The organism is Streptomyces sp. NPDC096040 (assembly GCF_040303265.1).
In the GTDB taxonomy this organism is placed as follows: Bacteria; Actinomycetota; Actinomycetes; order Streptomycetales; family Streptomycetaceae; genus Streptomyces.
Genome location: NZ_JBEOTA010000003.1, coordinates 230,360 through 288,030 on the forward strand (window position 1 = coordinate 230,360; position 57,671 = coordinate 288,030).

Annotated in this window: 47 protein-coding genes and 4 pseudogenes (2 of these 51 running past the window's edge); 29 read left to right on the plus strand and 22 right to left on the minus strand. The window is 70.0% G+C overall.

The features are described 5' to 3' along the window. Positions 1-270, plus strand: the end of a protein-coding gene (locus ABTY98_RS04710; protein ID WP_352219561.1) for a TetR/AcrR family transcriptional regulator. It extends 288 nt beyond the left edge of the window; only the last 270 of its 558 coding nucleotides appear in the window; the start codon falls outside the window, past its left edge; the stop codon is at positions 268-270. 137 nt (positions 271-407) lie between these two features. Here the strand turns inward: ABTY98_RS04710 and ABTY98_RS04715 are convergent, their stop codons facing one another. Then, positions 408-980 carry a murein hydrolase activator EnvC family protein gene (locus tag ABTY98_RS04715; protein WP_352219407.1) on the minus strand — a complete coding sequence of 191 codons (573 nt, stop codon included), beginning with the start codon at positions 978-980 and terminating at the stop codon, positions 408-410. A 281-nt stretch (positions 981-1,261) separates the two neighbouring features. Here ABTY98_RS04715 and rpsB point away from each other — a divergent pair, with 281 nt between their 5' ends. The 6 genes from rpsB to ABTY98_RS04750 all read left to right on the plus strand — a co-directional run bounded on the left by rpsB (position 1,262) and on the right by ABTY98_RS04750 (position 7,753). Continuing rightward, positions 1,262-2,206 carry a 30S ribosomal protein S2 gene (gene rpsB / locus ABTY98_RS04720; RefSeq protein ID WP_352219408.1) on the plus strand — a complete coding sequence of 315 codons (945 nt, stop codon included), beginning with the start codon at positions 1,262-1,264 and terminating at the stop codon, positions 2,204-2,206. A gap of 180 nt (positions 2,207-2,386) precedes the next feature. After that, on the plus strand, positions 2,387-3,223 hold the full coding sequence (tsf, locus tag ABTY98_RS04725) for a translation elongation factor Ts (RefSeq protein ID WP_352219409.1): 837 nt from the start codon (positions 2,387-2,389) through the stop codon (positions 3,221-3,223). Positions 3,224-3,431: 208 nt separating this feature from the next. Further along, positions 3,432-4,190, plus strand: a complete 759-nt coding sequence (gene pyrH / locus ABTY98_RS04730; RefSeq protein ID WP_352219410.1) for a UMP kinase — start codon at positions 3,432-3,434, stop codon at positions 4,188-4,190. A 147-nt stretch (positions 4,191-4,337) separates the two neighbouring features. Beyond that, entirely contained in the window at positions 4,338-4,895 is a 558-nt protein-coding gene (gene frr, locus ABTY98_RS04735; RefSeq protein ID WP_351712500.1) for a ribosome recycling factor, read from the plus strand. Beyond that, on the plus strand, positions 4,895-6,229 hold the full coding sequence (locus ABTY98_RS04745) for a phosphatidate cytidylyltransferase (RefSeq protein WP_502994148.1): 1,335 nt from the start codon (positions 4,895-4,897) through the stop codon (positions 6,227-6,229). The genes frr and ABTY98_RS04745 overlap by 1 nt, the downstream gene beginning before the upstream one ends. A 282-nt stretch (positions 6,230-6,511) precedes the next feature. Continuing rightward, complete coding sequence (locus tag ABTY98_RS04750; RefSeq protein WP_352219413.1) at positions 6,512-7,753, plus strand: cytochrome P450; 1,242 nt, start codon at positions 6,512-6,514, stop codon at positions 7,751-7,753. A 50-nt stretch (positions 7,754-7,803) separates the two neighbouring features. Here ABTY98_RS04750 and ABTY98_RS04755 read toward each other — a convergent pair whose 3' ends face one another. The 4 genes and pseudogenes from ABTY98_RS04755 to ABTY98_RS04770 all read right to left on the minus strand — a co-directional run. Then, on the minus strand, positions 7,804-10,029 hold the full coding sequence (locus tag ABTY98_RS04755) for a molybdopterin cofactor-binding domain-containing protein (protein ID WP_352219414.1): 2,226 nt from the start codon (positions 10,027-10,029) through the stop codon (positions 7,804-7,806). A gap of 9 nt (positions 10,030-10,038) precedes the next feature. Next, entirely contained in the window at positions 10,039-11,022 is a 984-nt protein-coding gene (locus ABTY98_RS04760) for an FAD binding domain-containing protein (RefSeq protein ID WP_352219415.1), read from the minus strand. After that, entirely contained in the window at positions 11,019-11,588 is a 570-nt protein-coding gene (locus tag ABTY98_RS04765) for a 2Fe-2S iron-sulfur cluster-binding protein (RefSeq protein ID WP_352219416.1), read from the minus strand. The genes ABTY98_RS04760 and ABTY98_RS04765 overlap by 4 nt, the downstream gene beginning before the upstream one ends. A 383-nt stretch (positions 11,589-11,971) precedes the next feature. Next, positions 11,972-12,743: pseudogene (locus ABTY98_RS04770) on the minus strand (tyrosine-type recombinase/integrase); the annotation flags it as partial. Positions 12,744-13,817: 1,074 nt separating this feature from the next. Here ABTY98_RS04770 and ABTY98_RS04775 point away from each other — a divergent pair. The 7 genes and pseudogenes from ABTY98_RS04775 to ABTY98_RS04805 all read left to right on the plus strand — a co-directional run bounded on the left by ABTY98_RS04775 (position 13,818) and on the right by ABTY98_RS04805 (position 21,075). Further along, positions 13,818-14,561 carry a G1 family glutamic endopeptidase gene (locus ABTY98_RS04775; protein WP_352219417.1) on the plus strand — a complete coding sequence of 248 codons (744 nt, stop codon included), beginning with the start codon at positions 13,818-13,820 and terminating at the stop codon, positions 14,559-14,561. Positions 14,562-14,632: 71 nt separating this feature from the next. After that, positions 14,633-14,872 (plus strand): annotated as a pseudogene (locus tag ABTY98_RS04780) (hypothetical protein); the annotation flags it as partial. A gap of 323 nt (positions 14,873-15,195) precedes the next feature. Then, entirely contained in the window at positions 15,196-15,762 is a 567-nt protein-coding gene (locus ABTY98_RS04785) for a YceI family protein (RefSeq protein ID WP_352219418.1), read from the plus strand. Between the two features lie 247 nt (positions 15,763-16,009). Further along, entirely contained in the window at positions 16,010-17,116 is a 1,107-nt protein-coding gene (rlmN, locus tag ABTY98_RS04790; RefSeq protein ID WP_352219419.1) for a dual-specificity RNA methyltransferase RlmN, read from the plus strand. A 226-nt stretch (positions 17,117-17,342) separates the two neighbouring features. Continuing rightward, positions 17,343-18,413, plus strand: a complete 1,071-nt coding sequence (locus ABTY98_RS04795; protein WP_352219420.1) for a thiamine ABC transporter substrate-binding protein — start codon at positions 17,343-17,345, stop codon at positions 18,411-18,413. A 41-nt stretch (positions 18,414-18,454) separates the two neighbouring features. Continuing rightward, positions 18,455-20,053, plus strand: coding sequence for an ABC transporter permease (locus ABTY98_RS04800; protein WP_352219562.1), 1,599 nt, complete (start codon positions 18,455-18,457; stop codon positions 20,051-20,053). After that, a complete protein-coding gene (locus tag ABTY98_RS04805) occupies positions 20,053-21,075 on the plus strand; it encodes an ABC transporter ATP-binding protein (RefSeq protein ID WP_352219421.1) in 1,023 nt (340 codons plus the stop codon). Before ABTY98_RS04800 ends, ABTY98_RS04805 begins: the two co-directional genes overlap by 1 nt. Positions 21,076-21,152: 77 nt before the next feature. On the opposite strand, the gene ABTY98_RS04810 is transcribed toward ABTY98_RS04805, so the two are convergent. The 7 genes from ABTY98_RS04810 to ABTY98_RS04840 all read right to left on the minus strand — a co-directional run bounded on the left by ABTY98_RS04810 (position 21,153) and on the right by ABTY98_RS04840 (position 27,859). Continuing rightward, positions 21,153-21,842 (minus strand): LAETG motif-containing sortase-dependent surface protein, encoded by a 690-nt coding sequence (locus tag ABTY98_RS04810; protein WP_352219422.1) that lies wholly within the window; start codon positions 21,840-21,842, stop codon positions 21,153-21,155. Positions 21,843-22,001: 159 nt separating this feature from the next. Further along, positions 22,002-23,141 (minus strand): LOG family protein, encoded by a 1,140-nt coding sequence (locus tag ABTY98_RS04815; RefSeq protein WP_352219423.1) that lies wholly within the window; start codon positions 23,139-23,141, stop codon positions 22,002-22,004. Positions 23,142-23,186: 45 nt separating this feature from the next. Beyond that, positions 23,187-23,594 (minus strand): VOC family protein, encoded by a 408-nt coding sequence (locus ABTY98_RS04820; protein WP_352219424.1) that lies wholly within the window; start codon positions 23,592-23,594, stop codon positions 23,187-23,189. A gap of 107 nt (positions 23,595-23,701) precedes the next feature. Beyond that, positions 23,702-25,048 carry a hypothetical protein gene (locus ABTY98_RS04825; protein WP_352219425.1) on the minus strand — a complete coding sequence of 449 codons (1,347 nt, stop codon included), beginning with the start codon at positions 25,046-25,048 and terminating at the stop codon, positions 23,702-23,704. After that, positions 25,030-25,770 (minus strand): ABC transporter ATP-binding protein, encoded by a 741-nt coding sequence (locus tag ABTY98_RS04830; protein ID WP_352219426.1) that lies wholly within the window; start codon positions 25,768-25,770, stop codon positions 25,030-25,032. The genes ABTY98_RS04825 and ABTY98_RS04830 overlap by 19 nt, the downstream gene beginning before the upstream one ends. Positions 25,771-25,970: 200 nt before the next feature. Beyond that, positions 25,971-27,353, minus strand: coding sequence for an aspartate aminotransferase family protein (locus ABTY98_RS04835; RefSeq protein WP_352219427.1), 1,383 nt, complete (start codon positions 27,351-27,353; stop codon positions 25,971-25,973). Next, positions 27,338-27,859: an Lrp/AsnC family transcriptional regulator gene (locus tag ABTY98_RS04840; protein ID WP_352219428.1), complete on the minus strand. Its 522-nt coding sequence runs from the start codon at positions 27,857-27,859 to the stop codon at positions 27,338-27,340. Before ABTY98_RS04840 ends, ABTY98_RS04835 begins: the two co-directional genes overlap by 16 nt. 164 nt (positions 27,860-28,023) lie before the next feature. Between ABTY98_RS04840 and ABTY98_RS04845 the strand changes: the two genes are divergently transcribed. The 4 genes from ABTY98_RS04845 to ABTY98_RS04860 all read left to right on the plus strand — a co-directional run bounded on the left by ABTY98_RS04845 (position 28,024) and on the right by ABTY98_RS04860 (position 32,138). Then, positions 28,024-29,463: a gamma-aminobutyraldehyde dehydrogenase gene (locus ABTY98_RS04845; RefSeq protein ID WP_352219429.1), complete on the plus strand. Its 1,440-nt coding sequence runs from the start codon at positions 28,024-28,026 to the stop codon at positions 29,461-29,463. A 194-nt stretch (positions 29,464-29,657) separates the two neighbouring features. Next, positions 29,658-30,851, plus strand: coding sequence for a polyamine ABC transporter substrate-binding protein (locus ABTY98_RS04850; RefSeq protein ID WP_352219430.1), 1,194 nt, complete (start codon positions 29,658-29,660; stop codon positions 30,849-30,851). A gap of 56 nt (positions 30,852-30,907) precedes the next feature. Next, positions 30,908-31,612: a helix-turn-helix transcriptional regulator gene (locus ABTY98_RS04855; RefSeq protein WP_352219431.1), complete on the plus strand. Its 705-nt coding sequence runs from the start codon at positions 30,908-30,910 to the stop codon at positions 31,610-31,612. A 31-nt stretch (positions 31,613-31,643) separates the two neighbouring features. Further along, on the plus strand, positions 31,644-32,138 hold the full coding sequence (locus ABTY98_RS04860; protein ID WP_352219432.1) for a DUF3291 domain-containing protein: 495 nt from the start codon (positions 31,644-31,646) through the stop codon (positions 32,136-32,138). 5 nt (positions 32,139-32,143) lie between these two features. Here the strand turns inward: ABTY98_RS04860 and ABTY98_RS04865 are convergent. The 5 genes and pseudogenes from ABTY98_RS04865 to ABTY98_RS04885 form a co-directional block, all read right to left on the minus strand. Next, a pseudogene (locus tag ABTY98_RS04865) lies at positions 32,144-33,000 on the minus strand (SDR family NAD(P)-dependent oxidoreductase). Between the two features lie 62 nt (positions 33,001-33,062). After that, on the minus strand, positions 33,063-33,989 hold the full coding sequence (locus tag ABTY98_RS04870) for a LysR family transcriptional regulator (protein ID WP_352219433.1): 927 nt from the start codon (positions 33,987-33,989) through the stop codon (positions 33,063-33,065). Between the two features lie 110 nt (positions 33,990-34,099). Continuing rightward, complete coding sequence (locus tag ABTY98_RS04875) at positions 34,100-35,803, minus strand: NAD-dependent malic enzyme (RefSeq protein WP_352219434.1); 1,704 nt, start codon at positions 35,801-35,803, stop codon at positions 34,100-34,102. 366 nt (positions 35,804-36,169) lie between these two features. Further along, a complete protein-coding gene (locus ABTY98_RS04880; RefSeq protein WP_352219563.1) occupies positions 36,170-36,871 on the minus strand; it encodes a LuxR C-terminal-related transcriptional regulator in 702 nt (233 codons plus the stop codon). Positions 36,872-37,060: 189 nt separating this feature from the next. Continuing rightward, entirely contained in the window at positions 37,061-37,738 is a 678-nt protein-coding gene (locus ABTY98_RS04885) for a serine hydrolase domain-containing protein (RefSeq protein WP_502994150.1), read from the minus strand. Positions 37,739-37,774: 36 nt separating this feature from the next. Between ABTY98_RS04885 and ABTY98_RS04890 the strand changes: the two genes are divergently transcribed. Continuing rightward, positions 37,775-39,457: an RNA polymerase sigma factor gene (locus tag ABTY98_RS04890; RefSeq protein ID WP_352219435.1), complete on the plus strand. Its 1,683-nt coding sequence runs from the start codon at positions 37,775-37,777 to the stop codon at positions 39,455-39,457. On the opposite strand, the gene ABTY98_RS04895 is transcribed toward ABTY98_RS04890, so the two are convergent. Together ABTY98_RS04895 and ABTY98_RS04900 are read right to left on the minus strand one after the other, a co-directional pair. Next, positions 39,439-40,134, minus strand: a complete 696-nt coding sequence (locus ABTY98_RS04895) for a glycerophosphodiester phosphodiesterase (protein ID WP_352219436.1) — start codon at positions 40,132-40,134, stop codon at positions 39,439-39,441. The genes ABTY98_RS04890 and ABTY98_RS04895 overlap by 19 nt on opposite strands. Positions 40,135-40,200: 66 nt before the next feature. Continuing rightward, a pseudogene (locus ABTY98_RS04900) lies at positions 40,201-41,365 on the minus strand (adenosine deaminase); the annotation flags it as partial. A 485-nt stretch (positions 41,366-41,850) separates the two neighbouring features. Between ABTY98_RS04900 and ABTY98_RS04905 the strand changes: the two are divergent. Then, positions 41,851-42,102: a DUF4190 domain-containing protein gene (locus tag ABTY98_RS04905; protein ID WP_352219438.1), complete on the plus strand. Its 252-nt coding sequence runs from the start codon at positions 41,851-41,853 to the stop codon at positions 42,100-42,102. 94 nt (positions 42,103-42,196) lie between these two features. Here ABTY98_RS04905 and ybiA read toward each other — a convergent pair whose 3' ends face one another. Further along, on the minus strand, positions 42,197-42,766 hold the full coding sequence (gene ybiA, locus ABTY98_RS04910; protein ID WP_352219439.1) for a riboflavin biosynthesis intermediates N-glycosidase: 570 nt from the start codon (positions 42,764-42,766) through the stop codon (positions 42,197-42,199). 208 nt (positions 42,767-42,974) lie between these two features. Between ybiA and ABTY98_RS04915 the strand changes: the two genes are divergently transcribed. The 8 genes from ABTY98_RS04915 (at position 42,975) to ABTY98_RS04950 (ending at position 52,817) form a co-directional block, all read left to right on the plus strand. Then, positions 42,975-44,510 (plus strand): gamma-aminobutyraldehyde dehydrogenase, encoded by a 1,536-nt coding sequence (locus tag ABTY98_RS04915; protein ID WP_352219440.1) that lies wholly within the window; start codon positions 42,975-42,977, stop codon positions 44,508-44,510. Between the two features lie 52 nt (positions 44,511-44,562). Continuing rightward, entirely contained in the window at positions 44,563-45,798 is a 1,236-nt protein-coding gene (locus ABTY98_RS04920) for an ABC transporter substrate-binding protein (protein WP_352219441.1), read from the plus strand. 7 nt (positions 45,799-45,805) lie between these two features. Next, the gene (locus ABTY98_RS04925) at positions 45,806-46,951 is read left to right on the plus strand and encodes an ABC transporter ATP-binding protein (protein WP_352219442.1); all 1,146 of its coding nucleotides are present in this window, start codon (positions 45,806-45,808) and stop codon (positions 46,949-46,951) included. Then, entirely contained in the window at positions 46,951-47,880 is a 930-nt protein-coding gene (locus ABTY98_RS04930) for an ABC transporter permease (RefSeq protein ID WP_352219443.1), read from the plus strand. Before ABTY98_RS04925 ends, ABTY98_RS04930 begins: the two co-directional genes overlap by 1 nt. Then, a complete protein-coding gene (locus ABTY98_RS04935; protein ID WP_352219444.1) occupies positions 47,881-48,681 on the plus strand; it encodes an ABC transporter permease in 801 nt (266 codons plus the stop codon). It abuts the gene before it with no gap. Between the two features lie 25 nt (positions 48,682-48,706). Continuing rightward, positions 48,707-50,134, plus strand: a complete 1,428-nt coding sequence (locus ABTY98_RS04940) for an NAD(P)/FAD-dependent oxidoreductase (RefSeq protein ID WP_352219445.1) — start codon at positions 48,707-48,709, stop codon at positions 50,132-50,134. Positions 50,135-50,380: 246 nt separating this feature from the next. Next, positions 50,381-50,839 carry a hypothetical protein gene (locus ABTY98_RS04945; protein WP_352219446.1) on the plus strand — a complete coding sequence of 153 codons (459 nt, stop codon included), beginning with the start codon at positions 50,381-50,383 and terminating at the stop codon, positions 50,837-50,839. A gap of 202 nt (positions 50,840-51,041) precedes the next feature. After that, a complete protein-coding gene (locus ABTY98_RS04950; protein WP_352219564.1) occupies positions 51,042-52,817 on the plus strand; it encodes a chitinase in 1,776 nt (591 codons plus the stop codon). Here the strand turns inward: ABTY98_RS04950 and ABTY98_RS04955 are convergent. Both ABTY98_RS04955 and gabT read right to left on the minus strand, forming a co-directional pair. Next, positions 52,756-53,634 (minus strand): phosphatase PAP2 family protein, encoded by an 879-nt coding sequence (locus tag ABTY98_RS04955; protein ID WP_352219447.1) that lies wholly within the window; start codon positions 53,632-53,634, stop codon positions 52,756-52,758. The two genes, ABTY98_RS04950 and ABTY98_RS04955, sit on opposite strands and share 62 nt — an antisense overlap. A 192-nt stretch (positions 53,635-53,826) precedes the next feature. Further along, the gene (gene gabT, locus ABTY98_RS04960; RefSeq protein WP_352219448.1) at positions 53,827-55,161 is read right to left on the minus strand and encodes a 4-aminobutyrate--2-oxoglutarate transaminase; all 1,335 of its coding nucleotides are present in this window, start codon (positions 55,159-55,161) and stop codon (positions 53,827-53,829) included. Between the two features lie 583 nt (positions 55,162-55,744). Here gabT and ABTY98_RS04965 point away from each other — a divergent pair. Continuing rightward, positions 55,745-57,671, plus strand: the 5' portion of a protein-coding gene (locus tag ABTY98_RS04965) for a type IV secretory system conjugative DNA transfer family protein (RefSeq protein WP_352219449.1). It continues 218 nt past the right edge of the window; the window shows 1,927 of its 2,145 coding nt (coding positions 1-1,927); its start codon is at positions 55,745-55,747; the stop codon falls past the right edge of the window.

The window sequence follows — 57,671 nt, forward strand, 5'->3', positions numbered from 1 at the left end:
AACCGGCGGCACCGGGCGGTGGTCGCGATCTCGGCGAGCGAGCTGGACGCGGGGGCGCGGGAGAAGATCCGGGCCGCGCACGGCGGGCTGGTCGCGATGATCGTGGAGGCGCTCGGGGAGCTGGGGCACGAGCAGCCCCGGTTGGCGGCGATGCTGGTGCAGGGGGTCGTGGACGCGGCGGTACGGCGGATCGAGCTGGGCGCGGCCGAAGACCCGACGGTGATCACGGACGCGGCCGTGGCCATGGCGCTGCGGGGTGTGAAGGGCTGAGGGCGGCACGACTGCCCGCAGCCGGGTAGGACGCGGCTGTGCCCCTCCAGGGGCGCGGGGCTGTATCGATGTGCGGTTACCGCCGCGTGGGCGCGATCAGTCCCCGTTCACCCGCACTCGCGCACAACCGTCCGTAATCACTTCTCCGGCAGCGGAACCCCCAGCACCGGTAGCAGTCTCGACGGACCCCCGTTCAGCAACCACGGGGGCAACAGCAGCAACGGGTTCACATACACGTCCCCCCTGAGCAGACCCCAGTGGACACAGGCACGCGCACCACAGTGCGCACCCTGTGGCTCCACCGTCCCCACCACCTGCCCCATGGCCACCTCCTCCCCCTTCTTCACCTTGGCCGTCACCGGCTCGTAGGTCGTGCGCAGATCCGTGCCGGCGAGTCGCACCGACACCACGCCCCGCCCCGCCACCCGCCCCGCGAAAGAGACCCGGCCCGCCGCCACCGCCCGGACCTCCGCACCGGCCGCGGCGCCCAGATCGACCCCGCGGTGCCCGGGGCCGTACACCGTCGCCGGCGGCTCCCAGCCGCGCAGCACCGGCGGTCGTACCCCCACCGGCCAGGCGCGGCCGATCGCCGGGACCGTGGCGGGAGGGGGCGGAGGATCCGCCGCCCAAGCCAAAGCCCAGGCCCCGGTCACCGCCAGGAGCAGCGGCAGCACCATCGTCGCGCCCGCCCACCACATCGTTCGTCGCATGGTCAACATGACCGAACCGTCCCGCAAACCGCCGATCATGGCCGGTACCTGTGGACTACTCACCGGTTGTGGACAGCGGCGTCACCCGGTGCCTCGCCGGTCCCGTACACTTCTTACGGCGATCCGGGTCACCGGGTCGACTTCGCACGCCCCGACATCAGGTCAGCAAAACGATCTGGGTCAGCGCTTCTCGGTCCTTCGTGGCACAGCGCGCACGGGCGTCAGGCGCGGGAGCCATCCGGTACCCGCGGCACAACCGAGAAATTCAAGGAGATACGGCCATGGCCGTCGTCACGATGCGGGAGCTGCTGGAGAGCGGCGTCCACTTCGGTCACCAGACCCGTCGCTGGAACCCGAAGATGAAGCGGTTCATCTTCACCGAGCGCAACGGCATCTACATCATCGACCTGCTCCAGTCGCTGTCGTACATCGACCGCGCCTACGAGTTCGTCAAGGAGACCGTCGCCCACGGCGGCACGGTCATGTTCGTCGGCACGAAGAAGCAGGCGCAGGAGGCCATCGCCGAGCAGGCCACCCGCGTCGGCATGCCCTTCGTCAACCAGCGCTGGCTGGGCGGCATGCTCACCAACTTCTCGACCGTCTACAAGCGTCTGCAGCGCCTCAAGGAGCTCGAGCAGATCGACTTCGAGGACGTCGCCGCGTCCGGTCTGACCAAGAAGGAGCTTCTCGTGCTCTCGCGCGAGAAGGCCAAGCTGGAGAAGACCCTCGGCGGTATCCGCGAGATGTCCAAGGTGCCCAGCGCCGTCTGGATCGTGGACACCAAGAAGGAGCACATCGCGGTCGGTGAGGCCCGGAAGCTCAACATCCCGGTCGTCGCCATCCTCGACACCAACTGCGACCCCGACGAGGTCGACTACAAGATCCCGGGCAACGACGACGCGATCCGCTCCGTCACCCTGCTCACCCGCGTGATCGCCGACGCCGTCGCCGAGGGCCTCATCTCCCGCTCCCGCGTCGCCACCGGCGACAAGGGCGAGAAGGCCGCCGGCGAGCCGCTGGCCGAGTGGGAGCGCGACCTGCTCGAGGGCGAGAAGAAGGCCGACGAGGCCGAGAAGCCGGCCGACGAGGCTGAGAAGCCCGCCGCCGAGGCGGAGAAGCCGGCCGAGGCCGCTGCCGAGGTCGTCGCGGAGACCCCCGCCGAGGCTCCGGCCGAGGCTGCTGCCGAGACCCCGGCCGCCCCGGCCGCGGACGCCGAGCAGGCCTGACCGTCCGGTGAAGCGTTGACGGTGGGGGCGGTGTCATGAAGTCCGCCCCCACCGTTCATCCGTAGGTCAGCCAACGGTCCGCGATCCACCCCTACAGGTGGAATCCGCACATGGAATCCATGTGGATCGCAGACGTGCAGATCTTCGATCTTCCAGACTTCGAGAAAGACTTACAGACTCATGGCGAACTACACCGCCGCTGACGTCAAGAAGCTCCGCGAGCTCACCGGCGCCGGCATGATGGACTGCAAGAAGGCCCTGGACGAGGCCGCCGGCGACGTCGACAAGGCCGTCGAGGCGCTCCGTATCAAGGGCCAGAAGGGCGTCGCCAAGCGCGAGGGCCGCTCCGCCGAGAACGGCGCCGTGGTCTCGATCATCGCCGACGACAACTCCTCCGGCGTCCTTGTCGAGCTGAAGTGCGAGACGGACTTCGTCGCCAAGGGTGACAAGTTCCAGGCCGTCGCCAACACCATCGCCGAGCACGTCGCCAAGTCCGCCCCGGCGGACCTGGAGGCCCTGCTCGCCTCCGAGATCGAGCCCGGCAAGACCGTCCAGGCGTACGTCGACGAGGCCAACGCCAACCTCGGCGAGAAGATCGTCCTGGACCGCTTCGCGCAGTACGCCGACGGCTTCGTGCTCGCCTACATGCACCGCACGATGCCCGACCTGCCCCCGCAGATCGGTGTCCTCGTCGAGCTCGACAAGCCGAACGCCGAGGTCGCCAAGGGCGTCGCCCAGCACATCGCCGCCTTCGCGCCGAAGTACCTCTCCAAGGAGGAGGTGCCGGCCGACGTCGTCGAGTCCGAGCGCCGTATCGCCGAGGAGACCACCCGCGCCGAGGGCAAGCCCGAGGCCGCCCTGCCGAAGATCGTCGAGGGTCGTCTGAACGGCTTCTTCAAGGACGCGACGCTGCTCGGCCAGCCGTACGCGCTCGACAACAAGAAGTCGGTCCAGAAGGTTCTGGACGAGGCCGGTGTCACCCTGAAGCGCTTCACGCGCATCAAGGTCGGCATCTGAGTCCGTACCGCGATCGACGCGCGACCCGCGGGGAAATCCCGATAGGGTCGGTCGACAGCAGTCGTCCGGGTACCCGGCCAAACCCAGGGTCGTGACGGACGGCGGCAGATCTGACGAGGAGGCCATTGCCGCGCATGGGCAGCGAAAAGCGACCCCACCGGCAATGGCCTTCTTCGTATGTGCACCATGTGAAAGAGGCGGGATCTCCATGACCACCAAGGCCCAGAAGAGCGACGACGGCAAAGTACGCGGCCGGTTTCTGCTGAAGCTGTCCGGAGAGGCGTTCGCCGGTGGCGGCGGCCTGGGCGTGGACCCCGACGTGGTACACAAGATCGCCCGTGAGATCGCGGCCGTCGTCCGCGACGGTGCGCAGGTCGCCGTCGTCATCGGCGGCGGCAACTTCTTCCGTGGCGCCGAGCTCCAGCAGCGCGGCATGGACCGGGCCCGCTCCGACTACATGGGCATGCTCGGCACCGTGATGAACTGCCTCGCCCTCCAGGACTTCCTGGAGAAGGAGGGCATCGACAGCCGGGTGCAGACCGCGATCACCATGGGGCAGGTCGCCGAGCCGTACATCCCGCTGCGCGCCGTGCGCCACCTGGAGAAGGGCCGCGTGGTCATCTTCGGTGCCGGTATGGGCATGCCGTACTTCTCCACCGACACCACCGCGGCCCAGCGCGCCCTGGAGATCGACGCCGAGGCGCTGCTCATGGGCAAGAACGGCGTGGACGGGGTCTACGACTCCGACCCGAAGAAGAACCCCGACGCCGTCAAGTTCGACTCCCTCGGCTACGGCGAGGTCATCACCCGCGAGCTCAAGGTCGCCGACGCCACCGCGATCACGCTCTGCCGCGACAACAAGCTGCCCATCCTGGTCTTCGAGCTGCTCGCCGAGGGCAATATCGCGCGGGCCGTCAAGGGTGAGAAGATCGGCACGCTGGTGGGTGACCAGGGCAGCCGGGCCTGACCGGCACCGCCTGACGCCCCTGACCGGGGGATGGACAATGTTCTGCCGGTCGGGAAACGTGCAGGAAAGAAGACGCGACGAAGCCGGCCGCCGCCCCTCACAACGGAACCGCAGCCGGGCCTTACTCAAGACACGCAGGAGCAAGTGGTGATCGAAGAGACCCTCCTCGAGGCCGAGGAGAAGATGGAGAAGGCCGTCGTGGTCGCCAAGGAGGACTTCGCCGCGATCCGCACCGGCCGTGCGCACCCGGCGATGTTCAACAAGATCGTGGCCGACTACTACGGCGCGCCGACGCCGATCAACCAGTTGGCCTCGTTCTCCGTACCGGAACCGCGCATGGCGGTCGTGACCCCGTTCGACAAGAGCGCGCTGCGCAACATCGAGCAGGCGATCCGCGACTCCGACCTGGGCGTCAACCCGAGCAACGACGGCAACATCATCCGAGTGGTGTTCCCGGAACTCACCGAGGAGCGCCGCCGCGACTACATCAAGGTCGCCAAGAGCAAGGCGGAGGACTCCCGGGTGTCCATCCGCTCCGTCCGCCGCAAGGCCAAGGACGCCATCGACAAACTGATCAAGGACGGCGAGGTCGGCGAGGACGAGGGCCGTCGCGCCGAGAAGGAGCTCGACGACACCACCGCGAAGTACGTCGCGCAGGTGGACGAGCTCCTCAAGCACAAGGAAGCGGAGCTTCTCGAAGTCTGATGAACGACTCATCCTGGGGAGCGCCGCCACACGCCGGTCCGCAGGCCGGGTCACCGGCCGGGTACTGGGGGCCGACCGATCAGGGCACCGGCCAGGGGTACGACCAGGGTCCCGCCCAGGGCCAGGGGTACCAGAGTCCTGGCCACGGCCAGGGGTACGGCCACGGTTCCGGCCACGGCCAGGGGTACGACCAGGCTCCCGGTCAGGGGTACGACCACGGCTATGCCCATGGCTATGGCCAGGGTCGTGTCCAGGGAACCGCCCCGGCGGGTCCTGCGTACGATGCGCATGACGCGCAGCAGACTCGCCCCATGCCCATCGTGCCCGACGACGATCCTGCGTACGGCGGAGACCAGGACGACGACCGGGGGGCCGCTCGGCTGAGCGGCCCCTTGTTCCGAGACGAGACGTTCCGTAACGACACCCCGTCGGCACGGCCGCTGCCCGAGGCGGCGCCACAGAAGCAGAATCCGGAGCCCATGCCCGACGCCCCGCAGCCGGCGCCCGCGCCGAAGAAGAAGAACGCGGGCCGGGATCTGGGTGCGGCCATAGGTGTCGGCGTCGGACTGGGCGTCGTGATCGTGGCGTCTCTGTTCGTCGTCAAGGCCGTCTTCGTCGGAGTGGTCGCGGTCGCGGTCGTGGTGGGCCTTTGGGAGCTGACCAGCCGGCTCCAGGAACGCAAGGGCATCAAGGCGCCCCTGGTTCCGCTGGCGCTCGGCGGCGCGGCGATGGTGGTCGCCGGCTACGCCCGCGGTGCCGAGGGCGCCTGGGTCGCCCTGGCGCTCACCGGACTCGCGGTGCTGGTCTGGCGGATGACAGAACCGCCGGAGGGCTATCTCAGGGACGTCACGGCGGGTCTCTTCGCGGCGTTCTACGTCCCGTTCCTGGCGACCTTCGTCTCGATGATGCTCACCGCCGACGACGGTCCTCGCCGTGTGATCACCTTCCTCCTCCTCACGGTGGTCAGCGACACCGGCGCCTACGCGGTCGGCTGGCGTTTCGGCTCCCACAAGCTCGCCCCGCGTATCAGCCCCGGCAAGACCCGTGAAGGTCTGGTCGGCGCGGTGCTGTTCGCCATGGCCGCGGGCGCGCTGTGCATGCAGTTCCTGATCGACGACGGCACCTGGTGGCAGGGCCTGCTGCTGGGCCTCGCGGTCGCGGCCAGCGCCACACTCGGTGACCTCGGCGAGTCCATGATCAAGCGGGACCTGGGCATCAAGGACATGGGCACCTTGCTCCCCGGCCACGGCGGCATCATGGACCGCTTGGACTCCTTGCTGCCGACGGCTCCGGTGGTGTGGCTGTTGATGGTGTTGTTTGTCGGGAGTGGGTGACGGCGGCCCACGGCGCCGCGCCGCGGTAGCGGCGAGTGGGTACGGCATGGACCGCTTGGACTCGCGCTGTTGCGGACGGCTCCGGTGGTGTGGTTGTTGACGGTGCACTTCGTCGGCAGCGGCTGACGTACAGCTGTCGTAGTCGAGCCCCCGCCCTTCGCAGGGCGGGGGCTCATCGGCTTGTCGGCCCCGGATGCCGCAGCAGAAATAGCATGGTCAGTGCGGCGGGAGGCACACTCCCTGTGAGGACGCTGTGTCCTCCGACGCGCAGGGAGTGTGCCTATGCCCCTTGATCCGGCCCCGGCCTCCACCCCGTCCCCGACCCCGCCTCCTCCGGTGCGGTTCTGGCCCGTCGACGATCTGCCCGCCCTCGACCCCGACCCCTTTCTCGACGAGGTGCTGCGCGACGAACCGGTGACCCGGATCAAACTCGCGCACGGCGAGGGACACGCCTGGCTGATCACCCGGTACGAGGACGTCCGCTTCGTCACCTCCGACCCCCGCTTCTCCCGGGAACTGGTCGTCGGCCGCGACGTCACCAGCATGCGCCCGGAGCCGGTGGCCTCGCAGACGGCGGGCCTGCAGTACATCGACCCGCCCCGGCACAACCGGCTGCGCAGGGTCGTCGCCCGCGCCTTCACCGGGCGGGCCATGCAGCGGCTGCGGCCGATGGCCGAGCGCAGGGCGGCCGAACTGCTCGACGTGATGGAAGCCGCCGGGCCGCCGGCCGATCTCATGGAGCATCTGCACGGCCCCTTCCCGATCGCCGTGATCCGTGACTTCCTCGGCGTCGACGAGAAGGACTGGCACCGCTGGGCGGCGACCGGCGAGGCCCTGCTGTCCGCCGGCGCCGACTCCGAGGAGCGCGCCAAGGAGGCCGCCCGGGCCACCCGGGCCCGGCTCGCCGAGCTGCTCCAGCACCGCCGTGATGAGCCCCGCGAAGACCTCGCCGGAGTGCTGGCGCTGGCCGCCGCGGCCGACGAGATCACCGACGACGAGGCGATCTCCCTGGCCACCTCCATCCAGGTCAGCGGCGGCCACGCGGTCCGCAACAACAGCGGCTCGATGATGTACGCGCTGCTCACCCACCCCCGCCAGCTGGACCGGCTGCGCCGCGAGCCGGAGCTGCTCCCCAAGGCCGTGGACGAACTCTTCCGCTACGTCCCGCACCGCAACGGCGTCGGTATCCCGCGGGTCGCCGTCGAGGACGTCGAGGTCGGCGGCCAGCTGATCCGGGCCGGTGAGGTCATCTACAACGCGTATGTCGCCGCCAACCGCGACCCCGCCGTCTTCCCCGACCCCGACGACCTGGACTTCGACCGCACCAACGGCCCCCACCTGGCCTTCGGGCACGGTCCCCACCACTGCATGGCCGCCATCATGGCCCGTATGGAGGCAGAGATCATGATCGGCTCGGTCCTCGCCCGCTTCCCCGGCATCCGGCTGGCGGTACCCGCCGAGGACGTCGAGTTCCAGCGCCAGGGCCTGATCCGCGGACCGCGCACCCTGCCCGTGACCTGGTGATTGGGGCGGCCGGAACCGCTCAGGACCACATATGCGCCCCGTGAGTGGACTCAGGCCACCGGTCGTAGACCGGGCAGCACCTTCTCGATGGTGATGGGGAAGTCGCGCACGCGCACGCCGGTGGCGTTGAACACCGCGTTCGCGACCGCCGCGCCGGCCCCGCAGATTCCCACCTCACCGACGCCCTTCGCGCCAAGGGGGTTGGCCTTGTCGTCGAACCCGTCAAGGATGACGGCGTCGACGTCGGGGACGTCGGCGTGGACCGGCACCAGGTACTGCGCGAAATCGTGGTTGACGAAGGCGCCGGATCGAGGGTCGACGACGGCCTCTTCCTCGAGGGCCGCGCCGACTCCCCAGATCATGCCGCCGATCAGCTGCGAACGGGTCGTCTTCGGGTTGAACACACGGCCCACCGAGAACACGCCGAGCATCCGCCTCAGACGGATCTCGGCGGTGTCCGCGTCGACCCCCACCTCGGCGAAGTGGGCCCCGTAGGTGTTGATCGAGTAGTCCGTGTAGTTCGGATCATCGCCCATGAAGCGGGTCACGCCCTCCGCCTCCACACCTTCGGGACGGCTGCGTGCGACGATCTCGCTGACTGCCTCGGACGCGCCGCCGATACTCACGTTGCCACCGGAGAACACGGCGTCCGCCGGGTCGAGTCCGTGCAGCGGAGAGCGCGTGTCGCCGCCCGCCGCGACCAGCACCTTCTCACGCAGGGCCAGGCACGCCCGATGCACCGCGGTGCACGAATTGGTGGCGCCCCACGAGCCCCCGGACCCCCAGCTCGAGGGAAAATCGGACCGCCCGAGCTCGATCCGCACCCGGTCGGCCGAGAGCCCGAGGCCGTCGGCCGCGACCTGGGTCAGGACGGTGTAGGTACCGGTGCCGAGGTCGGTCATGTCCGTCTGGACGACGGCGGTGCCGTCCGCCTCCCACCGCACGCGCACCGCGGTCGGCCCTTGGAAGTGCCCGCGGATGGCGGCCGACATGCCGTAGCCGACCAGCCATCGCCCGTCGCGCATGCTCGCCGGGGCGGCGTGGCGGTGCTCCCAGCCGAACCGGCGCGCACCTTCGCGCAGACAGTCGACCAGGTGCCGGTCGCTGTACGGCACGTCCCGCTCGGGGTCGACGGTGGGCTCGTTACGGATCCGCAGCTCGACCGGGTCCATGTCGAGCGCATGGGCCAGCTCGTCCATCGCCGACTCGACCGCCAGCATGCCGGGCGCCTCGCCGGGTGCGCGGACGTCCGTCCCGCGCGGCAGGTCGAGCGGCGCCAGCCGGTGGCTGGTCAACCGGTGGGGCGCGGCGTAGAGGCTGCGGGTCGTGGCGGCGGTCTGCTCGGCGTACTCCACGTCGGGGTTGGTGTGCATGGTGACGTCATGGGCGATCGCCGCCAGCCGGCCGTCCCGCCCCGCGCCCAGCCGAACCCGCTGGCTGGAGGTGGGGCGCATGCCGACGAGCTGGAAGATCTGCTGCCGGGTCATCGCGATCTTGACCGGACGGCGCAACGCGCGAGCGGCGAGCGCTGCCAGGATCGTCTCGGAATGGATGCCCAGCTTGGACCCGAATCCCCCGCCGACGAAGGGGGTGACGATGTGAACCCGTGCCGGGTCGATCCCCAGCGTGCTGGCGACCGAGGCCTGCGCCGCATCGACGATCTGGCAGCTGACGTAGACGACCAGGTCCTCGTCACGCGGTTCCACCAGACAGGCGTGCGGTTCCATCGGCATCGAGAACTCGTACGGCGTCGTGTAGTACTGGTCGATTCTGACATCCGCGCTGTCGAACCCGGCATTGAAATCGCCCACCGAGGTGTCGGTGGGGAGGCCGGCATTGACCACCTTCGGGATGTACACCTCGTCTTCCTGCTCGGCGAAGTTGAACCGTCCCCGCCCGGTGATGTACTCGACTTCGACGAGGTCGGCAGCCGCGCGGGCCTGCTCGAGGGTCGTGGCGACGACGAGTGCCACCGGCTCGCCGTAATGGTGAATGTCGGAGCCGGTCAGTACCGGCTGTGCGCGCCAGTACTCGAACGGAATGGATTCGTCGCGAGTGCCCTGCGCCGGGGCGTTGAGATAGGTCATCACCATGTGCACGCCCGGCGCGCGTTCGGCGCTCTCCGTGTCGATCCGGGTGATACGGCCCTTGCCGATCGTCGCGCCGACGATGAAACCGTAGAGCGGCCGGCCGGCCTCCCATTGCTCGTAGGCGTAGGTGGCCCGGCCGGTGACCTTCGACGTGCCGTCGACGCGGTTCAGGGCTTGCCCGATCATGCCGCCTCCTCAGCTCGCCCCGGCCACTTGCGCCAGCGTGCGGCACAGCGTGCGCTTGGCCAGCTCGATCTTGAAGTCGTTGTGTCCCTGCCCGACCGCGTCGCCCATCGCCGCCTCGGCGGCGACCTGGTAGGTGGCCATCGTGGCCGGACGGCCGGTCAACGCGGACTCCGCCTCGACGGACCGCCACGGCTTGTGCGCGACACCGCCGAACGCCACCCGCGCCTCACTGATCGTTCCCTGATCGGTCGAGACGATCGCCGCCACGGAGACCAGCGCGAACTCGTACGACGCCCGGTCGCGCACCTTGCGGTACTTCTGCCGGCCCGGCGGAGGCGGGGGCAGGACGACGCTCGTGATCATCTCGCCGGTCCGCAGCACGGTCTCGATCTGCGGGGTATCGTCCGGCAGCCGGTAGAAGTCCGTGATGGCGACGCCGCGTACCGCCTGATCGGCGTCGAGGAGCTCGATCTCCGCTCCGAGGGCGGTCAGCGCGACAGCCATGTCCGAGGGGTGGGTGGCGATACAGGAGTCGCTGGCGCCGAGGATCGCGTGTATCCGGTTGAACCCGCCGATCGCCGAGCATCCGGACCCGGGATCGCGCTTGTTGCAGCCCGCGGCGGTGTCGTAGAAGTACGGGCAGCGAGTGCGCTGCAGCAGGTTTCCGCCGGTGGACGCCTTGTTGCGCAACTGGCCCGATGCGCCCGACACCAGCGCCTCCGACAGCACGGGGTAGCGGGTGCGTACGCGGGCGTCGGCGGCCACCTCGGAGTTCGCCGCCTGGGCGCCGACACGGAGACCGCCGTCCGGGAGTTCTTCGATGTCCCGCAGCGGAAGCCGGCTGATGTCCACCAGATGGCCGGGCTTCTCGATGTCGAGCTTCATCAGGTCGAGCAGATTGGTGCCGCCGCTGATGAACTTCGCACCGTCCCTGGACACCGCGGCTACGGCGGCTTGTGCGTCCGGCGCTCGCTCGTAGGTGAACGGCCTCATTCGGGGCCCCCTTCCGCGGTGCCGCGGATGGCCGCGAGGATGTTCGGATAGGCGGCGCACCGGCAGATGTTGCCGCTCATCCGCTCGCGGATCTCCTCGTCGGTCAACGCGACCTGCAGCGCGGACACGTCAGCCGTGGCGTGGCTGGGCCAGCCCGCCTCCACCTCGGCGAGCATGCCGACGGCCGAACAGATCTGGCCCGGTGTGCAGTAACCGCACTGGAAGCCGTCGTTCTCGACGAAGGCGCGTTGCATGGGGTGCAGGGCATCCGGGTCGCCCAGGCCTTCGATCGTGACGATCCTGTCGTCCTCGTGCATCACGGCGAGCGTCAAGCAGGAGTTGACGCGCCGGCCGTTGATCAGCACGGTGCAGGCGCCGCACTGCCCGTGGTCACACCCCTTCTTGGTGCCGCTCAGGCGCAGATGTTCGCGCAGCGCGTCGAGCAGCGAGGTCCGCGGATCGACCTCGAGCTGCCGCACCTGATCGTTGACGCTCAGCCTGATCGTCGAGAGTCCGGCCGTCTCGCCCTGGCTCCGTCCCACGGCGCCCGTATCCGAGTCGTTCATCACGGCCCGCCTTCTTGGCTAGGTGCGTGTTCCAGCTGGAAACGCGCCACTTCCGGGCGCGCTCCTCCCTCCCAGCGTCTCGCGAATGCCATCGCCCCGCGCGTCGGAAGGCGCACGCCGGGCTGCCGCAGGGGCCATCGGTTCCGCTCATCGCGGCCTGTCCCTTTGCCGGGCGCGGCGCGGGATGCCCACGGTGACAGAGGGCACCATGAGTGACCGTTCGCGCACCGCTGCGGCCTGGGCCGCTCCTGTCGATCTGCGACACTGGACGAACCATGCCTGTCCCGGAGAACTGATGTGCCCCGGGCACGAAGAAGCCCCCCGCCAGCGATGTTGTCGCCAGTAGGGGGCTGTCTTGTGCCCGCTGGGCCGTCTCTGGGCCGTCAGGGCTCCTGGGCCGTACCGAAGACGTCATCCAGGGCCCGCCGGGCTCGCTCGCTGCTGCTGGGCATCAGATGGGCGTACACCCGCAGCGTCATCGCCGGATCGGAATGCCCGAGGTTTCGCTCACGGCCTTGATGCTCTCGCCCGCGTCCAGGAGAACCGAAGTGTAGAAGTGGCGCAGGGCGTGCATTCCGTGCTGCCGGGCGGAGGCGTACGGCTTGCCGGGTTCGGGAGTTGGAATAAGGCCGGCGGTCGCAAGGGCGGGCTTCCACTCCTGGATGTTGAAGTTGCTCCGCCAGACGATCCCTTCGGCCCTGGTGGTGAAGATCAGGCGCCGCTCGGTGAGAGGGCCGTCCGGGCTCATCCACGGCAGCTTGATTGCCACCGGCGGGTGGCTCTTCATGTGCCGCCGCAAGGCAGAGGCCACCGAGGACGGCAGCGGTACGTGCCGCTCCTTGTTGCTCTTGGGCGCGGAGCGAAGACCGCGACACCCCGGATCAGCTTGACCTGAGTGCTGACCCGCAGCGTGTCACCGTCGAGTTGCACGGCGTCCTCCGACAGACCGATGATCTCGCCCTGTCGGAGACCGCAGCCGCTGCCCACGGCGACCATGGCCTGGTACCGCTTGGGCAGAGCGTCGCGGACCGCGCGAACTTGGGACGGGAGCCACGGCACGACCCGGGCGGACGAGACGGCCGGCGGCCGGACAGATGCTGCCGAGCACGGATTCCGGGCGAGGTGGCCGTCATCCACGCCAGCCGACAGCACCGCGCAGAGGAAGCCCTTGTCGTAGGGCCACGCGGTCCCTGTGGTGCTGCCTCTCGGTGCGCCGGAGGGGGTCATGCAACGCCGGGAGAATGCCTGGTCCGTGGCGTCGACAGCGAGGCTGGCGGTGCCGTGCGGCTCCGTGACCAGGTAGTTCAGCTCGTTGCTACCGCTCTCGTTGGAGCGGACGGCGACGGTCAAGTCTCCTGAAGTGTAGTGACGTTGGGCCCAGGTACTGCCGTCGGCCCGCAGATGCAGTTCCGTTGCCCCCGCGTACAGGACGCGCTCTCCGTCCGTCGGGTCTGTGCGGTCTCCGGGTCTGGCCCTCGCCGCGACCTGCTCGCTCACTCTCGACGAAGCGGCAAATCAGGCGTCAACTCTCACACCGCCCTACCGGAAGGCATTTTAAGAGCTTCCATCCGCATTTACCGCAATTGATACAGATGAAAGCGCGGTCGACCTGCAGGTATCGCCCGGCACGACCGCAAGCGGCGCCCTGGGCACCAGGAGTCCGGACTCGCCAGCCCCTTGGTGTCCGAAATGACGGTTCTTATGGACGGTCACAACGTGTTGAAACGGTACTAACTCTCTTAAAACGCCCCCTGACTCTCCGGCAACAATGTGACGAAGCGACGTGGTGACGACCATCACAAAACACTTGCCATCGCTACCAGTGGGATGAAATATCCGAGCAAGTCGTCGCCGGGCCGGAGCCCACGACGCCGCACGACACCGCCCGTCGAATGCCGACAGCGTCACCGGTCCTGTGGGCGAACGGCTACGGGCGCGTGACGGGCCAAGTGGCTCGTCGGCAACTCGCCGCCCCTGCGGCGTGTTGGTGTCACATAGGTCGGCAGCACGACGTCTTCCGGACGGCACTGCCACCACCAGTCCCCGTAGACCGTCCGCACGGACGGTCCCCTCTCACCCGACTTCAGTTCCACACTCGCAAGGAGACCGGTCATCGTTATGCGAATAGGCAGCGCAGGCACCACACGGCGCACCCCGGCCGCATTCGCGGCAGCAGGGCTGGTTCTCGCCGCGACAGCTCTTTCCCCGGTAGCCTCCGCAGCCACCGCGATGCCGACTGTGCGGTTCGACCCCACGGCCCAGCACCAGTCAGGCGACTCGAACTGGGGCGGCTACGTGACCCAGGGCAGTTTCACCAGAATCACCGGCTCGTGGACCGAGCCGCATGTCGTCTGCCGTTCTAACAACGACAGGTTCGCCCCCTGGGTCGGGCTGGACGGCTGGGGCTCACGCACGGTGGAGCAGACTGGGGTGCAGACCGACTGCTCCAGCGGTTCCCCGGTGAGGACCGCTTGGTACGAGATTTATCCGGCCGCACCGACGTACTGGCAGGATCCGGTCTCCGAGGGGGACAGCATGACCGCGTCGGTCACCTCCGATGGCGCGGGGGGCTACTCGCTGGCCCTGACCGACAACACCAAGGGCTGGACCAAGCACGTCAAAAAGACGCTTCAAGCAGAAAATGTCAGCGCGGAGGCGGTCATCGAGTCGCCCAACCACGCCTATCCGGAACTCGATAGCGTGCGTTTCACCCAAGTCGCCGTGGACGGAGGGTCAATGGATGCCATGGCGCCGCAGGCTCTGACAAGTGGCGGCTATACGCCGGGGCCGCTGCACAACGGCTCGTTCACCATACAGCCGGGCAACCCGTACCCACAGCCGGGCAACCCCTACCCACAGCCGGGCAACCCGTACCCACAGCTGGGCAACCCGTACCCACAGCCGGGCAACCCGTACCCACAGCCGGGCAACCCGTACCCACAGCCGGGCAACCTGTACCCACCTCGGTACTGACCTTGCCCAACCCGCTCTCACCTGAGGATGTTCATCTACCGAACGCGGTCGGCGCCGTGGACTCCGACGCGTACACGGGGGAGTGGGCGCGTACGGCAGGTTACCGGGCGATGCAATTCACGGCGGCCGTGGAAACGAATGTCCGTGCGGTGAAGCTGCACCGGTCGCTCGGCTTCGAGGTACTGGGCACACTGCCGAAGGGCTTCCGGCACTGGCTGGTGCGACGGCACGGAGCGGTCGCGTTGCCCGAGCCCCGGAGAGCCAGCTCGTCTTCTAGTAGTCCTGGTCGGCGAGCAGGAGCCCGATGGTGAACCTCGCTGAACCGTGACTACTGACAGCCCGATCGCAGTGTGTTAGTCGACCTACAGCCCCCGGCAAATACCGCTCGCCCTCGGTATCGCGCCAAGCCGAGCCCAAGCCCCCGCGGACGACCTCAACGGACGTGGGTGACATCCACGGCTGACATCAACGCCGGGGAACACCAGCGGTCCAGGACAGCCAGACGCTGCCGTGCCCTCCTGCCGTGAAGCGCCTCCAAGCGACACGTGATCGAACTCCTAAAGCGGTGGTCAGCCCCTGTTCCAGCCGTTGACGGTTGATGTCGTGGCCGACTGGCCGAGCGTAGGGTGGAATCATGGCCCTAGCAGCAGGCGAGTACGCGATTGGCAAGCATGTCGGTCGGTTGCTGGTGCGCACCGCTCGCCAGGGCGTGGCCGCAAGGGTTGGGCATGACCTGGTCATCGAGGCCACCGAGTGGGAAGGCCACGTCACCGTGCCGGCGGACCTCGCGACCCAGCCGACGGTGGTGTCGGTACGCGTGGACCTGGGCGCGCTGAAGGTCCTGGAAGGCACGGGCGGGGTCAAGCCGCTCAGCGACGGGGACAGGGAACAGATCCAGCAGGCGATGCACAAGCTGCTGCGTGTCGATCAGCACCGATATGCGACCTTCACCTCCACAGGCGTGGAGATCCACGACGGCAGAGCAACCGTTGAGGGAGATCTGACTCTGGTTGGGCAGACCCGTCTGTTCCGCTTGGATGTGCGACAGCGAGACGACGGCAGCGTCAAGGGTGCCGGGAGCGTGGTGCAGTCCCAATGGGGCATCAAGCCATACTCGGGCTTCTTCGGCGCCCTCAAACTTCGCGACGCCGTCGGCATTGAGGTCACCACCGGTCTTCAGGAGATCGACGCACCAGGCTGACGGCAGCGACGGCAGTCCTGACGGCAACGACGGTGTACGAGGGCGAACCCATGCGACCGCCAGCAGAATCGGTCACAGTCGCCCAGGCCCAGTCCGAGGGGCGTGCCCGCATCTTCTAAGCGCCGGGCCTGGGCCGTCCCTGGGCCGTGCGAGGCCGACCAACGCTGACAGTCAGCACCCATGGGTGACCACCCCCACCCCGCTCTGGCCTGGGGCCCCGGAGATGATCTGCGACACTGGACGTGTTATGCCTGCACCCGGAGAACTCACTTTCGTCGCCCCGCGCGGAGCCAAGAAGCCGCCGCGGCATCTCGCCGATCTCACGCCCGCCGAGCGCAAGGACGCGGTGGCCGAGATCGGTGAGAAGCCCTTCCGTGCCAAGCAGCTCTCGCAGCACTACTTCGCGCGGTACGCGCACGACCCGGAGCAGTGGACGGACATTCCGGCCGGCTCCCGGGACCGGCTGCGCGACGCGCTGTTCCCCGAGCTGATGACCGTCGTACGGCATCTGTCGACGGACGCGGGCACCACCCGCAAGACGCTGTGGCGGCTGTTCGACGGCACGCTCGTCGAGTCCGTGCTGATGCGCTACCCGGACCGGGTGACCATGTGCATCAGCTCGCAGGCGGGGTGCGGGATGAACTGCCCGTTCTGCGCGACCGGGCAGGCTGGGCTGGACCGGAATCTGTCCAGCGCCGAGATCGTCCACCAGATCGTGGACGGGATGCGGGCGCTCAGGGACGGGGAGGTCCCCGGCGGCCCCGCCCGGCTCTCCAACATCGTCTTCATGGGCATGGGCGAGCCGCTCGCCAACTACAAGCGGGTCGTCACCGCCATCCGTGCCCTCACCGACCCCGCCCCGGACGGGCTCGGACTCTCGCAGCGCGGGATCACCGTGTCGACGGTCGGGCTTGTGCCGGCCATTCACCGGTTCGCCGACGAAGGGTTCAAGTGCCGGCTCGCGATCTCCCTGCACGCCCCCGACGACGAGCTGCGTGACACCCTCGTCCCCGTGAACACGCGGTGGAAGGTGCGCGAGGTGCTGGACGCCGGGTTCGAGTACGTCGAGAAGAGCGGGCGCCGGCTGTCCATCGAGTACGCCCTCATCCGGGACATCAACGACCAGGCCTGGCGGGGCGACCGGCTCGGACGCCTGCTCAAGGGCAAGCCGGTGCACGTCAACCTCATCCCGCTGAACCCGACGCCGGGGTCCAAGTGGACGGCGTCACGGCCCGAGGACGAGAAGGCGTTCGTCGAGGCGATCGCCGCGCATGGTGTGCCCGTCACCGTCCGGGACACCCGTGGGCAGGAGATCGACGGTGCCTGTGGTCAGCTCGCGGCCACCGAGCGGTAATCTGAGGGCCGTACAACCACGTCTCCATGCACTCACATCTTCATATTCCGACAGGGGAGCGCCACAGCGCTGAGAGTGCGGCAACCGGGCCGCAGACCCTCTGAACCTCGCCCAGGTCATTCTGGGTAGGAAGTTCGGTCATCACTCAAGCTGTTGCGCCCTGCCCGGATTGTTCCACCGGGTGGGGCCGCGTCTCTTCCTGGCCAACCCCAGGAGGAAAACACCAGTGCACACCAAGACCTTCTTGGCCGCGGCCGTCGGGCTCGGTCTCGTCACGCTCTCCGCGTGCGGGTCGTCCTCGGGCGGTACGGCGGACTCCAAGACCGTCACCCTGGTCAGCCACGACTCATGGGCCGTCTCCAAGAGCGTGCTCCAGGACTTCGAGAAGCAGTCCGGCTACAAGGTGAACGTCCTCAAGGACGGCGACGCCGGCCAGGCCGTCAACAAGGCGATCCTGACCAAGGACAACCCGCAGGGCGACGTCTTCTTCGGCGTCGACAACACGCTGCTCTCCCGCGCCCTCGACAACGGTCTCTTCCAGCCGTACCAGGCCAAGGGCCTCGACCAGGTCGGCAAGGACTATCAGCTCGACGCGGGCAAGCACCGGGTCACGCCCATCGACTACGGCGACATCTGCGTCAACTACGACAAGGCCTACTTCAGCAAGCACAAGCTGGCCCCGCCCACGTCGTACGCCGACCTCGTCAAGCCGCAGTACAAGAACCTCCTCGTCACCGAGAACGCGTCCACCTCCTCCCCGGGGCTCGGCTTCCTCCTCGGCTCTGCCGCGCAGTACGGCGACAGCGGCTGGCAGGGTTACTGGAAGAAGCTCAAGGACAACGGCGTCAAGGTCGTCGACGGCTGGGAGCAGGCCTACAACGAGGAGTTCTCCGGTTCGGCAGGCGGAAAGAAGGCAGGTGGCGACCGGCCACTCGTCGTGTCGTACGCCTCCTCGCCGCCCGCCGAGGTCATCTACGCCGACCCGAAGCCCAGCACCGCGCCCACCGGAGTCGCGACCGGCACCTGCTTCCGGCAGATCGAGTTCGCCGGGCTGCTGAGCAACGCCGGGAACACCAAGGGCGGCAAGGCACTCATCGACTTCCTGGTCTCCAAGGAGTTCCAGGAGGACATGCCGTTGAACATGTTCGTGTATCCGGTGGTCAAGGGAGCGAGCGTGCCCGCCGAGTTCACCGAGTACGGTCCCGCCGCCAAGGACCCCGAGACCATGGCGCCCGACAAGATCGCCGCCGACCGTGACCAGTGGGTCAAGTCGTGGACGTCACTCGTACTGAAGTGACGGCCTCGGGCCGGCGCGCGAGCGCGACGCGGCTCGGGCTGATGCTCGGGCCCGTCGCGTTCTTCGCCGTCTTCTTCGCCTGGCCGGTCGCGGCGATCGTCACGCGCGGGCTGAAGGTCGACGGCGTGTGGCAGTTCGGGCGGATCGCCGACGTCGTCGGCCAGTCCGACATCCGGCACGTCCTGTGGTTCACCACCTGGCAGGCGCTCGCCTCCACCGCGCTCACCCTTCTCGCCGCGCTGCCCGCCGCCTATGTCTTCGCCCGCCTGGACTTCCCGGGCAAGCAGGTGCTGCGGGCCGTGGTCACCGTGCCGTTCGTCCTGCCGACGGTCGTCGTGGGGACCGCCTTCCTCGCCCTCGTCGGGCGCGGCGGGCTGCTGGACGAGCTGTGGGGCGTACGACTGGACACCACCGTCTGGGCCATCCTGCTCGCGCATGTCTTCTTCAACTACGCGGTCGTCGTACGGACCGTGGGCGGCCTGTGGTCCCAACTGGACCCGCGGCAGGAGGAGGCGGCGCGGATGCTGGGCGTCTCGCCGCTGGGCGCCTGGCGGAAGGTGACCCTGCCCGCGCTGGCGCCCGCCGTGGCCGCCGCCGCGCTGATGGTCTTCCTGTTCACCTTCACCTCCTTCGGTGTGGTGCAGATCCTCGGCGGGCCGACCTTCTCCACCCTCGAAGTGGAGATCTACCGGCAGACCTCGGAGATCTTCGACCTCTCCACGGCCGCCGTCCTCACGATCGTGCAGTTCGTCGCGGTCGGCGCGATCCTCGCGGTGCACGCGTGGACGGTACGGCGGCGGGAGAGCGCGCTGCGCCTTGTGGACCCGTCGGTGACGGCACGCCGGCCGCGCGGAGCCGGGCAGTGGGCGCTCCTCGCCGGTGTCCTCGCCACCGTCGCCGTACTCCTCGTGCTGCCGCTGGCCGTGCTGGTACGGCGGTCGCTCGACGGGGGATTCGGCTACTACCGGGCGCTGGGCGACGCCGACGGGGGCACCTTCCTGGTCGCGCCCATCCAGTCGGTGGTCAATTCGCTGCAGTACGCCGTCGCCGCCACCGCCATCGCCGTGGTGATCGGCGGGCTCGCCGCCGCCGCGCTGGCCCGGCGGGACGCGGGGCGGCTGGTACGGGGCTTCGACGCGCTGCTGATGCTGCCGCTCGGGGTGTCCGCGGTGACCGTCGGCTTCGGGTTCCTGATCGCGCTCGACAAGCCGCCGCTGGATCTGCGGCAGTCCTGGATCCTGGTGCCGCTCGCGCAGGCGCTGGTCGGGGTGCCGTTCGTCGTGCGGACCATGCTGCCCGTGCTGCGTGCCGTGGACGAACGGCTGCGGGAGGCGGCGGCCGTGCTCGGGGCCTCGCCGTGGCGGGTGTGGCGGGAGGTCGATCTGCCGATGGTGCGGCGGGCGTTGCTGGTCGCGGCGGGGTTCGCCTTCGCGGTGTCGCTGGGGGAGTTCGGGGCGACCGTGTTCATCGCGCGGCCCGACAATCCGACCCTGCCGGTCGCGGTGGCCCGGCTGCTCAGCCGCCCCGGCGATCTCAACTACGGCCAGGCGATGGCCCTTTCGACGATTCTGATGGTGGTGTGCGCGGTGGCTCTGCTGGTGCTTGAGCGGCTGCGGACCGACCGGACGGGGGAGTTCTGATGCCGCTTCTCGCACTCGAGCAGGCCACGGTGCGGTTCGGCGGGCGGGCCGTGCTCGACGCCGTGGACCTCCAGGTCGCCGAGCACGAGGTGGTGTGTGTGCTCGGGCCCAGCGGGAGCGGCAAGTCGACGCTGCTGCGGGTGGTGGCAGGGCTGCAACCGCCGGACTCGGGGCGGGTGTTGCTCGACGGGCAGGACCAGGCGCGGGTGCCGGCCCATCAGCGGGGGGTCGGGCTGATGTTCCAGGACCATCAGCTGTTCCCGCAGCGGGACGTGGGCGGGAACGTGGCCTTCGGGCTCCGGATGCGCGGCGCCGGCAAGGGACAACAGGCCGAGCGAGTCGGTGAGTTGCTGGATCTGGTCGGGCTGCCGGGGGCGGCTCGGCGGGCGGTGGCCGGGCTCTCCGGCGGTGAGCAGCAGCGGGTGGCGCTCGCGCGGGCGCTGGCGCCCCGGCCCCGGCTGCTGATGCTCGACGAACCGCTGGGACAGCTCGACCGCTCGCTGCGGGAGCGGCTGGTGGTCGAACTGCGGGAGCTGTTCGGGCGGTTGGGTACGACCGTGCTCGCGGTCACCCACGACCAGGGCGAGGCCTTCGCGCTGGCCGACCGGGTGGTGGTGATGCGGGACGGCCGGATCGCCCAGTCCGGCACGCCCCTCGGTGTCTGGCAGCGGCCGGCCGACGAGTTCGTGGCGCGTTTCCTCGGCTTCGGCAACGTGGTCCCGGCGACCGTCGAGGGCTCGGCCGCGGTGACGCCGTGGGGAAAGCTGCCGGTGCCCGAGAACGCGCCTCAGGGGGCGCGCACGCTGCTGGTGCGGCCCGCGGGAGTACGGCTCGTGGCAGCCGACGCGGGGCTGCCCTGCACGGTGACCGCCCGCACCTTCCAGGGCACCCATGTCACCGTCCACCTCCAGCCCCAGGACGGCCCGCGCCTGGAGGCGGCCTGCGCGCTGCGGGAGGCGCCGGACGCCGGGGACACGGTGGGCGTCGAGTTCGACGCCGCGGAGACCGTCGTACTGGACTGACCTCCCTGCCGGTACGGCCGAGGCCCGCCCCCCGGGGATACGGGGACGGGCCTCGACGGTGTACGAAGGCAGGTGCGTCAGCTTCCGCTGTTCGCCCCACGACGGCGCATGCCGAACCAGACGGCGCCGCCACCGACCACGACCAGCGCGGCCGCGACGCCGGCGATCAGACCGGTGTTGGAGTTGGCACCGGTCTCGGCGAGGTTCGACTCACCGACCGCCGGGGACGGGGCGTTGCTCGACGTGCCCGCCGGGGCGGTGCTGCTGCTCTCCGAGGCCGACGGGGTCGGGGAGTCGGACTCCGACGGCGACGGGGTGGCCGACTCCGACGGGGACGGGCTGGCGCTCTCCTCGGACTTGCACGCGGTCGACGGGGTCGTCAGGTTGGGCGTGATGTCCTTGTCGATCTTGATCGTGGCGGTGTCGACGACCACGCGGACCCGGTACTCCGCGTTCGGCTTCCAGTCCTCGGAGAAGGTGACCGTGGTGCCCTCCCTGGAGCCCTTGACGGTCTTGGCCGCGCCGACCTGCCTCGCGTCGGCGCTGTTGTTCTCGAGGAAGACGGTGATGGTGGCCGAAGTACCCGAAGCGTCGATGTCCTTGACGTTGATGACACCGTTGGCGCCGTCGCAGGTGGCTTCGGCGGAGAAGTCGGAGATGTTGCACGCGAGGGCGGTGCCGGAGACGCCAAGCGCCAGCGCGGCCGACGCAGCGGCAACTCCCAGGATGCGCACGGAACGACGTGCACTGCGGCGGGATATGGACACGTTTGTCCTTACTGAGTGCATAACTGCGGGGGGATTGCGGGGGAGTTGACGCAACGCGAGGTGAGGCATCAGCAACCCCAAGAGGCTCACAGGTCTATAAGCGCTCCGTAAGTAGTGTCAATGCATATGCCGTCCATCAGCGTTGACTTTGCCTGCTTATTAAGCGCTGAGACGTTTCAGCGCTTGTGAAGCTTGCTCGATCCGGTCAACCAGGGCGATACGGGACGCCATCGAGCGCTCCCCGGCAAGCGAGGTCAGCAGCTGCCAGGCCGGCAGCTTCTCGGTCCAGTGCGCCTCGTTCACGAGCACCATCGGGGTCGGCTCGCCCCGCGACTCGTAGTAGTTGGGTGTCGCGTTGTCGAAGATCTCCTGTACGGTCCCGGCGGCGCCCGGCAGGAACACCACACCCGCGTTGGACCGGGCCAGCAGGCCGTCCTCGCGGGTGGCGTTGGCGAAGTACTTGGCGATGTGCGCGGCGAAGGCGTTCGGCGGCTCGTGGCCGTAGAACCAGGTGGGGATGCCGACCGAGGGTCCGCCGTTCGGCCAGCGTTCGCGGACCTCGAAGGCGGCCCGCGCCCAGTCGGTGACCGACGGCCGGAACGACGGCGCCTTGGCGAGGAGGTGCAGGGCCTCCTCCAGCATCCCGTCGTCGAAGGGCGCCGCGTACGCGCCCAGGTTCGCCGCCTCCATCGCGCCCGGGCCGCCTCCGGTCGCCACCGTGAAGCCGGCGCGCGTGAGCTCCCGGCCGAGCCGGGCGGCACCGGCGTACTCCTCCGTACCGCGCGCCATCGCGTGCCCACCCATGACGCCCACCACCCGGGCGCCGGCGAGGAGTTCGTCGAGCGCGTCGGAGACCGCGTCGTCGTGGATGGAGCGGAGCATCGAGGCGAATATGTCGCCGTCCGCCTTGGTCTGCTGGAACCAGGCGTACGAACGGGCGTCCGGAGTCGCCTCGTAACCCGCGCCGAGCCCGTCGAACAGTTCGTCGGGCGTGTAGACGAAGGCGCGGTAGGGGTCGAAGGGCAGGTTCGGGACGGGCGGGAACACCAGGGCGCCCGAGGCGCGGACCCGGGCGGCGGCCTCGGCCGACATCGGGCAGCCGAGGAAGACGGCGCCGGTGGTGTCGGTGGTGAGCAGGACGTCCGTACGGTTCGTCAGGTCGACGGCCTGCACGCGGTACTGGGCGAGCGTGCCGTGCTCGGCGACCACCTCGTCGAACTCGGCGAGGGACTCGACCTCACGGTCGCGGGCGGCACGGTGGGGCCGCGTGGGCTGCGGCTGGGCGGGTGTCGGATGCACCCGCCCATGCTGGCACAGCTGTTCGCCCAGGAGGGTCCGGGGCGTTCAGCCCTGGACCGCCGCCGGGTCCATCCACATGACCTCCCAGGAGTGGCCGTCGAGGTCGTCGAAGGAACGGCCGTACATGAAGCCCTGGTCCTGGGCGTCCGGGTTGGCGGTGCCGCCGGCCGCGACCGCCTTCTCCACCAGCTCGTCGACCTTCTCGCGGCTCTCCGCGCTCAGACAGATCAGCACCTCGCTGGTCTTCGTCGAGTCGGCGATCTCCTTCTTCGTGAAGTCGGCGTAGCGCTGCTTGCTGAGGAGCATCGCGATGATCGTGTCGCTGATCACGACGCAGGAGCAGTCGTCGGTGCTGAACTGCGGGTTGATCGAGTAGCCGAGTTCCGTGAAGAACTTGCGCGAGGCGGCGACGTCGTTGGTGGCCAGGTTCACGAAGATCATCTGCTGGTACATGGGGGTCTCTCCCTCGGGTTGGGTGCCGTTCGGAGGGATAGACCGGGGGGCGGTGCGAAAGTCATCGGTGGGTTCGCATCCTTGTGCCGCGGCTTTCGTACGGCGTCTCAGCGGGCCAGCGGCAGGGCGGCGAGGTCGGCGACCAGCAGGGTGAGGGGGACGAAGAGGGCCAGCACGGCGGCGGTGCGCAGGGCGGCGGCGCTGCGCAGCATCGTGGCCGGGGCGCCCAGGCGCAGCAGGGCCTCGGTGGTGTCGGCGCGGGCCTGGCGGGCCTCCACGGCCGCGGTCAGGAGCGTGGCCAGCGTGCAGCCGGCGACCACGACGCCGCCGAGGGTGGTGAGCGGCCCGAAGGCGAGGGTGTCGCCGTCGTCGTAGAGCGTGACGGACGCGAAGGCCGCCGACGCCACCGCGCAGACCACGCCGAGGGGACGGCCGATACGGGTGGCCTCCGCCATCAGGATGCGGCCGGCCAGGAGGCGGAGGGCGCCGGGGCGGGCGGTCTGGAGGAGGCGGCCGCAGAGGTGGGTGAGACCGGGGGCGGCGAGGACCAGGCCGAGGGCGGTGAGGGACCAGCCGGCGAGGACCCCGACGGGGCCTACGGCCAGGCCGCCTGGGAGGGTGGTCCGGGGGGTCGCTTCGGTGGTGTCGGCGTAGGACTCCACGGCGAGGCCCGCGGCGAGGACGGCGATGCCCCAGGGGAGGCCGGTGGGGGATTTGGTGACCCTGATCAGCTCGGGAGCGTCCGCCGGGGTGGGGAGGGGAGCTTCGCTTTCCGGCGCTTGCGGGGTGTCTTCCCCAGAGGGCCTGGCCGAGGGAGCTGCCTCGGCACGGCTGAAGAGGCGGGCGCCGAAGCGGCCGTACGTTCCGAAGGTCTCCCGGTTCGTCTTCGTGTCGTAGGCCCCGAAACGGCCGTACACGCGCGCCCGGCCCGTCGGGCTGGGCAGGTCCCTGGGGCGGAGGGTCACCGCCACCGCCGTGGACGCGAGCACCGGGAGCACGGCCAGGAGGGTCAGGGCCGCCGGGACGGGCAGGGACCTGTTCGCCGCCAGGAAGTCCTTCGCCGCGCCGTCGAAGGGCATGCCCGTGAGGTCGCCGCGCAGGTGGAGGAAGACCAAGAGGGCAAGGAGCGAGCCCAGGGTGCAGGCCAGGGCCGTGTTCAGGGCGGCGATGGCCATCAGGCGGGCCGGGCCCAGGCCCAGGGCGGACAGGCCCGGGCGTGGCTTGGTGCCGGGGTCGGTGCGGGCCACCGCGATCGCGAGGTACACCGTGGCGGCGAGCGGGATCGCACACCACGACAGGCGCAGCAGCGCGGCCGTCGAGTGGGTCGGGTGGGCCATCGCGTAGCCGAGGGCGGACAGCAGCAGGAAGCCCGTTCCGGCGGCCGCCGTGGCCACCAGGAGGCGGCGCAGGTGGACGGCCGGGTGGGCGACGCGGGTCAGACGGAGAGCGAGCACTCGGCCCGGCCTTCCGCTTCGGGGACCGGCGGCAGATTGACCGTGTTCACCCGGCGGCCGTCCAGCAGCGAGACCCTGCGGTCGGCGAGGGCCGCCGTCTCCGCGTCGTGCGTGGCGAGGACGACCGTGATGCCGTGCGAGCGGGCCGCCGTGGTGAGGGTGCGCAGCACATGGGCGCGGTCGGCGCGGTGCAGCGGTGCCGTCGGCTCGTCCGCGAAGAGGACCGTGGGGGAGGGGGCGAGGGCACGGGCGATACAGACACGCTGGCGTTCGGCCTGCTGGAGTTCTCTCGGGTGGCTGCGGGCCCTTTCGCCGACGTCGAGGCGCTCCAGCCACTCCAGCGCGGCCACCTTGGCCCGGCGGCGGCCGGTGCCGCGCAGCATCAGGGGCAGGGCGGTGTTCTCCCAGACGTTCAGCTCGGGGACCAGCGCCGGGGCCGGGTCGATCCAGCAGAAGCGGTCGCGGCGGAGCCGTTCGCGGGTGAGCGGGCCCATCCGGTGCACGGCCGTGCTGTTGAACCAGACCTCGCCGCGCTCCGCCGGGACCAGACCGGACAGACACCTCAGCAGTGTGGTCTTGCCACTGCCGCGCGGCCCGGTGACGGCGAGGATCTCGCCCTCCCGCACGCCGAGCGAGACACCGGCGATACCGGGCGAGCCGTCCTGGTGGCAGAAGTGCAGGGCACGTGCCCACAGCACGTCGTTGTCCGGCGGGGCCTCCATGGGCGTACACCTCGGTTCTGATCCGTTTTCCCGCGTTCGTCCCCCGTCCGGGGGAACGAAGGCTGGGCCGATCGGTCACGTGCACGCTAGGCAGGTCGGGGGCCGAGCCCGGACAGCACACGGCCCCGGGCCGTCGTTCTCACTCGAACGGACGGCACCGGGGCCGGTGTTGATCATGCAGGAGGATCATCCAAGGATGATCAGAGCTTCGTCCACGCCTCCGTCAGCGTGGCGCGCAGGATCTGCTCGATCTCGTCGAAGGTCTCCTGGTTGGAGATCAGCGGCGGGGCGAGCTGGACGACCGGGTCGCCACGGTCGTCGGCACGGCAGTACAGGCCGTTGTCGAACAGCGCCTTGGAGAGGAAGCCGTACAGGACGCGCTCGGTCTCCTCGTCGTTGAAGGACTCCTTGGTGGCCTTGTCCTTCACCAGCTCGATGCCGTAGAAGAAGCCGTTGCCGCGGACGTCGCCGACGATCGGCAGGTCGTGCAGCTTCTGCAGGGTCTGCAGGAAGGCGCCCTCGTTGTCCAGCACGTGCTGGTTGATGCCCTCGCGCTCGAACAGGTCGAGGTTGGCCACGCCCACCGCTGCGGAGACCGGGTGGCCGCCGAAGGTGTAGCCGTGCAGGAAGGTGTTGTCGCCCTTGTAGAACGGCTCGGCGAGCTTGTCGGAGATGATGCAGGCGCCGATCGGGGAGTAGCCCGAGGTCATGCCCTTGGCGCAGGTGATCATGTCCGGGACGTAGCCGAACTTGTCACAGGCGAACATCGTGCCCAGGCGGCCGAAGGCGCAGATGACCTCGTCGGACACGAGCAGCACGTCGTACTGGTCGCAGATCTCGCGGACGCGCTGGAAGTAGCCGGGCGGCGGCGGGAAGCAGCCACCGGCGTTCTGCACCGGCTCCAGGAACACGGCCGCGACCGTCTCGGGGCCCTCGAAGAGGATCTGCTGCTCGATCTGGTCGGCGGCCCAGCGGCCGAAGGCCTCCGGGTCGTCGCCGAAGAGCGGGGCGCGGTAGATGTTGGTGTTCGGCACCTTGTGCGCGCCCGGGACGAGCGGCTCGAAGGGCGCCTTCAGGGCCGGCAGGCCGGTGATGGACAGGGCGCCCTGCGGGGTGCCGTGGTAGGCGACCGCGCGGGAGATGACCTTGTACTTGGTCGGCTTGCCCTGGAGTTTGAAGTACTGCTTGGCGAGCTTCCAGGCGGTCTCCACGGCCTCGCCGCCGCCGGTGGTGAAGAAGACCTTGTTCAGGTCGCCGGGGGCGTAGTCGGCCAGGCGCTCCGCCAGCTCGACGGCCTTCGGGTGGGCGTACGACCACACCGGGAAGAACGCCAGCTCCTGGGCCTGCTTGAAGGCGGTCTCGGCGAGTTCCGTGCGGCCGTGACCGGCCTGGACCACGAACAGACCCGCCAGACCGTCGAGGTAGCGCTTGCCCTTGTCGTCGTAGATGTAGGTGCCCTCACCCCGGACGATGGTCGGGACGGGGGAGTTCTCGTACGAGGACATGCGGGTGAAGTGCATCCACAGGTGGTCGTACGCGGTGCGGCTGAGGTCCTTCTGGGTCACGGTTATCGGGTTCCCCACATGTAGGTCTGCTTCTTCAGCTTCAGATAGACGAAGCTTTCGGTGGAGCGCACGCCGGGCAGTGCCCGGATGCGTTTGTTGATGACGTCCAGCAGGTGGTCGTCGTCCTCGCAGACGATCTCCGCGAGGATGTCGAACGAGCCCGCGGTCATCACCACGTACTCGACTTCCGACATTCCGGTCAGCGCTTCCGCGATCGACTCGACATCGCCCTCGACGTTGACGCCGACCATCGCCTGCCGGCGGAAGCCCACGGTGAGCGGGTCCGTGACGGCGACGATCTGCATCACGCCCTGGTCCAGCAGCTTCTGGACGCGCTGGCGCACGGCCGCCTCCGACAGGCCGACGGCCTTGCCGATCGCGGCGTACGGCCGGCGGCCGTCCTCCTGGAGCTGCTGGATGATGGCGAGGGAGACGGCGTCCAGCTGGGGGCTGTTGCCGTTCCTGGACTCGCGGGTGGAGTCCCTCTGGTCTGCGCTTCGACTGGCCACGACCTCACTGTGCACGACGTCTCGATGGTTCCGCAAGCCCGTATCGATGAAATTCGTTGTTTGTGGGGTCGATGTTTGCGGATTTCGCAGACTTGGCTGCCGTGGGGGTCTTGAAAACGTGGGATCTCGGATTACTGTGGGTGTCTCAGTCATTGGACACCGAACTTGGAGGGCCGGCAGTGAGCACCGAGCTGCGTCGTCTGCGCAACTACATCGACGGTGAGTTCCGGGACGCCGCCGACGGACGGACCACCGAGGTGGTCAACCCCGCGACCGGCGAGGCGTACGCGACGGCGCCGCTGTCCGGGGCGGCGGACGTCGACGCCGCCATGGCGGCCGCCGCAGCGGCCTTCCCGGCGTGGCGGGACACCACGCCCGCCGAGCGCCAGAAGCACCTCCTGAAGATCGCCGACGCGTTCGAGGAGCGCGCCGAGGACCTCATCGCGGCCGAGGTGGAGAACACGGGCAAGCCCATCGGGCTCACCCGCTCCGAGGAGATCCCGCCGATGGTCGACCAGATCCGCTTCTTCGCGGGCGCGGCGCGGATGCTGGAGGGCCGGTCCGCCGGTGAGTACATGGAGGGCCTGACCTCCATCGTCCGCCGTGAGCCGGTCGGCGTCTGCGCGCAGGTCGCGCCGTGGAACTACCCGATGATGATGGCCGTATGGAAGTTCGCCCCGGCGCTGGCCGCGGGCAACACGGTCGTGCTGAAGCCGTCGGACACCACCCCGGCGTCGACCGTCCTGATGGCCGAGATCATCGGCGGGATCCTCCCCAAGGGCGTCTTCAACGTCGTCACCGGCGACCGTGACACCGGCCGGCTCATGGTCGAGCACCCGACTCCGGCGATGGCCTCCATCACCGGCTCCGTGCGCGCCGGCATGCAGGTCGCCGAGTCCGCGTCCAAGGACCTCAAGCGGGTTCACCTGGAACTGGGCGGCAAGGCGCCGGTCGTCGTCTTCGAGGACACGGACATCCCGAAGGCCGTGGAGGACATCTCCGTGGCCGGTTTCTTCAACGCCGGTCAGGACTGTACGGCCGCCACCCGAGTCCTCGTCCAGGAGTCCATCCACGACGAGTTCGTCGCCGCGCTCGCGAAGGCGGCGGCCGAGACGAAGACCGGCCAGCCGGACGACGAGGACGTGCTGTTCGGCCCCCTCAACAACCCCAACCAGCTCAAGCAGGTCTCCGGGTTCATCGAGCGGCTGCCGGCCCACGCCAAGGTCGAGACCGGTGGTCAGCGGGTCGGTGACAAGGGCTACTTCTACGCCCCGACCGTCGTCTCCGGGCTCAGGCAGGACGACGAGATCATCCAGAACGAGGTCTTCGGACCGGTCATCACCGTCCAGTCCTTCACGGACGAGGAGCAGGCGGTGGAGTGGGCCAACGGCGTCGAGTACGCGCTCGCGTCCTCGGTGTGGACCAAGGACCACGGCCGCGCGATGCGGATGTCCAAGAAGCTGGACTTCGGCTGTGTGTGGATCAACACGCACATTCCGCTGGTCGCGGAGATGCCGCACGGCGGGTTCAAGAAGTCGGGGTACGGCAAGGACCTGTCCGCGTACGGGTTCGACGACTACACGCGGATCAAGCATGTGATGACGTCGCTGGACGTCTGATTCCGGCTGCGGCCGGAACGCGCTGCCCGGGGTGTGAAGTCGCCCCGGGCAGCGCCCTTTTGTCAGGCCCCCGCCGGTGACCGGGGACGTAACCCGGTGTGGACCGGGGCCATTGACAAGGTGTCCGGTCCGGGACGGGGGGCTCGACGCAGCGTCGATTGTCCGATCACCGGCATCGGCGGCATGCTTCCAGGGTGCCCCAGAATCCTTCTCGAACGTCCGCGCTGTCCCGTCGTTCCCTGCTGCGCGCGCTCGGCGGCACCGCCGCGCTCGGCGCCCTGGCCGGCTGCGGGGTGCCCGCCGCCTACGTCAGGGCCGGCGACCGATCCGTGACCGACCTGTCCGCCCAGGACCACAGGCTGGTCTTCGCGAACTGGCCGCTGTACATCGACGTCGACGACGACAACCCGAACAAGCGGCCCACCCTCGACGCCTTCGAGAAGCGCACCGGGATCTCCGTCGACTACATCGAGGAGATCAACGACAACGACGAGTTCTTCGGCAAGATCAGCCCGGCGCTGATGAACCACCAGTCCACCGGCCGGGACCTGATCGTCATCAGCGACTGGATGTGCGCACGGTTCGTCCGGCTGGGCTGGGTGCAGAAGATGGACCGCGCCCGGCAGCCGAACGTGGCGAAGTACCTGGACCCGCTGCTCCGCTCGCCCGCCTTCGACCCGGGCCGCCTGTACACGGTGCCGTGGCAGTCGGGCATCACCGGCATCGCGTACGACCGCAGGAAGCTGGGCCGCGAGATCCGGCACGTCAAGGACCTGTGGGCGAGCGACCTCAAGGGCCGGGTCACCCTCCTCTCCGGCCTCGACGAGGCGTTCGCGCTGCTGATGCAGGGCAACGGCGTGGACATCACCAAGTGGACGGCCGACGACTTCTACGACGTCTGCGACGAGGTGGAGAAGCAGGTCGCCCGGGGCCAGATCCGCCGCTTCACCGGCAACGACTACACCAAGGACCTGGTCAGCGGCGATGTCCTGGCCTGCCAGGCGTACTCCGGCGACGTCATCCAGCTCCAGGCCGACAACCCCGACATCCGCTTCGTCGTCCCGGAGGAGGGCGCTGAGCTGTGGTCGGACTCCTTGATGATCCCGGACCGCGCCGCCCACAAGACCAACGCCGAACGCCTCGTCGACTACTACTACGAGCCGGAGGTGGCCGCCGAACTGGCGGCCTGGGTCAACTACGTCTGCCCCGTCCCGGCGGCCCAGCAGGTCCTCGCCGCCTCCAAGGACAAGGACACCGCGGCCCTCGCCGAGAACCCCCTGATCTTCCCGAACACGGCGATGCGCAGGCGCCTCGCCATCGCCCGTGACATCACGTCGAGCGAGCGCGTGGACTTCGCGAAGCGGTGGAACAGGATCGTGGGGTTGTAGGGGCGCGGGACGGCCCGTCTTCTATCTCCAACCTGTGTTGTTCCTAGAATGGCCGGGTGAACGACATCGACGCGATCGCGGCGCTGCAGGATCCCGTGCGACGCCGACTGTACGAGTACGTGGCGGCGCAGGGCCGCGAGGTCGGGCGTAACGAGGCCGCCGAGGCGACCGGGGTGGCGCGTACGCTCGCCGCGCACCATCTGGACCGGCTGGCCGAGGCCGGGCTGCTCGACACCGGCAGCCGTCGCCTGACAGGCCGTTCGGGGCCGGGCGCCGGCCGTCCCGCCAAGGTGTACATGCGGGCGCGGGCGGAGCGGGCGGTGTCGCTGCCCGCCCGTGACTACCGCACGGCCGCCGAACTGCTCGCCGAGGCCGCCGAACAGGCCGGTCTTGACGCCGGACTCTGCGCGGCCGCCCGCCGCCGCGGCGAGGCCCTGCGCGGCTCGGCGGCACCCTGCGGCGGCCTCGAAGAGGCCATGGAGATGCTGGCCGCGCGCGGCTACGAGCCACACCTGGAGGAGGCGGGAGGTGCGGGAGTCGACCGGGGCGCCGAGGGCGCGGGTGAAGAGGCGGTCCTCGTCCGCATGCGCAACTGCCCCTTCCATGCCGTCGCCGAACGCTTCCCGCCGCTCGTCTGTGGCATGAACCTCGCGCTGCTGGAAGGGCTGCTCGGCACGAGCGGACCTGTCCGGGCCCGCATGGATGCCCGGCCCGGGCAGTGCTGTGTGGTGCTCGAAAGTTCTAAAAACAACGGCGATTGACATAGAAGTGGGGGCGTGCTGATATGTCGTCATGACCGCATCCGCGTATGCCGCTCACCTCGCCCAGCTCAATGTCGCCACGCTCCGCCACCCCCTCGACGACCCGCGCATCGCGCCGTTCGTCGAGATGCTCGACTCGGTCAACACCGCTGCCGACGGCGCGCCCGGTTTCGTGTGGCGGCTCGTGGCGGAGGGCGCGGCCGACGCCACCGCCCTGCGCCCGGCGGGTGAGCACGTCATCGTCAACCTGACGGTGTGGGAGACCCAGGAGGCGCTGTGGGGCTTCACCTACCGCAGTGAGCACCTGGAGGTGATGCGGCGGCGGCGCGAGTGGTTCGAGCGGCACATCGAGGCGCACCTGGTGCTCTGGTGGGTCCCCGCCGGTCATCTCCCGACCGTCGACGAGGCCCTGGAACGGCTGGCGGACCTGCGCGCGCACGGGCCGTCCGCGCGCGCCTTCACCTTCGCCTCCTCCTGCTCCGCCGCCGAGGCCGCCGACCACCTCCAGGCCGTGACGAGGAAGTAGCTGCATCAGGCGGGGAGTTCGGCCGGGTAGGCCTGCTCGAAGTCGGCCGAGCGGCTCACCGGCTCCCACGCGGCGGTCTCCTCCAGCCGGCCGCGCGAGTAGGCCTGCGCCATCTGGACGGCACCGACGCCGAGGAGCAGGCGTGTGGGCGGGTTCGGCGCCTTGACGACCCGGACCAGGATCTCGCCGGCGCGCCCGGGGTCGCCGGCGGCGGAGACGGAGCCGCCGAGCAGGCGGACCATCTCCCCGACGGTGGGGTCGTACTCCGGGGTGACCTCGGGGATCCGCATCGCGGGGCCCGCCCAGTCGGTGGCGAAGCCGTTGGGTTCCACGACGAGGCAGCGGATGCCGAAGGGCGCGGTCTCGGCGGCGAGGACACGGGTGAAGCCGTCGACGGCGAACTTGGCGGCCTGGTACGAGCCGAGGCCGGGGGTGCCGCCGACGCGGCCGCCGATGGAGGAGAACTGCACGATGGTGCCGCCGCCTTGGGCCCTGAGGGCCGGAAGCGCGGCGGTGGAGACGTTGTAGACGCCCCAGAAGTTGGCGTCGAACTGGCGGCGGAAGTCGTCCTCGGGGGTCGTCTCCACGGCGGCGAGGCTGGCGTATCCGGCGTTGTTGACCACGACGTCGACCCGGCCGAAGCGGTGGACGGCGGCCCGGAGACCGGTCACGGCTGGTGCCGGTCGGTGACGTCGAGCGCGGCGGGCAGCAGCCGGTCGCCGTACTTCTCGGCGAGGTCGTCGAGCTGCTCGGGCCTGCGGGCGGTGGCGACCACGTTGTCGCCGGCCTCCAGGGCAGCGATCGCGAGGTTGCGGCCGAAGCCGCGGGACGAGCCGGTGATGAACCAGGTGTGCGTACTCACACCTACAGCGCAACACGGTTGCGTTATTAGTGCAACCCTGTTGTGTTACGTCGGTGTGGTGCTCAGGTGTGCCGCAGGGGCGCCCCTCCCGCCCCGGCCGTCGTGTTCAGGGCGTGGTCGACGAAGCGCCGGGCGGCCGGGGGCAGGGTGCGGGAGGCCAGACAGGCGACGCCGATGTCCCGGGCGGCCCGGACGTCGGTGAGCCTGAGGTAGCGGATGGGAAGGTCCGGGTTGGCCTCCGGAGCCGCGGTGGCGTCCGGTGCGGCCGGGATCAGGGAGACGCCGAGACCGGACGCGACCAGCCCGCGCAGGGTCTCCACCTCCTCGCCCTCGAAGCCGACGAGGGGGCTGAACCCGGCCTGGCGGCACAGGGTCTCGGTGACGCTGCGCAGGCCGTAGCCGGGCTTGAGCACGATGAACTGCTCGTCGGCCACCTCGGCCAGCCGCACCCGCCGGCGCTGCGCGAGCCGGTGCCGGGCGGGGACGGCCAGCCAGAGGGGCTCGACCAGGAGCCGTCGCCAGGTGATCAGCGGATGGCCGGGGTCCTTGCCGGTGATGATCAGGTCCGCTGTGGAGTCCAGGAGGTGCTGGGTGAGCCCGTTCTCGTCCGCCTGGTGCAGTTCGAACCGGACGGCGGCGAAGCGCTGCCGGAAACCGGTGACCAGTTTCGGTACGAGCCAGGTGCCCAGGGTGTGCAGAAAGGCCAGCGAGACCACGCCCGTGTCGGGGTCGACGACCTCGGCCACGGCCCGCCGCCCCCGGTCGTAACTGTCCAGCAGGGTGTCGACGTACTCCTTGAACACCCGCCCGGCCGGGGTGAGTTGCAGGACCCTTCCGACCCGCTGGAACAGTTCGGCGCCGATCTCGCTCTCCAGCCGGTTCAGGGCCCGGGAGAGGGCGGGCTGGGTGATGTGCGCGGCGGCCGCGGCCTCGGTGACGGTCACGCCCTCGGCCACGGCCTGGAAGGAGCGCAGTACCTGGAGATCCATGCTCCCATTCTCCCGCCGCATCGGACAGGACGTATTCAGGTCCTGGAGGCATGACGGGGAGTGTCGGGCGTGAATCCCGGAGCTCAGACGACTCGGGCGGCCCAGACGCCTCAGACGGCCTTGATCGGTGGATACACCGGCTGCCACATCGCGGCCCTGACCCGGTCCTCGATGGACTCGTCCACCGTCGCGCCGGCCACCCCGTCGGCGGCCGCGGCACGGGCAACGGCGACGGCCACGGCCACCGATGTCTCGCGCAGCTGGTCGGTGAGGGGCAGGATCGGCGCGCCGGGGCCGGTGGCGTCGGTCTGGCCGGCGACGGCGTGCGCGGAGGCGGCCAGCATGCCGTCGGTGACCCGGGTGGCCCGGGCGACGATCGCGCCGAGACCGAGGCCCGGGAAGACCAGCGCGTTGTTGGCCTGCCCGATCGCGTACCGGACCCCGTCCTGCTCGACCGGGGGGAACGGGCTGCCGGTGGCGATCAGGGCGCGGCCGTCCGTCCAGGCCAGCAGGTCGGCCGGGACCGCCTCGGCCAGGTCCGTCGGGTTGGACATCGGCAGGATGATCGGACGGTCGGCGTGGGCGGCCATCGTACGGACGATGTCCTCGGTGAAGGAGCCGCCCTGGCCTGAGGTGCCGATCAGGACCGTCGGCCGCACCCGCTCGACGACCTCGGCCAGCGTGATGCCGCCCACCTTCTCGTCCCGGCGCCAGTCGGCGACCTCGGCGGCCGGCCGGGCGTAGCGGACCTGGAAGTCACGCAGGCCCTCCTGGCCCTCGACGAGCAGGCCGTAGCGGTCCACGCCGAAGATGCGGGCGGTGGCCTCCTCGACGGTCAGCCCGTCGGCGACCATGGCGTCCCGCAGTTGGTCGGCGATGCCGACGCCGGCGGTGCCCGCGCCGAAGATCACCGCACGGTGGTCGCGCAGCGCGATCCCGCTGGCCTTCACCCCGGACAGTACGGCGGCGAGGTTGACGGCGCCGGTGCCCTGGACGTCGTCGTTGAAGGTGAACTCGTGGGGGCGGTAACGGTCCAGGATGCGACGGGCGTTGGCGGGGCCGAAGTCCTCCCAGTGCAGCAGGGCGTTCGGGAAGAGCCTGCGGGCGGTGGTGACATAGGCGTCGATGAAGGCGTCGTACGTCTCCCGGTCCGCCCGCGGGTGCCGGTTGCCGAGGTAGAGCGGGCTCTCCAGGAGTTCCTGACGGTTGGTGCCGACGTCCAGCATGACCGCCAGGGTGCGGTTCGGGTCGATGCCGGCGGCCGCGGTGTAGACGGCGAGCTTGCCCACCGAGATGTCGATGCCGCCCACACCCCAGTCGCCGATGCCGAGGATCGCCTCGCCGTCGGTGGCGACGATCAGGTCGACGTCGTCGGGGCCCAGGCCGGTGGCCATGAGCGCGCCCTCGATCTCCTCCGGCGCGTCCACCGACAGGTACACGCCGGCCGGGCGCCGGTACTCGTAGCTGTAGCGCTGGATCGCCTTGCCGACGGTCGGGGTGTAGACGATGGGCAGCATCTCGTCGAGGTGGTCGCCGAGCAGCCGGTAGAAGAGCACCTGGTTACGGTCGTGCAGTGCGGTGAGGTTCACGTTCTTGGCAAGATCGGTCGGCTGCGCCGCGTACTGCTGGTACGCCCGCTCGGCCTGCTGCTCCAGGGTCAGCACCGCCGGGGGCACCAGGCCCACCAGGCCCAGCGACTGCCGTTCCTCCCGGGTGAAGGCGGTGCCCCGGTTGAGGCGGGGCTGGGAGAGCACGGCACGGCCACGGGCGGTCGTCTCGATACGGCCCTCGTCGGCATTCCACTGGGTGCTCATGATCGGCTCCTTGTCGTATTCGGCGGGATCCGTGATGTCTGTAAGCCTCCGCCGCCGGCACGTATACGTCCAATGCCTGGAACGGCGGCGATTCATGAGCTTGAATCATGGGTAGCCAACGACCTGCGTGCTTGCGGAGTGTGTTGGGGGGTGATGAGTGGCGGCACTGACCATTTCATTACCTGGGCGCATTTATGGAAGGCCAGTCAGGCATCGGACCTATGGTTTCCGGTCCTCCCCGCTCGCTGGGGGATTCGCCCTCGCCCTTCTGAACGGTTGGTTCCTGGCGAGCCCGCTGCCGAGGCGCTGACCGGCCAGATCCTGACCGTGGACGGCGGAAACCTCTTCACATGAGCCCCGGGATCGCTAGGCCGCCGGGCGGATGAGGCCCGACTCGTAGGCGAAGGTCACCGCCTGAACGCGGGCGCGGGCGCCGATCTTCGCGAGGACGTTGCTCACGTGGGTCTTCACGGTGGTCGGGGCGATGGACAGCCACTGTGCGATCTCGGCGTTGGACCAGCCGGAGGCCACCGCGACCAGGACATCGTGCTCGCGCCCGGTGAGGGCGCCGAGCCCCGAGGTGCGGGGGAGGGGGCGGACGGTGTGCTGCTGGCGGACGGCGTCGATGAGCGCGCGGGTCAGGCCGGGTGTGATGACGGCGTCCCCGGCGGCCACCACCCGGATGGCCGCGGTCAGTTCGGCCGGGTCGGCGTCGTCGAGCAGGAAGCCGCCGGCGCCCGCACGCAGGGCGGCCCAGGCCTCCGCCTCCTGGTCGGCGGCGGTCAGCACCAGGACCCGGGGGGCGTAGGCCTCCTCGGCGGGGAACCCCGGGGTGCGGGTCGTCCGGCGGGCGGGGCGGGTGAGGTGCCGGATGGTCTCGATGCCAGCCGCCCCGGACAGATGGCTGTCCATGAGGACGACATCGGGGCGGAGCGCGGCGCTCGCACGGATCGCCCCGTCCCCGTCCGTCGCCTCCCCGGCGACCGTCAGGCCGGGCTCGGCGGTGAGGAGCATGCGCAGGGCGAGGCGCTGGAGGGATTGGTCGTTGACGACGAGTACGGAGACCATGCCTGTCTTCTCCATGCGAGGTCCGTTCCGTGAACGAAACTGTTTCGTTCACATGCTACGCCTGGATCAGCCGCCCCGGGAGAGTGGGCCTGCTCACTCGGGCTCCGCTCACTCGGCTCCTCGATCGCGGACTCGGCGAGGAAGAGGCGACAGCCCGGCCGCACTGCGACCGGACCACCGCCCGTGCCGTCACCCCTGCTTGAGCGCGGCCAGCGCGATCCGCTCCGCCACCGGGTTCATCTCCTCGCCCTTGGCGTCGGGTCGCGTTGACCGAGTAGACGAGGGTCCGGCCCAGGTCCCGGGTCCCGGCGAGCACCGCGCTGTAGCCGTACCGGGAGCCCGACTTGAGCCAGTACACCCGCCCGTCGTACTCGAACCGCTGCAACGCCGCGCTGTAGGTGGCCCCTTTGCCACCGCCGACCGCACCACCTGCCCCGGGGTGAGGGCGTCGAAGCGGTGCGCGTACTCCGCCGCGAAGGAGTCGCCCCAGTCGTCGCCCGCCTGGATGCCGCTGGTGTGGTTCAGCAACTGGCGGACGGTGATGGGTTTGAAGGCGCGGGTGAAGAGGCCCGGAAGGTAGTGCTGGACGGGGGTGCCGAGGTCGATGCGGTGCTCCGCCGCGAGTTTCAGTACGGCCGCCGCCGTCACCACTTTCGTCGTCGAACCGGCCCGGAAGCGGGCGTCCGGGTCCGCCGCGCTGCCGCTCGCCAGGTCGTGCACGCCGGCGCTGCCGCGCCAGGCGCCGTCGGTGCCGCCCACCCTGACGAGCGCGGCGGTGGCGTCCGCGTCGGGCAGCCCGGCGATCGGCGCGAAAAAAGTGTTATCCCACGAACCCGCGCTCCGTCTCCACACTGTGATCCCCGACATTGCCAAGGTCACCGTCCCGGCTGAGAAGGTGCCGTCATGAGGACGGACGTGCATGTGTCGCGGCAGTGGCGTGCCACGATCGCGGCCGCGCAGGCGGGCGACCGGCGTGCGCTGGACGAACTGGTCGAGGGCTGGCTGCCGTTGGTCTACAACGTGGTCGGCCGCGCCCTCAACGGCCACGCGGACGTCGACGACGTCGTCCAGGAGACCATGCTGCGCGCCGTCGACCACCTCGGCACCCTCCGTGACCCGGACAGCTTCCGGTCCTGGCTGGTGGCCATCGCCATGCGGCAGATACGGGACCGGGCCCGCCGCAAACAGGAGCGGAAACTGGACGAGGGCGTCCCGGACGGCACCGCCGACTTCGCCGAACTCACCGTGCTGCGGCTCCAGCTGGAGGGCCAGCGGCGGGAGGTCGCGGAGGCGGTGCGCTGGCTGGACCCCGAGGACCGGCAGCTGGTGTCGCTGTGGTGGCTGGAGGTCTCGGGCGAACTCACCCGGCGCGAGCTGGCGGCGGCCGTCGGCATCAGCCGGCAGCACGCCGCCGTCCGCGTGCAGCGGATGAAGGAGCGGCTGGAGGTCTCGCGGGGCATCGTGCGTGCGCTGGACGGCGCCTGCCCCGAGCTGCGCGAGCTGACCGCGCGCTGGGACGGGCGACCCGACTCCGTCTGGCGCAAGCGGCTGGCCCGGCACATCCGGGGCTGCGGCTACTGCGGGGACACCCGCGACTCCGTCGTACCGGCGGAACGGCTGCTGGTCGGGATCGCGCTGGTACCGGTGCCGGTGGGCTTCACGCTGTCGCTGGCGCTCGGCGGCAAGACGGCGGCCGCGGCGACTTCGGTCGGGTGGTCGGCGAAGGTGCTGGGCGCGCTGACCAAGCCCGCGGTGGCGGTGACGGCGGGGGCGACGATCGTGGCGGGCGGCGCCTACGTCGTCGTACAGACCCCGGATCATCCTGCGCCGCACACGGCCACGGCGCCCACGGCGGCGGTCACCGGCGCGCCGACGCCGGCCCCGGCTGCCACCCCTTCGCAGTCCCCTTCGGCCTCGCCCTCCGCCTCGCCGTCACCGTCCCCGTCGGCGAGCGCCGCCGTGTACGGCTCGGTCGTCGACGCGGTCGACAAGGCGCCGGACCCGGAGACCAGGCCCGGCACGCTGCCACACCGGCCGGAGACCGGGATCACCAGCACGGGCGGGGCGCACGCCGTGCTGAACCACCGAGGGGACAACGTGACGCTGACCGGCCGGGGCTATGTCCTCGTCCGCTGGCAGATCGCTCCGCTGTCCCGGGCCGGCAGCCTCGTCATGCCGAGCTGGACCGGCCTGAAGGGCAAACTCTTCCATGTGGCATCGGGCGGCGGCCGCCGGATGGACGACCGCGTCGGCAGCACCGACGCCTCCTCCACCGGCATGGGCAGCTCGGCCACCGGCTACGCCGTACTGCCGGCCGGCACCCAGCAGATGTGGCAGAACGAGTACTTCTACGTCGACGGGAGCGTGACCTTCACGGTGAACGAGCGGGGCGCGGACTACGGGGTGAGCGTCTTCCCGTCGACCTGGGACGCGGTGGAGAAGGACGTGCTGTACGGGCCGCCGGACGGGGCCATCCGATATGGGCTGGTCCGGGACGACGGGACGGACTCGGCGCCGGTTCCGCAGTATGTGACGCGGGGGACGCCGAGCGATCCGGCGACGGTCGCTCAGCGCTCGGTCGTGTAGCGCCGGAGCGAGTCGAGCACGTCCACCCGGTTCGTGGTGATCGAGTCGACGCCCATGTCCAGGAGGCGGCGCATCGAGCGGCGGGTGTCCGGGGTCCAGCACGAGACCAGGTAGCCGCTGCGGTGGACGTGCTCGGTCAGGGGGTGGTCGAGCAGGGTGAAGCGGTAGTTGAGGTAGCGGGGGCGGATCACGTCCAGAAGCGCGGGCCGGGTGGGCGCCAGGGTCTTGCGGGTGAGGGCGATCTCCGCCGCCGCGTCCGCCGCCCGTACCGCCAGCATCGCCGCCGCGTCTCCCGTGTAGTAGACGCGGTCCGTCGCACCGCACTCCCGGGTGACGGCCACGATCCTGGCCACCGCCTGCTCGCTCGGGCCGCCGGGAAGGTCGATCATCACCCGGCTGTCCTCCGTCGCCGCGAGCGCCTCCGCGAGCGTCGGTACGCCGCCCGCCGTGAGGCCGCGCACCTCGTCCGCCGACAGCGCGCTCAGCGGGCGGTCGACGTGCCAGAGGCGGTCCAGGGTCTCGTCGTGCAGGAGGACGGGGACGCCGTCACGCGTCAGCCGTACGTCGATCTCCACCGCGTCCGCGCCGTGTTGGAGCGCGGAACGCAGGGAGGCCGACGTGTTCTCGCGGAAGCGGTAGGGGTCGCCGCGGTGGGCCACGGCGGTCACGGTCTGCATGAGGCCATGTTCTCAGGGCTCCGCGGCGGTTCTTCAGAGCCCGGGTCTTTCAGGGCCCGGGTCTTTTCAGGGGGCGAGCCAGGCCTTCGTGTACGCGTCGATCTCGGCCGAGATCCGCGCCTTGCCCGACTGGTCCAGGAAGGACGCCTCCACCGCGTTCCGGGCGAGGTCGGCGACACCGCGCTCGTCGAGGCCGAGGAGACGGGCGGCGACCGCGTACTCGTTGTTCAGGTCGGTGCCGAACATCGGCGGGTCGTCGGAGTTGACCGTGACCAGTACACCCGCGTCCACGAAGTCCCTGATCGGGTGCTCTTCGAGGGTGCGGACCGCGCGCGTGGCGATGTTGGAGGTCGGGCACACCTCCAGCGCGATGCGGTGCTCGGCCAGGTGGGCGAGGAGCTTCGGGTCCTGCGCGGAGCCGGTGCCGTGGCCGATGCGCTCGGCGTGCAGTTCGACGAGGGCGTCCCAGACCGTGCCGGGCCCCGTGGTCTCACCGGCGTGCGGGACGGAGTGCAGGCCGGCCGCGAGGGCCCGGTCGAAGTACGGCTTGAACTGCGGCCGGGGCACGCCGATCTCGGGGCCGCCGAGACCGAAGGAGACCAGGCCCTCCGGGCGGATCCGGTCGTCGGTCGCGAGCCGCACCGTCTCCTCGGCGGCCTCCAGGCCCGCCTCGCCGGGGATGTCGAAGCACCAGCGCAGCACGGTCCCGAACTCGGCCTCCGCCGCCTTCCGCGCGTCCTCGATCGCGTCCATGAAGGCGCCTGCGTCGATCCCGCGCCGGGTGGACGAGAAGGGGGTGATGGTCAGCTCGGCGTAGCGCACCTGCTGGCGGCCCAGCTCGCGGGCCACCTCATAGGTGAGCAGCCGGACGTCCTCGGGCGTGCGGATCAGGTCGACGACCGACAGATAGACCTCGATGAAGTGCGCGAAGTCCGTGAACGTGAAGTAGTCGGCGAGGGCCTCGGGGTCGGTGGGCACCTTGGAGTCGGGGTGCCGGGCGGCCAGTTCCGAGACGATACGCGGGGAGGCGGAGCCGACGTGGTGGACGTGCAGTTCGGCCTTGGGCAGCCCGGCGATGAAGGCGTGCACGTCGCGGAGGGCGGGTTCGGTGCGGCGGTCGGTCAAGGGTTCCTCCCCGGAACGGCGCGGGGCCGCCTTCGGCGGTGGTACGGCCGTGAACTGGCCCCTTGCGCGGTGATCGGCTGATCGGTGATTCCGGGTCATCGTAGGCCGCACCGGCGTTCGAGGTGGACGGGCCTTAGCATGACGGCGGCATACGTGCGGGAGAGGGGACATCGCGGGATGGCTGACGAGGCGCCGGAGGCTCCGAGGATACGGCTGGACAAGACGGCCGATGCGGGGGAGGGGGCCGGGGCGGAGGCGCCGGTGCCGCCGTCGGTCCATGACCAGCGGACGGTCGCGGCGATGCCGGGGGCGGAGGCCGACGTGGCCCCTCCGGCTGCGCCGGCGAACCCCTTTGCGGCGCCGGGGGCGGGGGCGTACGCGTCGCCCAGCCCGTACGCCCCGCCTGCACCGTCGTATCCGCAGAGTGCGGCTGTGCCTCCGCCGCCGATAGCTCCGGGCGGACCCGGTCAGGTTCCGTACGGGTACCCGGGGGCGCCGGCACCCGGTCCGGGGTATGGCTACCCCGGGCAACCGCTTCCGTCGTATCCGGGCGGGCCCGGGGGGTACGGCGGCTGGCCCGGTATACAGCCGATGCCCAACAACGGGCTGGGTACGGCCAGTCTTGTGACCGGGATCATCAGTGCGGTCGGCTTCTGCGCATGGCCGGTCGCGCTGGTGATGGGGGTGCTGGCCATCGTCTTCGGTTCGATCGGGCGGGCTCGGGTCAGGCGGGGGGAGGCCACGAACGGGGGCCAGGCGCTGGCCGGGATCATCTGCGGGTCGGCGGGGCTTGTTCTTGCTGTGGGGTCCTTCGTGCTGATCGTGGTGGCGAGCACCCACTAGCTCGGGTGGTTCGGGGGGTGGCCGGGTGCGGGTGGGGGTGGGCTGGTCGCGCCCACGCGGCGGTAGCCGCAGATCCAGTACAGCTCCGCGCCCCTTAGGCGATACCAGTTGCCCCCCGCAGCCTCTCCCGCGCCTCCATCAACGCGAACCCCAGCAGGTTCAGCCCCCTCCACCGCTCCGGATCCTCCGCTCCCGAATCCGTAGCCGCCAGGCCGATCCCCCACACGCGGTCCACCGGGCTCGCCTCCACCAGTACCCGGTCGCCGGTCCCCAGCAGGAACTCCCGCAGGGCCGGCTCGGCGGCGAACTTGTGCACGCTGCCGCGCGCCACGACGTCAAACCGCTCCCGCTCCCATATCGCCTCGTCGAAGTCGCGGACCAGTCGGCCCGCCTTCTTCGCGTCGGCGGGATGCGTGGCCGCCAGTACCCGACTCTCAGCGTCGGCGTCCCCGAACAGGCGGGCCTTTCCTGCCATCATCCAGTGCTCGGCGGTCGCGTACTCCACACCGTCGACCACGAAGCGTGACGGCCACCACTGGCTCAGGCAGCTCGCCGAGAGCTGTCCGTCCGGCCTCGGCCGGTGTCCCCAGAAGTGCAGGTACTTGATCCTGGCCCCCGCCTGGACCGCCCTGATCAGGGCCTCCACAGAATCGATCTTCGCCATGCACGCCAGTCTGGCAGGGACCACTGACACTCCGTCCCGCCTTTTCCTCCCTGACTCGACATCTGGTCGACAGATTCCGTCGCGTAACCAAAAGGCAACAACGGAATCACTTGTTGGACTCCCTCTGCTCTGTCAGGATCGGCAGTCAAATCCACCTGGAGCTACGCCACCCGCCTCTCGGACGGGGTGACGGCGGAGGAGAAGCGACATGGACGACCCGGGCACCGCCACCCCGGAGACCTTCCCCGCGCAGGAGCGGCTCTCGGGCGGCGCACAGTTCATCGCGGGACGGTTCAGCAAGGGCACGTCAGGCAGTACGCACGCCGTCGTCGACCCGGCCACCGGCGCGGACGTGTACACCTACGAGCTGGCCGGGACGGAGGACGTCGACCGGGCGGTGGCCGCCGCGCGGGACGCCTTTCCCGGCTGGGCCGGGGCGACCCCCGGCGAGCGGTCGGACGCGCTGCACCGCTTCGCCGCCGTGCTCGCCGACCGCGCGGATGAATTCTCCCGTGCCGAGTCCCTCCAGTGCGGCAAGCCGCTCAAGCTGACGCGTGAGTTCGACGTACCGGGGACCATCGACAACACCGCGTTCTTCGCGGGGGCCGCCCGGCATCTGCAGGGGCAGGCGGCCGGTGAGTACTCCGGCGACCACACGTCGTACATCCGCCGCGAGCCCATCGGTGTCGTCGGGTCGATCGCGCCCTGGAACTATCCGCTCCAGATGGCCGCCTGGAAGATCCTTCCGGCGATCGCGGCCGGCAACACCATCGTGCTCAAGCCGGCCGAACTCACCCCGCTCACCTCGCTGCTCTTCGCCGAGGCCACCACCCTCGCCGGTATCCCCGACGGTGTCGTCAACATCGTCACCGGGACCGGGAAGGTGGCCGGTGAGCATCTCGTCGGGCACCCCGACGTCGCCATGACCTCCTTCACCGGTTCCACCGGGGTCGGAAAGCGGGTGGCCGAGGTCGCGACGGCGACCGTGAAGCGGCTGCATCTGGAGCTCGGCGGCAAGGCGCCGTTCGTCGTGTTCGACGACGCCGATCTGGAGGCCGCCGTGCACGGGGCCGTCGCCGGGGCGCTCATCAACACCGGGCAGGACTGCACCGCCGCCACGCGCGCGTATGTGCAGCGGCCGCTCTACGAGGCCTTCGTCGAGCAGACGGCCGCGCTGATGGAGACCGTGCGGCTGGGAGACCCGTTCGCTCCCGGTACCGACCTCGGGCCGCTGATCTCGCACGCCCAGCGGGACCGGGTCGCCGGGTTCGTCGAGCGGGCGCGCGGCTACGCGCGCGTGGTGACCGGCGGCGAGCCACCGCAGGACGAGCTGAAGAGCGGTGCGTACTACCGGCCCACGTTGATCGCCGACGCCCCGCAGGACAGCGAGATCGTCCAGTCCGAGATCTTCGGTCCGGTGCTGGTCGTTCTGCCGTTCGACAGTGATGATGAGGGCATCCGGCTGGCCAACGACACCCCGTACGGTCTGGCCGCCTCCGCGTGGAGCAGCAGCGTCTACCGGGCGAACCGCGCGACCCGCGAGATCAAGGCGGGGTGCGTGTGGGTCAACGACCACATTCCGATCATCAGCGAGATGCCGCACGGCGGCTACAAGGCGTCCGGCTTCGGCAAGGACATGTCGGCGTACTCGTTCGAGGAGTACACCCAGGTCAAGCACGTAATGTTCGACAACACGGCGGTGGCGCGCAAGGACTGGCACCGCACGATCTTCGGGGACCGATAGTCATTCCTGCGGCCGCTCATCACGGCCCTCTTCCCGAAAGGGCATCTAGCGCATGAGGCAGTACGAGCCCGACCGCCCGACGCCGGTCGAAGTAGCCGCCATGCGGCGCAGCCTCCGCACCGGGCGGGCCGCCCTGGCCCGCCGGTCGCTCCTGGGAGGCGCGCTCGCGGTGGGCGGCGCCGGGGCGCTGAGCGCCTGCGGTATCCCCGCGGCCGGCAAGTCCCAGGGCGGCGTCTCCGCCGACGACCACTCGGCCGAGGAGAAGGTGGTCAACTTCTCCAACTGGCCCGAGTACATCGACGTGGACGACAGCGGGAAGAACCGTCCGACCCTTGACACCTTCCGCAAGCGGACCGGGATCACGGTCAAGTACACCGAGGACATCAACGACAACGACGAGTTCTTCGGCAAGATCCAGCCACAGCTCGCCGCGGGCCAGGACACCGGCCGTGACCTGGTCGTCCTCACCGACTGGCTGGCCGCCCGCATGATCCGGCTCGGCTACGTCCAGAAACTGGACGCGTCCAACCTGCCGCACGCCTTCGCCAACCTGTCGGACCAGTTCCGCAGCCCCGACTGGGACCCGGGCCGGGCCTACTCGTACCCCTGGCAGGGCATCTCGACCGTCGTCGCCTTCAACAAGAAGGCCCTCGACGGCGTCGAGGTGAAGTCGGTCTCCGACCTGCTCGACAACCCCGCGCTCAAGGGCCGGGTCGGCCTGCTGACCGAGATGCGCGACACGATCGGCATGACCATGCTCGACATGGGCATCGACCCGGCGAAGTTCACCGGCGACAACTACGACGCGGTGATCGCCCGGCTGCAGAAGGCCGTCGACAAGGGGCAGATCCGCCGGTTCACCGGCAACGACTACACCTCGGACCTCAGCAAGGGCGACCTGGCCGCCTGTGTCGCCTGGGGCGGCGACATCGTGCAGCTCCAGGCCGACAACCCGGATGTCGCCTACGTCATCCCGGACAGCGGCTACATGACGTCGACCGACAACATGCTGATCCCGAACAAGGCGCGTCACAAGACGAACGCCGAGCGGCTCATCGACTACTACTACGAGCCCGAGCAGGCCGCGGAACTCGCCGCCTACATCAACTACGTCAGTCCGGTCGCCGACGTGCAGCCGTACCTTGCCAAGATCGACAAGTCGGCGGCGACCAACCCGCTGATCGTTCCCGACAAGGCCATGCAGGCCAGGTCCCATGCCTTCCGCTCCCTGAGCTCGAAGGAAGAGACGGCCTACCAGCAGAAGTTCGCGAAGCTCACAGGGGCGTGACGACACCATGACGACAGACAGCAGCGGCGACGTCCGCCTCACCGGCATCGGCAAGACCTACGACAACGGCTTCACCGCCGTACGGCCGATGGACCTGACCGTGCCTCAGGGTTCCTTCTTCGCCCTGCTCGGTGCCTCCGGCTGCGGCAAGACCACCACCCTGCGCATGATCGCGGGGCTTGAGGAGCCGACCAGCGGCACCGTGCACCTCGGCGACCAGGACGTGACCCGTCTGCCGCCGCACAAGCGGCCGGTGAACACGGTCTTCCAGTCGTACGCTCTCTTCCCGCACCTCGACATCTTCGAGAACGTCGCCTTCGGTCTGCGCCGGCGCGGCATCAAGAGCGTGAAGAAGCAGGTCGAGGACATGCTCGACCTGGTCCAGCTGGGCGAGCAGGCGCGCAAGAAGCCGCACCAGCTCTCCGGCGGCCAGCAGCAGCGGGTCGCGGTGGCCCGCGCGCTCATCAACCACCCCAAGGTGCTGCTCCTCGACGAGCCGCTCGGCGCCCTCGACCTCAAACTGCGCCGTCAGATGCAGCTGGAGCTCAAGCGGATCCAGACCGAGGTCGGCATCACCTTCGTCCATGTCACACACGACCAGGAGGAGGCCATGACCATGGCCGACACGGTCGCCGTGATGAACGCGGGGCAGGTGGAGCAGCTCGGCTCGCCGACCGATCTGTACGAGAACCCCAACACGACCTTTGTCGCCAACTTCCTCGGCACGTCGAACCTGATCGAGGCCGAGGTCGACACGAAGAACGGCGACGACATCGTGGTGAAGGCCGGCGGCGGCAAGCTGGTGCTGCCCGAGGCACGATGTTCGGCGCCGACCAGGACGGGCGGCAAGGTGCTCGTCGGTGTCCGGCCCGAGAAGATCTCCCTCACCCACGCCGACGACGCCGGCTCGATCCCCGAGGATCGCAACCGGATCACCGGCAAGATCGCCGACGCCAGCTTCATCGGGGTCTCCACGCAGTACGTCATCGACAGCGCGGTCTGCCCCGAGTTCGAGGTGTACGTGCAGAACGTCGAGCGCGACGGGCGGCTCGTCCCGGGCGCCGAGGTCGTCCTGCACTGGAGCCCGGCCCACACCTTCGGTCTCGACGGTGCCCAGGACATCGACGCCGGCATCGAGGAGGAAGCCGCCTGATGGCCACGCTCTCCGAGGCGCCGCCGCCCCTGGCGCCCGCCGAACCCACGAAGAAGCCCCCGCGCAAGCGGGGCCGGTTCACGCCGTACTGGCTGCTGCTGCCCGGCATGCTCTGGCTGATCGTCTTCTTCGCGCTGCCGATGATCTACCAGGGTTCCACCTCCATCCAGACGGGTTCCCTGGAAGAGGGCTACAAGGTCACCTGGCACTTCGTGACCTACTGGGACGCGCTGAGCGAGTACTGGCCGCAGTTCCTGCGGTCCGTCTTCTACGCGGCTGCCGCGACCGTGCTGTGTCTGCTGCTCGGCTACCCGCTGGCCTACCTGATCGCCTTCCGCGCGGGCCGCTGGCGGAACCTGATCATGATCCTGGTGATCGCGCCGTTCTTCACCAGCTTCCTGATCCGCACCCTGGCCTGGAAGACGATCCTCGCCGACAACGGCCCGGTCGTGCACACGCTGAACTCGCTGCACATCCTGGACCTCACCAACTTCCTCGGCTGGACGGCCGGCGACCGGGTGCTGGCCACCCCGCTCGCGGTGGTGTGCGGACTGACGTACAACTTCCTGCCGTTCATGATCCTGCCGCTCTACACCTCGCTGGAACGGATCGACGGGCGGCTGCACGAGGCGGCCGGCGATCTGTACGCAAAGCCGTGGACGACCTTCCGCAAGGTCACCTTCCCGCTGTCGATGCCGGGCGTGGTCTCCGGCACCCTGCTGACCTTCATCCCGGCGGCCGGTGACTACGTCAACGCCGAACTCCTCGGCTCGACCGACACCCGCATGATCGGAAACGTGATCCAGACGCAGTTCCTGCGGATTCTCGACTATCCGACGGCGGCCGCGCTCTCCTTCATCCTCATGGCCGCGATCCTTTTCATGGTCACGATCTACATTCGCCGGTCCGGGACGGAGGATCTGGTCTAAATGCCCTTCGTCAACTGGCTCAAGAAGCGTCTCGTCGTCATCGCGGGACTGTTCACCCTCGGATATCTGCTGCTTCCGAACGTCATTGTCACGGTGTTCTCCTTCAACAAACCGAAGGGGCGCTTCAACTACGAATGGCAGCAGTTCTCGCTCGACGCCTGGAAGCAGCCGTGCGGAGTCGCCGACATGTGCGGCTCGCTCTCCATCAGCCTCCAGATCGCCGTCTGGGCGACCATCGGTGCCACGCTCCTCGGCACGATGATCGCCTTCGCGCTGGTCCGCTACCGGTTCCGTGCCCGTGGCGCCGTGAACTCGCTGATCTTCCTGCCGATGGCGATGCCCGAGGTCGTCATGGCGGCCTCGCTGCTCACCCTCTTCCTGAACATGGGCGCCCAGCTCGGCTTCTACACGATCCTGATCGCCCACATCATGTTCTGCCTCAGCTTCGTCGTCACCGCGGTCAAGGCGCGCGTGATGTCGATGGATCCGCGCCTGGAGGAGGCGGCCCGGGACCTGTACGCGGGCCCCGTCCAGACCTTCGTCAGGGTCACCCTTCCCATCGCGGCCCCCGGAATCGCCGCGGGCGCGCTGCTGTCCTTCGCGCTCTCCTTCGACGATTTCATCATCACCAATTTCAACGCGGGCTCCACCGTCACCTTCCCCATGTTCGTCTGGGGTTCGGCGCAGCGCGGCACGCCCGTGCAGATCAACGTCATCGGTACAGCCATGTTCCTGGTCGCCGTACTGCTCGTGCTGGTATCGATGCTCATCACCAACCGCCGCACCAGGCAAAAGGCGTAAAGAACTCTGTAGGGAGTTGAAAATCATGGCCCCAAGCGCCATGAGCCGTCAGGCAACCTGGACCAAGTCTCTCTCCGAAGCACAGCCGGTCCCGTACTGGCTCGAAGACCCCGGCAAGCCCCACCCCGAGCCCGCGCTCACCGGCGCCGACACCTGCGACCTGCTGGTCGTCGGCGGCGGATACAGCGGACTGTGGACCGCGCTCAACGCCAAGGAGCGCGACCCCGGGCGCGAGGTGGTCCTGCTGGAAGGCCGTGAGGTGGGCTGGGCCGCCTCCGGCCGCAACGGCGGCTTCTGCGCCGCCTCCCTCACCCATGGGCTGCCCAACGGGCTCGCCCGCTGGCCCGGCGAGATCCACCGCCTTGAGGAGCTGGGCCTGCGCAACCTCGACGAGATCGAGGCCGCGGTCGCCCGGCACGGCATCGACTGCGAGTTCGAGCGCACCGGCGAGATCGACGTGGCCACCGAGCCCTACCAGGCGTGGCACCTGCGCGACTGGCACAAGGAGCTGGAGCGGAAGGGCCTCGCGGACGGCATCGAGTTCCTCGACGCCGACGCCGTGCGCGAGCAGGTCGCCTCGCCCACCTTCGAGGCCGGCCTGTGGGACCGCCGGGGCGTGGCCATGCTCAACCCGGCCAAGCTCGTCTGGGGCCTCAAGCAGGCCTGCCTCGCCCTCGGGGTCCGGATGTACGAGCACACGCCCGCCCTGGACCTGAAGCCGTACGGCGCCGGCATGGCCGTACGCACCCCGTACGGCTCGGTCCGCGCCCGGCGGGTCGCGCTCGGCACCAACATCTTCCCGAACCTGCTCAAGCGGGTCCGCGCCTACACCGTGCCGGTCTACGACTACGCCCTGATGACCGAGCCGCTCACCGCCGAGCAGCTCGGCGCGATCGGCTGGAAGAACCGGCAGGGCCTCGGCGACTCGGCCAACCAGTTCCACTACTTCCGGCTGTCGGCGGACAACCGCCTCCTCTGGGGCGGCTACGACGCCATCCACCACTACGGCGGCCGGGTCCGCGCCGAGTACGACGACCGCCCCGAGACCTACGCCAAGCTCGCCGGGCACTTCTTCACCTGCTTCCCGCAGTTGGAGGGCATCCGCTTCACGCACGCGTGGGGCGGCGCGATCGACACCTGCTCCCGCTTCTCGGCGTTCTTCGGCACCGCCCATCAGGGGAGGGTGGCGTACGCGGCCGGGTACACCGGCCTCGGTGTCGGCGCGACCCGGTTCGGCGCCGATGTGATGCTGGACCTGCTGGCCGGCGAGGAGACCGAGCGCACCCGGCTGGAGATGGTCCGCAAGAAGCCGCTGCCGTTCCCGCCGGAGCCGTTCGCCTGGACGGGCATCGCCCTCACCAAGTGGTCGCTGGCGCGCGCCGACGCCCACGGGGGCCGCCGCAACCTGTGGCTGAAGGCGATGGACCGGCTGGGACTGGGCTTCGACAGCTGACCCGCCTGGTCATATGTACTGGCCCAGGTCGCCGGACCGGGCGGCCTGCCCGGCCTGCCCGGACTGTGCGGGGCCGGTCCCGCCGGCCTCCTCGCCCGCCCCGCCCCGGCCGGCGCGGGCGGCCTGCACGGCCTGATCCAGGTCACTCCAACGGGGTGGCGAAACCCGCGTAATGCCCTGGGAAGACCTCCCTCTCTCCACGTGACGCGACGCCCGCGTCGATGCGTGGGTCTGGGAGGTCTTCTGATGACTGGGGCGAAGACGGCGGTCGAATGGCTGGCATCCGTCGCACCTGACCCCGAGGCATGCCGCTGGGAATGGGAGCGCAACCCCCTGGGGATCGCGCTGCTGCCCGCAGGCAAGGCCTGGGACGTACTGATTCTGCCGGGCGAGCTCGGCTACCCCACCCTCGACGTGCTCACCCGCGTCCTCGACCGACCAGGGCCCGTCCTGGTCGACTTCGGGGACAACCGGGTGGGCTTCTTCGTGCCGCCCGGCACGGCCGCGCGGTGGCTCGGCACCGGGATCCGCACGGCGGGTGCCGGCACCTGGATCGTCGTGCCGTATCCCGGCCGGGCGACCCAGGGGGTGCGGTGGCTGGTGATGCCGGACGGGTCGGGGACGCTGACGGATCCGGGGCTGCTGGAGCTGGCGATGCACGAGGCCGCGGCCGGCTTGGCCGATGACTGGACGCCGTTCGCGTGAGGGTGTCGGTCGGCCGCGGCTTGGTTGTGGCTGGTCGCGCCCACGCCGCGGAACCGCACATGTCACAGCCCCGCGCCCCTACGGGGCGCTTTCCCGTAGGTCTTGACAAGTAAATTGGTCTGGACCAAGTTGAGCGCGCATCCCACCTCCAAATCCCCCATCCCCGGAGGCACTTGTGGTACGCGCCAGACCTGTCCTCACCATGCTCGCGGCCGGTCTGCTGGCCGTGTCCGGTATCACCGCGCTCTCGTCGGCCGCCCGTGCGGCCGACGCGGATCTCGCCGCCAACGGTGGCTTCGAGGCCGGCCTGACCGCCTGGAGCTGCACGGCGGGAAGCGGTACGACGGTCGGCTCACCCGTGCACAGCGGCGGCTCCGCGCTGCAGGCGACCCCGGCCGGCAGCGACAACGCCCAGTGCGCGCAGACGGTGACCGTACAGCCCAACGCGCAGTACACCCTGTCCGGTTACGTCCGCGGCTCCTACGTCTACCTCGGCGCGAGCGGGACCGGCACCACCGACGTCTCCACCTGGACCCAGTCCGCCCCCGACTGGCAGAAACTCACCACCACCTTCACCACCGGCGCCTCCACGACCAAGGTCACCATCTACACCCACGGCTGGTACGGCACCGGCGCCTACTACGCCGACGACATCTCCCTCGTCGGCCCCGGCGGCGCCACGGGCCAGCCACCCGCCGCACCGACAGGGCTGAAGACCGGCACGATCACGTCGTCCGGCGTGGCCCTGTCCTGGACGGCGGTCACCGGCGCCACCAGCTACGCCGTCTACCGGGACGGTGCGAAGGTCCAGACGGCGAGCGGGACTTCGGCCACGGTCGCCGGGCTCACACCCTCCACCGCGTACAGCTTCCAGGTAACCGCCGTGAACGGCTCCGGCGAGTCCGCGAAGTCGGCCGCGGTGACCGCCACGACCACCGCCGGCTCCTCCGGAGGCTCCACCGGCCTGCCCACCCACGCCCTGGTCGGCTACCTGCACGCCTCCTTCGCCAACGGCTCCGGCTACACCCGGCCGGCCGACGTCCCCGACAGCTGGGACGTCATCGACCTGGCCTTCGGCGAGCCGACCTCGGCCACCTCCGGGGACATCCGCTTCAACCGCTGCCCGGTGACGGAATGCCCGAACGTCGAGAGCGACGCCGACTTCAAGGCGGCCATCAAGGCCAAGCAGGCGGCCGGCAAGAAGGTACTGATATCGATCGGCGGCGCCAACGGCCAGGTCCAGCTGACCACGACCGCCGCCCGGGACACCTTCGTCTCCTCCGTCTCGAACATCATCGACACCTACGGTCTGGACGGCCTCGACATCGACTTCGAGGGCCACTCGCTGTCCCTGGACGCGAACGACACGGACTTCAAGAACCCGACGACCCCGGTGGTCGTGAACCTGATCTCCGCGCTGAAGACCCTGAAGGCCAAGTACGGCTCGAAGTTCGTGCTGTCCATGGCACCGGAGACCTTCTTCGTGCAGATGGGCTACCAGTACTACGGCACCGGCAAGTGGGGCGGCCAGGACCCGCGCTGCGGGGCGTACCTCCCCGTCATCCACGCCCTGCGCGACGACCTGACCCTGCTGCACGTCCAGGACTACAACTCGGGGCCGATCATGGGCCTCGACAACCAGTACCACTCCATGGGCGGCGCCGACTTCCACATCGCGATGACCGACATGCTGCTCACCGGCTTCCCGGTGGCGGGTGACGCCAACAACGTCTTCCCGCCGCTGCGCCCCGACCAGATCGCGATCGGCATGCCGGCCTCGACCAACGCGGGCAACGGCTATGTCGCCCCGGCCGAGGTCACCAAGACCCTGGACTGCCTGACGAAGAAGACGAACTGCGGCTCGTACACGACCCACGGCACCTGGCCGGCCATGCGCGGTCTGATGACCTGGTCGGTCAACTGGGACCGGTTCTCGAACTGGGAGTTCCAGCGGAATTTCGACGCGTACTTCGGGTGAGCAGCAACCGCAGTGCCGTCAGCAGGGCCGTGCACAGGCACCAGCTGGCCGCCACGTCCAGCGGCCAGTGGTAGCCGCGGCGGACCAGCCCGTAGGAGACGGCGAGGACGAGGGTCGCGCAGACGGCCACGAGGGTGCGGCGGGCGGCGCGGGAGTGGAGCCAGGGGAGGAGGAGCAGGGTCGCGGAGCCGTATGCGATCGCCGCCGTCGCCGTGTGGCCGGAGGGGAAGTAGCCGACCGCCGGGGGCACCACCGGGGTCCCCGGACGGGCGGTCCAGTCCTTGACCGGCACGATGATCGCGGGGACGAGGGCCATCAGGACGGCGGCCGCGGTGGGCGGCAGCCACCAGCGGTCTGTACCAGTGGAACGGCCGCGCCAGGCGACGTATCCGATGACGAGCACCAGGACCGGGACCGCGACCGGCATGTTCCCGAGGTCGGAGAGGAGCTCGGAGAACCGGTCCGGGTGGACGAGTGCGCTGCTCAGACGGCTGTCCAGGCGGAGCAGGGGGCCGTGGGCCACGACCTGCCAGGTGATCAGCGCGAAGAGAAGGGCCGGAAGGCCCAGGAGTCCCGCGAGGGGAAGGAGAAGGAAGGAGGTCGGCCGCCCCGGAACAGGGGGGGTGGTTCCGGGGCGGCCGTCCGGATCGGAATGTCGCGCGCCCCGGGGGGTTTGGGGCGAGCGACCGTCCGATCGGTGAGGAGATCCGGAACCAGAGGCACCGGTTGTGTGCGCGAGGGCACGACCAGGTCGAAGCTGGGGAGGCCCCGGCCTGAAATCGCCCACAGTCCCCTGTGGGCGGGGTGTATCTCTCATCTGGTTAGAACCTACGGCAGGGTCAGGCGTGGCGACAGGCGGAATCGCGTCCCGTCATCCACCTCGCACACCTTCTTCACACGGCCTGACGGGGGCCGCCCCAGCCCCCCACATAACGCCAGGTGGGAGGCGAGGGACGGCTGTGACACAGGGGTTCGACACCCTCTGAGCGGGCTGCGAGAAGCCTGTGGCTCAGATCCGAGCGAAGGCCTGCTCGATGATGTCGAGGCCCTCGTTGAGGAGGTCCTCGCCGATGACCAGCGGCGGCAGGAAGCGCAGCACGTTGCCGTAGGTGCCACAGGTCAGGACCAGCAGGCCCTCCTGGTGACAGGCCTTGGCGAGGGCGGCGGTCGCCTCCGGGTTCGGCTCCTTGGTCGTACGGTCCTTGACCAGCTCGATGGCGATCATCGCGCCGCGGCCCCGGACATCGCCGATGACGTCGAACTTCTCGGCCATGGCGGACAGGCGCGGCTTCATGATCGCCTCGATGGCCTTCGCCTTGGCGTTGAGGTCCAGCTCCTTCATGGTCTCGATGGCACCGAGCGCACCGGCGCAGGCGACCGGGTTGCCGCCGTAGGTGCCGCCGAGGCCGCCCGAGTGCGCGGCGTCCATGATCTCGGCGCGACCGGTGACGGCGGCCAGCGGCAGACCACCGGCGATGCCCTTCGCCGTGGTGATCAGGTCCGGGACGATCCCCTCGTCCTCACACGCGAACCACTGACCCGTACGGCAGAACCCGGACTGGATCTCGTCGGCGACGAACACGATGCCGTTGTCCTTGGCGAACTGGCTGATCGCCGGCAGGAAGCCCTTGGCGGGCTCGATGAAGCCGCCCTCGCCGAGCACCGGCTCGATGATGATCGCCGCCACGTTGTCCGCGCCGATCTGCTTGTTGATCATGTCGATGGCCTGGGCGGAGGCCTCGGCACCGGCGTTCTCCGGGCCGGTGAGCCAGCGGTAGCCGTACGCCACCGGTACCCGGTACACCTCGGGCGCGAAAGGCCCGAAGCCGTGCTTGTACGGCATGTTCTTGGCGGTCAGCGCCATGGTGAGGTTGGTCCGGCCGTGGTAGCCGTGGTCGAACACGACGACCGCCTGCCGCCCGGTGTAGGCGCGCGCTATCTTGACGGCGTTCTCGACGGCCTCGGCACCGCTGTTGAACAGCGCGGACTTCTTGGCGTGGTCACCCGGGGTGAGCTCGGCCAGCGCCTCGGCGACGGCCACATAGCCCTCGTACGGGGTGACCATGAAACAGGTGTGGGTGAAGTCGGCCAGCTGGGCGGCGGCCCGGCGTACGACGGCCTCGGCGGAGGCGCCCACGCTGGTCACCGCGATACCCGAACCGAAGTCGATCAGACGGTTGCCGTCGACGTCCTCGATGATGCCGCCGCCCGCGCGGGCGGTGAACACCGGCAGCACGGAACCGACGCCCTGCGCGACCGCGGCGGTGCGGCGGGCCTGCAGCTCCTGCGACTTGGGGCCGGGGATGGCGGTGACGACGCGGCGCTCCTGCGGAAGTGCGGTCATGGGGGGCTCCCTGATGAATCGTGCGTTCCGGGGCGCTGTGCGTGTCCGGCGGCCCCGGGGCGGCTCCGGCGGTGCGTATCCGGACGCTTTCCTTCTTTCTTCGCAGGCTAGGTCCGGGTGTGGGACGTGGGCATGCTCCATGTGGGTGTTGTCAGGCGGTGCCATTGTCCGCGGTGGACATAGCGAGGGCGACCGGTCGGCCGTTCACCGGGCCGGGAGACGGCACAGCGCCGGTGCGGGTGACCGGCGATCCGCGGACGGCCGTCCCGGTCGTCGGCATACGCGCTCGTCATCGGTACCAGCCCCGGCCGCCGGCGTGCACGGGCTGTCGGCTGCCCCGGCGGCACGCATCGTCCCAGGCCACGCCCCCGCCGTCCGGCGGCGGTCCCGCGCGGCGCTGCCTGCCGGGCGTCGGCAGCCCCGTCGCATCACCGTCCGGTTGGGCCTCCGCTTTCGACATCGACGACCGGCCATATCCGGAACGCCTCGACCGGCTCGGCCGCGCAATCGGTGAACTCCCTTGGCCGGGGCGTTAGATTGACCGCTGACGGTGGACGGAACGGCTGGTCAGGGAGCGACGGCGATGGACAGCGACGGGACGCGGGACGCGCGGGGTACGCATGCGAATCCTGTGCCGCGTCCGGCGGGACCGCAGGATGCGGGCGCGGTGCCGCCGCGGCCGACGGCGCCACCGACGGTGCCTCCGCCGCCGGACGGCTCGGCATTTCTGAGCTGGCTGCGGGCGCCCAGGCCGGAGGCGGCGCCGGGGGTGTGGCGGTTCGGGTACCGGTCCCGGCCCGACGAGGAGCCCGACCAGGTTCCGGCCCGGCAGCTGTTGAGCGGGGCGCTGATCGCCTTCCTGGTGGGGTGGCTGGTCTGGTCGCTGCTGTGGAACGGCTATCTGGGCGGCTGGTTCCTCCTGCCCCCTGAGGTCCTGGTGCCGGACTCCTGGGCGCCGAGTCACTCGATCCAGCGCGTTGTGGTCGGCTACCTCTGGTACATCGTCGTCGCCGGGGCGATCGTGCTCGTCGTCGGCCGGCTGGGTCGCTGGGGCGAGGTCTGGCGTCGCTTCGGCCCGCGCGCCTGGACCCAGACCGCCACCACCCCCGCCGCCGAACGGCCCCCCGCTCCCGAGCAGGACCCCGCCCAGTGGCCCCACCTCCGTGCCGCCGGTGCGCACGACGCCGCCGACCGGCTGGCCGCCGAGGCGCGCGCCGGGCTGATGGGGGACGTGGACCACGCCCGGATCGCCCGGGCCTGGCAGGGCGTACGCAGCGGCCGGCACAGCATGGCGTCCTTCTCCGCCGCCGTGGTCAAGGACGGCGCCGCCGCCTGTCCGCACCCCTCCGGGGAACGCGACCTGCCCGCCCGGCACGCCCGGCACGACCTGGTCACCGGCCAGGTGCGGCTCGGCACGACCGCCGACGACCCCCGCAATCCCTACCGCTACCGGGACACCGGCCTCGCCCTCGGCCCGGAACTGCTCGGTACCTCCCTGCTCGCCGTCGGCCCGGCCGGCTCCGGCAAGACCGGCGCGCTCGTGCGCCCGCTCGCCGAGTCGCTCTGCCTGCACGCGCTCGCCGGCCGCGCCTCCGTGGTCGTCGTCGGCGCGGCCGGCTCCGGGCTCGGACCCGCCGACTCCTACGACGTCGTCGTCCGTATCGCCCACCCCGAGTCCGTCTACGACCTCGACCTGTACGGCGGCACCACCGACCCCGACGAGGCCGCCGCCATACTCGCCGAGGCCCTCGTCGGCGACCTCGCCGATCCGCATCCCGGCAGCGACAGCCGCCGCTCCACCACCGTCCTCGCCCAGCTGCTCGGCCCGTTCAAGGCGGTCCACGGCCGCTTCCCCTCCGTACCCGAACTTCGCCAGCTCCTCGACGGCGCCCCAGGCCCCGTGGCCGCGCTCCGCAAGGCGCTGACGGCAACAGGACACGAGTCGCTGCTGCGCGAACTCGACGCCCGGGAGCGGCAGATGGGGCAGCCGGGGGACGTGGGATCGGTCCTCGCCGACCGCATCGCTCTCCTCGACCGCCCGGCCTTCGCGGGCTTCTTCGACACCTCCGGCCAGTCCCGGCCCTTCTCCCTCAAGGCCCTCGACCACCCTGTCCGGGTCCGGATCGACCTGCCCGAGCGCGGCCACGCGGACGCCTCCCGCATCCTGGCCCGGCTGGTGCTCGCCCAGTTCACGGCGAGCGTGACGGTACGGGACGACCGTTCGCTCTTCGCCTGTCTGCTCCTGGACGACGCGACGGGTGTCGTGACACCGGAGGCGGTACGCGCCGTCCAGCGTCTGCGGTCGGCCAACGCGGGCGTGGCGCTGACCCTACGCACCCTGGACGACGTACCCCGCCCCCTGCGCGCCCCCCTGCTGGGGGCCACCGGCTGCCGTATGGCCTTCGCCGGCCTCACCCCCTGGGACGGCCAGGACTTCGCCGAGGTCTGGGGCAAGGAGTGGACCGAGACCCGGGACGTCACCGACCGCCAGATCATCGCGGAGACCCCGG

Coding starts and splice junctions, on each gene's coding strand:
- ABTY98_RS04715 (WP_352219407.1), bottom strand. CDS start 980: ATGCGACGAACGATGTGGTGGGCGGGCGCGACGATGGTGCTGCCGCTG.
- rpsB (WP_352219408.1), top strand. CDS start 1,262: ATGGCCGTCGTCACGATGCGGGAGCTGCTGGAGAGCGGCGTCCACTTC.
- tsf (WP_352219409.1), top strand. CDS start 2,387: ATGGCGAACTACACCGCCGCTGACGTCAAGAAGCTCCGCGAGCTCACC.
- pyrH (WP_352219410.1), top strand. CDS start 3,432: ATGACCACCAAGGCCCAGAAGAGCGACGACGGCAAAGTACGCGGCCGG.
- ABTY98_RS04745 (WP_502994148.1), top strand. CDS start 4,895: ATGAACGACTCATCCTGGGGAGCGCCGCCACACGCCGGTCCGCAGGCC.
- ABTY98_RS04750 (WP_352219413.1), top strand. CDS start 6,512: ATGCCCCTTGATCCGGCCCCGGCCTCCACCCCGTCCCCGACCCCGCCT.
- ABTY98_RS04755 (WP_352219414.1), bottom strand. CDS start 10,029: ATGATCGGGCAAGCCCTGAACCGCGTCGACGGCACGTCGAAGGTCACC.
- ABTY98_RS04760 (WP_352219415.1), bottom strand. CDS start 11,022: ATGAGGCCGTTCACCTACGAGCGAGCGCCGGACGCACAAGCCGCCGTA.
- ABTY98_RS04765 (WP_352219416.1), bottom strand. CDS start 11,588: ATGAACGACTCGGATACGGGCGCCGTGGGACGGAGCCAGGGCGAGACG.
- ABTY98_RS04775 (WP_352219417.1), top strand. CDS start 13,818: ATGCCGACTGTGCGGTTCGACCCCACGGCCCAGCACCAGTCAGGCGAC.
- ABTY98_RS04785 (WP_352219418.1), top strand. CDS start 15,196: ATGGCCCTAGCAGCAGGCGAGTACGCGATTGGCAAGCATGTCGGTCGG.
- rlmN (WP_352219419.1), top strand. CDS start 16,010: ATGCCTGCACCCGGAGAACTCACTTTCGTCGCCCCGCGCGGAGCCAAG.
- ABTY98_RS04800 (WP_352219562.1), top strand. CDS start 18,455: ATGCTCGGGCCCGTCGCGTTCTTCGCCGTCTTCTTCGCCTGGCCGGTC.
- ABTY98_RS04805 (WP_352219421.1), top strand. CDS start 20,053: ATGCCGCTTCTCGCACTCGAGCAGGCCACGGTGCGGTTCGGCGGGCGG.
- ABTY98_RS04820 (WP_352219424.1), bottom strand. CDS start 23,594: ATGTACCAGCAGATGATCTTCGTGAACCTGGCCACCAACGACGTCGCC.
- ABTY98_RS04830 (WP_352219426.1), bottom strand. CDS start 25,770: ATGGAGGCCCCGCCGGACAACGACGTGCTGTGGGCACGTGCCCTGCAC.
- ABTY98_RS04860 (WP_352219432.1), top strand. CDS start 31,644: ATGACCGCATCCGCGTATGCCGCTCACCTCGCCCAGCTCAATGTCGCC.
- ABTY98_RS04870 (WP_352219433.1), bottom strand. CDS start 33,989: ATGGATCTCCAGGTACTGCGCTCCTTCCAGGCCGTGGCCGAGGGCGTG.
- ABTY98_RS04875 (WP_352219434.1), bottom strand. CDS start 35,803: ATGAGCACCCAGTGGAATGCCGACGAGGGCCGTATCGAGACGACCGCC.
- ABTY98_RS04880 (WP_352219563.1), bottom strand. CDS start 36,871: ATGGTCTCCGTACTCGTCGTCAACGACCAATCCCTCCAGCGCCTCGCC.
- ABTY98_RS04885 (WP_502994150.1), bottom strand. CDS start 37,738: ATGTCGGGGATCACAGTGTGGAGACGGAGCGCGGGTTCGTGGGATAAC.
- ABTY98_RS04890 (WP_352219435.1), top strand. CDS start 37,775: ATGAGGACGGACGTGCATGTGTCGCGGCAGTGGCGTGCCACGATCGCG.
- ABTY98_RS04895 (WP_352219436.1), bottom strand. CDS start 40,134: ATGCAGACCGTGACCGCCGTGGCCCACCGCGGCGACCCCTACCGCTTC.
- ABTY98_RS04905 (WP_352219438.1), top strand. CDS start 41,851: ATGCCCAACAACGGGCTGGGTACGGCCAGTCTTGTGACCGGGATCATC.
- ybiA (WP_352219439.1), bottom strand. CDS start 42,766: ATGGCGAAGATCGATTCTGTGGAGGCCCTGATCAGGGCGGTCCAGGCG.
- ABTY98_RS04915 (WP_352219440.1), top strand. CDS start 42,975: ATGGACGACCCGGGCACCGCCACCCCGGAGACCTTCCCCGCGCAGGAG.
- ABTY98_RS04920 (WP_352219441.1), top strand. CDS start 44,563: ATGAGGCAGTACGAGCCCGACCGCCCGACGCCGGTCGAAGTAGCCGCC.
- ABTY98_RS04925 (WP_352219442.1), top strand. CDS start 45,806: ATGACGACAGACAGCAGCGGCGACGTCCGCCTCACCGGCATCGGCAAG.
- ABTY98_RS04930 (WP_352219443.1), top strand. CDS start 46,951: ATGGCCACGCTCTCCGAGGCGCCGCCGCCCCTGGCGCCCGCCGAACCC.
- ABTY98_RS04935 (WP_352219444.1), top strand. CDS start 47,881: ATGCCCTTCGTCAACTGGCTCAAGAAGCGTCTCGTCGTCATCGCGGGA.
- ABTY98_RS04940 (WP_352219445.1), top strand. CDS start 48,707: ATGGCCCCAAGCGCCATGAGCCGTCAGGCAACCTGGACCAAGTCTCTC.
- ABTY98_RS04945 (WP_352219446.1), top strand. CDS start 50,381: ATGACTGGGGCGAAGACGGCGGTCGAATGGCTGGCATCCGTCGCACCT.
- ABTY98_RS04950 (WP_352219564.1), top strand. CDS start 51,042: ATGCTCGCGGCCGGTCTGCTGGCCGTGTCCGGTATCACCGCGCTCTCG.
- ABTY98_RS04955 (WP_352219447.1), bottom strand. CDS start 53,634: ATGAGAGATACACCCCGCCCACAGGGGACTGTGGGCGATTTCAGGCCG.
- gabT (WP_352219448.1), bottom strand. CDS start 55,161: ATGACCGCACTTCCGCAGGAGCGCCGCGTCGTCACCGCCATCCCCGGC.